This window comes from Nocardioides sp. (assembly GCF_035576065.1).
GTDB lineage: Bacteria > Actinomycetota > Actinomycetes > Propionibacteriales > Nocardioidaceae > Nocardioides.
In genome coordinates this window covers 1-53189 of record NZ_DATLWX010000040.1, presented here as the reverse complement: position 1 = coordinate 53189, position 53189 = coordinate 1, and the positions used below count along the sequence as shown (strand labels likewise).

Here is a 53189-nt window from a genome sequence, read left to right as displayed (position 1 = left end):
TGGTCTGGAGGTGCTGGCCCGGCTTCGCGCCGACGGCTCCAGGACCGGAGTGGTGATGGTGACCGCCGAGCGCGACGCCGACACCGTCCGAAGGGCGCTGCACGGCGGGGCGATGCAGTACCTCGTCAAGCCCTTCACCTACGACGACCTCGCCGCCCGCCTGGCCCAGGTCGCGGCGGCCATGCAGGAGCTGGCGCCCGGCTCGACCGACCAGGACACCATCGACCGGTTCTTCGGCACAACCCGCCAGGCACCTCGACCGCCTACGTCGTTGCCCAAGGGGCTCAGCTCCGAGACCGGGCAGCTGGTCCTTGACGCCCTGGCCGGTGGAGTCGAGCTCTCGGCCGCCGAGGCGGGTGAGCGACTCGGTCTTTCGCGGGTGAGCGCGCGCCGCTACCTCGAGCACTTCGTGACGACCGGGGAGGCGCAGGTCCGGCTGCAGTACGGCGCGGGACGTCCCGAACGGCGATATCGAAATGTGGCAACTGCGTAGCCGGATGCCGGTGGTAGCAGGTCCGTGTCAGGCGGGTGGAGCGACGGCTGCGTCGCTCCGACCGGAGCGATCGAGGGCGCTGGTGATGAACCCGTCGGCCTTCAGCTCCTCGACGAAGGCGTGCAGGAAAGCGACCGTCTCTGCGCTCCGGCCGCGGGGGGTGCCGACCGCCTGTTGGATCTCCATGAAACGGGGTTCGAGAAGTCGATGGCCAGGGTGAGTGGCCGCGAAGTCGGCGATCGGCGCCCTGATGCCGGCGGCGACCTCGAGCTGGTGCTCGGTGAACACCGAGGTGCCTTCGCTGCCACGGACCACCCGCGCATGCTCCAGGGTCCGAGTGAGGAACAGGTCGTAGGCGGACCCTTCCTTGACTCCGACCCGGACGCCGGGTCGGTCGACATCTGCTCCCGAGGTGAGGACCGAGTCGTCCGGGACTGCGAAGACTCCCTCGATGATGGCGTACGGCGCGCTGAACGAGACCGACTTCTCGCGGGCAGGGTCCACTGCAAGGAAACAGATGTCGGCCTTCCCCGCCCCGATCGCCTCGAACGATTCACGCGCGGCTTCGAAGCAGAGCAGCTCGACGGGGACACCGAGCCGGGAACCGAGCTCACGGGCGATGTCGACGGTGACGCCGGCGGGAGCGTCGGGTGGTCCCTGGGCCAGGACAGGGTTGCCGAGGTTGATGGACGCACGCAGGGTGCCGGTCGGGGCGAGATCGTCGGTGATGTCCACGAGCCGCATGCTGCCAGTCGTGTCGGTCGAGGCACGGTTCGGGTCAGCCGAAATGCAGCTGATCAGCGGCCCCCGAAACCCTGCGTACCAGAGGCAGCGGGTCTCATGCCTCGCCGGGATGTCTCCTCGGCCCTGGCGTCAGCGACCGGGCGGCTGGGCGCCTCCCATGGGCGTAAGGCTTCGATTCTGAGCCGACCACCTGATGGGTACCGTCGTCCAGGAGCGCCGAACGGCGCTCACGCCGATGACCCGAGGAGTGCTTCGTGCCGAAGATCCTGATCGTCCTGACCGGTTCCGACCACTGGACTCTCACTGACGAGACCTTGCACCCGACCGGGTTCTGGGCCGAAGAGCTGCTGTCCCCGATGCAGGTCTTTTCCGACGCCGGGATCGACGCCGACATCGCCAGCCCCGGTGGCAAGACGCCCGTCGTGGACGAGGGCAGCCTTGCCCCGGACACCATCGGTGAGGAGGAGTCGGCGAAGCAGCGCAAGGCGCTCGACGCCCTCGCGGGCCGGCTCGAGTCGACGCTGGTCCTCGCCGATGTCGACGTCAGCTCCTACGACGCCGTCTTCGTTCCCGGCGGGCACGGCCCGATGGAGGACCTCGCCGTCAGCGACGATCTCGGTCGCATCCTCGTGACCATGCTCGATGACGGCAAGGTCGTCTCTTCGGTCTGTCACGGCCCGGCCGGTCTCCTGCCGGCCAAGCGGGCAGACGGCTCCTGGCTGTTCGCCGGACGCAACCTGACCGCCTTCACCGACGCCGAGGAGGAGCAGGCCGGGCTCGCCGACAAGGCGCCCTGGCTGCTGGAGTCCCGCCTGCGCGAGGCGGGCGCGACCTTCTCCTCGGGAGAAGCGTGGGCGCCCTTCGTGGTCGTGGACGACACGTTGGTGACCGGTCAGAACCCGGCGTCCAGCGTCGGGGCCGCGCGGAAGGTGGTCGGACTGCTCACGTCCTGACGACGGAGGTCGATCAGCGGGCGCCCAGGACCTGCGCGGTGTACCAGCGACCGTTGCCGGACTGCACGGCGCGGACCGCCACGAGCCGGAACCGCGCCTCGAGGATGTTCTTGCGGTGACCCGCCGAGAGCATCCAGCCGTCGCTGACCACCGCGCGCGAGTCGCTGTAGCCGTAGGCGACGTTCTCGCCGACGCTGGACAGGTCACAACGACGCAGGATCGGGGCGAGGTCTCGATGGAACATCCGTCGCTGATCGGCCATTCGCTGGGCGTGGCGCTGCGCGAAGCGACCCAGGCACGCGCTCGGCCGTAGTGGCGCCAGGCCGTTGAGGGTCCGGTGGAGGTTCGTGGTGGCGACGGCCTGCGCTTCGTAGTCGAGGTCGGCGGAGGCCTGGGCGGAAGGGGCCTGCAGAGTGGCGGACAGGGCAGAGAGGGTTGCTGCGAGGGCAACGGTCAAGGAACGCAAGAAGGTGGCTTCCGGTGTGGGGGGAGACCGCCGGGGGACGGCCGCCAACGAGGGTGCCACCTCACCCCGAGGGGTGCAAGTGTCAGCGCTACCCTCCCCGACATGGTCGACTGCGTGTTCTGCGGGATCGTCTCGGGCAGGGTGGAGGCGGACGTGGTGCTTGCCCGCGACGACTTCGTGGCCTTCCTCGACACCCGACCGGTCTTCAAGGGCCACGTGCTGCTCGTGCCCCGCAAGCACGTCGAGACCCTGCCGGACCTGCCGGCGTCGCTGCGCGACGGGTTCCTGGCGGCAGCGCAGGATCTCGCCGTGGCGGTCAAGGACGCCCTGGGCGCCCAGGGCTCGTTCGTAGCGATGAACAACACGGTGAGCCAGTCCGTGCCGCACCTCCACCTCCACGTCGTGCCCCGGACCAAGGGCGACGGACTGCGGGGGTTCTTCTGGCCCCGGACCAAGTACTCCGCCGGCGAGGCGGCGGACTACGCCGACCGGCTCCGCGGCGTACTGGAGGACACCGGGCCGACCTCCTGAGCACTGGGTACTAGGGTCGACGCCGACCAGTTCCCAAGTCCTGAGGAGTCATCATGGGTCGCTTCGACGCTCGCGTCGCGGTCATCACCGGAGCTGCACGCGGCATCGGATTCGGTACGGCGCAGCGCTTCGCCAGCGAGGGTGCGTCGGTCGCCATCGTCGACCTCAACGAGGCGGACGCCCAGCAGGCGGCGGAGAAGATCGAGCTCACCGCCGGCGCCACGGCGATCGGGATCGGCTGCGACGTGTCCGACTCCGCTGCCGCCGAGTCGGCGATCCAGCAGGTGGTGGACGGCCTCGGGGGGATCCACATCCTCGTCAACAACGCCGGGATCACCCGGGACAACCTGCTCTTCAAGATGTCCGAGGACGACTGGGACCTGGTCATGGCGGTGCACCTCAAGGGCCCGTTCAACATGACCAAGGCCGCGCAGAAGCACTTCGTCGAGCAGAGGTACGGCAAGATCCTCAACCTCTCCAGTGTCTCCGCCCTCGGCAACCGGGGCCAGGCCAACTACTCCGCGGCCAAGATGGGCATCCAGGGCTTCACCCGGACCCTGGGCATCGAGCTGGGCCCCTTCGGCATCAACGCCAACGCGATCGGGCCGGGGTTCATCGCCACCGAGATGACCGACGCGACGGCCGCTCGGGTCGGGATGAGCGTGGAGGACTTCCGGGCCGCCGCCGCTGCGTCCAACCCGGTCCGGCGCGTGGGCTTCCCAGAAGACATCGCCGCCGCGGCCGCCTTCCTCTGCAGCGACGAGTCCTCCTACATCACCGGCCAGACGCTCTATGTCGACGGCGGCGCGAAGCTCGGCTGAGGTAGCCCACCAGACGAGACGCTCCTCACGTCTGCGACTGAATCCACGCCCAAGGGGGCCACAGGAGCTCCACAGTTCGTCCAAGCGGTTGGATTTTCACCCAGCTGCTGCCTAACGTCGTCGACAGCCCCTGCGCCCCGAGTGCGCAGGGAGTTCGTCAACAGACACACCTACCCCGGGTAACGCCGAGTCCTGCCCGCCCGGGGTGGGCACCCCCGAGTCTTTGCAGATCGGGCAGGAGTGGGGGACCCACAGGTCTCACTGCCGGCCGCACGCGCGCACGAAGCGCCTGGGCGGACGGCTCGGGGTGAAGTCACCGCGAGGTGACGGAGCACCTTCCAGCTCCAACCCGACAGCTCACCTCACAGGCGTGGGAAAGGAATCTGCCATGCCCGTACGACGTCTTGTGCGCTCTTGTGCCCTCACGCTCGTCACCCTCGGAGTCACCGCCACCACCCTGGCCGTCGCTCCTGCCCACGCCGTCGAGCAGGGGGACGACTCCCGCTCTGGTGGTGCCGTCGCGATGACCCAGAGCCAGGTCACGAAGTACGACGAGCGCCAGGCCGCCCGTCAGCAGAGTGCAGCCCAGAGGTTCGAGTCGCGGATCACCTCCGCCAAGCAGACTGCGCTCGCCCAGATGGGCGATCCCTACTCCTGGGGTGGGGTCGGTCCCAACGCCTTCGACTGCTCCGGCTTGATCTACTTCAGCTATCGCCAGGCCGGGTTCGACGTCCCGCGGACGTCCGGCGCACAGGCTGCCTACACCCGGCGTGTCGCCAAGCAGGACATGCGGCCCGGCGACCTGATGTTCTTCCACGCCGGTGGCGCCGTCTACCACGCGGCGATCTTCCTGCGCTGGGAGCGCGGCCGGGCCATGATGCTGGACGCTCCGGGCTCCGGCAAGCGAGTGCAGGTCATCGCGCCGTGGACGGACAGCTGGTTCGGCGGCACGCTCCGCTGACCACCAGTCGGCGAGCGCCGTGCCTGTGCGCGCGGCGCTCGTCGAACTTCAGTGACCGGGGCCACATTCTGGGCGAGCCTGCCACGCGGCCCCCGGCTGTGCGGCGAGAATGGTCCCGAGCTTCCCCGCCCTCTCAGATCGGAGCACGTCGTGCACCCCCGCCTACGACGCATCGTGGCCGCCCTCGCGGCCAGCGCCCTCTTGACCGGCCTGGCTGCCTGCGGCGGCGACGAGAAGTCCCCGGAAGCCAGCCCGTCATCGTCCTCCGAGGAGACCGGCGACGAGGCCACGGAGACGCCTGAACCGCCCGCCCTGTGGCCGCTCACGGGTCTCGAGGTCAAGGGTGAGTTGCCCTCGCACCCGGTGCTGGTCACCAAGGTCGACAACACGTCCTCGAGCTCTCCGCAGATCGGGCTCGGCTCGGCCGACATGGTCGTCGAGGAGCTCGTCGAGGGCGGGATGACCCGGCTCGCCGCGTTCTACTACTCCGACGTGCCCCCGGTCGTCGGGCCGGTCCGGTCCATGCGGGCCAGCGACATCGGGATCGTGCCGACCGGCGCGCACGTCATCACGAGCGGCGCGGCAGCCGTCACGCTTGCCCGGGTCAAGAAGGCCGGCATCCCCTTCGTCACCGAGGGCGCCAAGGGCATCTACCGCGACAACGGGCGCTCTGCGCCGTACAACCTCTTCTCCAACCCCAACGTGATCGCGAAGGGCATCAAGGGCGGCGACGCCCCAGAGCCCTATCTGGAGTTCGGCACCCCTGCCGACTACCCAGGCAAGAAGCCCGCGCGCAACATCTCGGCAGGGTTCGGTGGTCACACCACCACCTGGGCCTTCCAGGGGGGCAAGTACGTCAACACCAACTCCTACGCCGCCCAGGGTGATGCGTTCCCCGCGACCAGCGTGCTGGTCCTGCGGGTCCGCATCGGCGACGCGGGCTACCGCGACCCCTCGGGCTACCCCGTGCCGGAGACGATGTTCGAGGGCACCGGCCCGGCCCAGCTCTTCCACGCCGGCAAGGTCGTCCAGGGCACGTGGAGCAAGGACGGGCTGAACGGCGCCATCAAGCTGTCCACCGACAAGGGCGCCCTCACCGTGCCGGCCGGGCGCATCTGGATCGAGCTCGTGCCGCAGGGCACCGGCAACGTCACCTGGGCGAAGTAGGCAGGCGACTCCCGGCACCTACGCCGTCTCGGCGTCTGCAGGGTCGGGAGGCTCCACTCCCGCGTCGACCAGCGACTGGAGACCGGCGAGGATGAACCCGGTCGCGGCCTCGACCCGCAGCGCGGCTGCCGCCGGGTCGTCGCTCGTGGCGACCGACTCGCCGGCCGACGACATCGCCCCGAAGAAGATGCGGGTGAAGGTGTTGAGCATCTCCTCGCCCAGCTCCCAGGTGCCGGCATTCAGGACGGCCCGGACGATCTCGGTGACGCTCGCGAACGTGGATCGCTCCTCGTGCTCCCGGAACCGCTCGTAGCCCAGCACCGAGGGTCCGTCCTGGATCACCAGGCGCCGGTAGGCGGGCTGTTGGACGACCTCGAGGAACACTTGGAGGCCGGCCTGCGCCTTGAGCCACGGGTCTCGCTGGCCCTTCAGTGCCTTCTCGATCGTCGTCCCGGCAGCCCCCTCCACCCGCTGGAACACCGCTTCGAAGAGCGCCTGCTTGCCGGAGAAGTGGTGGTAGAGGGCGCCCTTGGTGACGCGTGCCCCGGCCACGATCTGGTCGAGAGAGGTGGCGGCGTAGCCCTGCTCGGTGAACAGCTGCTCGGCCACGTCGACCAGGGCTCGCTTGGTGGAGCCGGAGTACGGCGCCCGCCGGCCGGTCACCTTCGGCACCGGCACGTTCGGCATCAACCGGCCGGCCGACGACTTGCTCATGCACCGAGTCTAGGGCCGGTGTGCGGTGTGTGGGCACGGTCACGGCCGCCGTCGCTGGTGTGGCGATGCCGAGTGACATACCGTGAGTACGTACCGAGAGTATGTACCACCGAAGGAGGTGCCCATGACCTGGAACTCCCATCACCGGCGCGGAGAGATCCTCCGCACCGTGATCGCCGAAGCAGACGCCCGACAGGACGGCTGCCTGCCCATGGACGTCAACGGTGTTGCCGAGACGTTCGGAGACGAGCACACCCTGCTCGGAGCCCTGCAGCTGCGGTGGCACACACGTCTCGCCGGCCGCATCGAGCGCGAGCTCATGTCTCAGCCGATGGATCTGGAGGCAGCCGTGATCGCCGCCTGGCACTCGACGGCCAGCGAGCTCCCCGGCATCTTGGCCATCATCGACCACTACCGCGCCGAGCCCGTCGACGACGAGATGGCCGCCGCGATGGAGGTCTCCACGGGCAAGGAGCACCACCTGCTCGCGGTGATGGCCGGTCGGAGCAGCGCCAGCGATGCCCCGAGCGCCCGTGTCGGCGCGGAGATCGCCCAGCGCGCCCGCACCAGGCACGCCCCGGCAGCCCGGACGCTGACCCGGCCGGCGCCGTCGACCCTGGTCGAGCGGATCAGGGCCGTCCTCACCGCTGCCTGACGGACTCTCCAGGAAGGCCCAGCAGGCGGCCCCCCCAGCAGGCGGCCCCCACCGACGCACGCGGTTGCTCCCGACCGCGACCTCCCTCCCTGATGCGTCGGGCGGGGGTCGTCGGTCATGCCTGTTCCTCCCTCGGGAGGTGGGGGGACCACCCATGCGGCGGTTAACGTGACAGGGAGTCGAGCAGCGGCTCACGATCCGCCCGCCGTCATCGGCATAGGCCCTCGCGGATGCCTCGACTGAGAGATAGTGGAGCATGAGAAGCGAGACCGAGGTGGCACCGGGCATGCTCCTGCTCGCCACGGCTGAGCTGGTCGATCCCAACTTCGCCGACTCCGTCGTGCTGCTGCTCGACGTCTCCGAAGAGGGCGCGCTGGGTGTCGTGCTCAACCGTCCCTCGCCCGTGCCGGTGACCGAGGTGCTGGAGCCCTGGGGCTCGTTGTGCGTCGAACCCGAGGTGCTCTTCCGCGGCGGCCCGGTGTCTCCTGATGGCGCCCTGGCCGTGGCCCTGCTGCGCGACGCCGAGCATGAGCCCGTCGGGTTCCGGCCGATCCTGGGGCGGCTGGGGATGGTCGACCTCGACACCCCCGTCGAGCTGCTGGACGGCACCCTCAGCGGACTGCGTGTCTACGCCGGCTACGCAGGGTGGGACGCGCAGCAGCTGCGCGCCGAGATCGCCGAAGGGAGCTGGTATGCCGTGACGGCCGAACCGGTCGATGCCTTCCGCTCCGACACCTCCGACCTGTGGCGTGACGTGCTGCGCCGCCAACCCGGTCAGCTCGCCTGGCACACGACACGGCCTCTTGATCCCGACCTGAACTAGTGGCGTCGGTTGACCTAAACTCAGTGCCCATGAGCACCATCGGATTCTCGCCCGGCGCGCAGACGATCGAAGACCGTCGCACCCAGCCGACCGACGATGGCGACCACGAGCGGTTCAGCCACTACGTCCCCAAGGACAAGCTGACCGAGGCGATGGTGATGGGCACTCCCGTGATCGCTCTCTGCGGGAAGGTCTGGGTGCCGTCCCGAGCGCCGGAGAAGTTCCCGGTCTGCCCGGAGTGCAAGGAGATCTGGGAGTCGATCAAGCCCGGCGGTTCAGGCGATCAGGGTCCCGACGCGTGACGGGGCGGCCTGACGCCGTACACCTCTCGCCCGCCTGGCCCGACCGCGCGGCCTGGGGGACTGCGCCCCTGCTGCGCGCCTGGCAGCAGACAGCGATGGACCAGTACGCCGCCACCTCTCCGCGCGACTTCCTGACGGTGGCGACGCCCGGGGCCGGCAAGACCACCTTCGCCCTGTCGGTGGCAGCAGAGCTCCTCGGCAGGCGGATCATCGACCGGATCACGGTCGTCGCGCCCACCGAGCACCTCAAGACCCAGTGGGCCGAGGCGGCCGCGCGTGCCGGCATCCCGCTCGACCCGACCTACAGCGCCGGTTCGGGCAAGACCTCCCAGGACTACGTCGGCATCGCGGTGACCTATGCCGGGGTGGCGGTCAACCCGCTGGCCATGCGCATCCGCACCGAGCGCTTCAAGACCCTCGTCATCCTCGACGAGATCCACCACGCCGGCGACGCGATGTCGTGGGGTGAAGGGATCCGCGAGGCGTTCCAGCCCGCCACCCGCCGGCTGGCACTGACCGGCACGCCCTTCCGCTCCGACATCAACCCGATCCCGTTCGTCACCTACGCCCCAGGTGACGACGGCATCCCGCGCTCGGCGGCCGACTTCACCTACGGCTACGCCCACGCGCTGGCCGACCATGTCGTCCGGCCGGTGCTGTTCATGGCCTACTCCGGCGAGATGACCTGGCGCACCCGGGCCGGGGACGAGGTCGCGGCGCGACTCGGCGAGCCGCTCACCAAGGACATGCACGCGCAGGCCCTGCGCACCGCGCTCGACCCGGCAGGGTCGTGGATCCCGGCCGTGCTGGCCGCTGCCGACAAGAGGCTCTCCGAGGTACGCCGCCACATGCCCGACGCCGGCGGCCTCGTCATCGCCAGCGACCAGGACTCGGCCCGCGCCTATGCCGCGCTGCTGCGCAAGATCAGCGGCGAGGCTCCCGTGGTGGTGCTCTCGGACGAGAAGGGCGCGTCGAAGAAGATCGGTCAGTTCGCCGAGTCGGAGAAGCGGTGGATGGTCGCGGTCCGCATGGTCTCCGAAGGTGTCGATGTGCCGCGCCTCGCTGTCGGTGTGTGGGCCACGACCACCGGCACCCAGCTGTATTTCGCCCAAGCGGTCGGACGTTTCGTCCGTGCCCGCTCGCGGGGCGAGACGGCGTCGGTGTTCCTGCCGTCGGTGCCCCACCTGCTCGGCTACGCCTCCGAGATGGAGGTCGAGCGCGACCACGTCCTCGGGCGCAAGGTCACGAACGAGGACGACATCTTCGCCGCCGAGAACGAGCTGCTCGCGGCGGCGCAGGCGGGGGAGTCGGCCTCCAGTGAGCTGGAGATGTCCTTCGAGGCCCTGGGCTCGACTGCGTCGTTCGACCGGGTGCTCTACGACGGTGGCGAGTTCGGCCACTCGGGCGAGGTGCACGCCGGTTCGGAGGAGGAGATGGACTTCCTCGGCATCCCCGGGCTGCTCGAGCCCGATCAGGTGCGAGAGCTCCTGCACTCGCGCACGAGCGAGCGGGCGAAGAAGCAGAAGGCCGCTCGCGAACCCGACACGGTGGCCGAGCTGACCACGCACGAGCAGCTCGCTGTGCTCCGGCGCGAGCTCAACGGGCTGGTCGCGGCCTGGCACCACCGCACGGGGCAGGCCCACGGCATCACGCACGCCGCCCTCCGCAAGGAGTGTGGCGGGCCCGCCGCGGCCGTGGCTTCTGCGGAGCAGCTGCACGCGCGCATCAACCGCGTCCGCGAGTGGGCGATCAAGAAGACGTCCTGATTCAGCGGGACGTCGGGTTCGAGCCGACCGTGCTGGATCCTCGGCGCCCTGCGGGGGACGATCCAGCACGGTCGACAGATCGGCCGCCGCCCGCGGGTGCGGACGACGGCCGATTGAGGGCCTGACGAGGGCCAGAGCCCGAGGCTCAGCGAACGAGGCTCAGCGAACGAGGCTCAGCGTTCGAGGCTCAGCGTTCGCACTTGCTGCTGCGTTCGACGGCGCTGCACTTGTCGATGCCCTTGCCGCCGTTGGCGCGGTCGAAGCCCAGGCCGCCGACCAGCACGTCGTTGCCGGCGTGCGCGAGCAGGCGGTCGTCGTCCTGGTCGCCCTGGACACGGTCCTTGCCGAAGTTGCCGGCGAGCTCGTCGTCACCCTTGCTGCCGCGGACCCTGTCGTCCCCGCCGTTGCCCTGGATGCGGTCGGCGTCGTCGCCGCCGAAGATGACGTCGTCGCCGCCCTCCGCGCTGATGACGTCCTCGCCCTTGTTGCCGAACAGTCGGTCGCCACCGACAGTGCCGTTGATGGTGTCGGCATCCTTGCCACCCCGGGCGACCATCTTGGAGCCGGTGCACGTCAGCGTCGGAGCGTCTGCGATGTCCACGCCGCTGTTGATGGTGTCGGCTCCTGCTCGACTCGCGGCCGTCATCGTGCAGCCCTGCAGGTTGATGACGTTGGCGGGGTCGCTGCCCTTGACGGTGACCGTGGCAGTCACGGCGTCGACGTTCTCGAAGTTGCTGACCCGCTGGTCGGCCGTCACATCAGCGGCTCCGGTCTCGAACTGGCCGCTCCGGAGGTCCAGGAGCAGCGCTGTGTAGTCGAAGGCGACCTGGAACAGGTCGGTGCCGTCGCCGCCGTTCCAGGTGGACCCGTCGAGGACGTTGGAGCGGATGGTGATGGTGTCGTCACCACCAGCCATGTCGACGGCGACCGTGGTCGGTGTGGCGCCGGTGGCCGGGTCGCGCAGGACGAAGGTCTCGTTGGCGCTCGTGCCGGTGAACGCGACCGATGTCGCCGTCGACTCGACGACATAGGTCGTGACGTTGCCCTGCCAGCGCAGGGCGACGACGCCGTTGCGATCGAGGACCTTCGTGGTGGCGTTGATCGCGACCACGCCTCCGTCGCTGTCGACCAAGGTGTTGTTCCCCTCGCCGAAGTCGGCCGAGCCGGCGGGGGTCTGAACGCCGTGGAAGATGAGGGTGTCGTCACCGGCGCCGAGGGTGATCTTGTCGGGGTTGGGTTGCCCGGCGACTCCGCTCTCGACCGAATCGTTGCCGTCCCCGGCATCGATCGTCGTGGCGGCGGCAGGGGTGGGGGCGGGGGTGGCCGTGCCCGGCACCACGCAGATGGTGTCGTCCCCGGCCAGCGCAGTGACGGTCGAGCCCTGGCTGACGACGATGACGTCGTTGCCGGGCGTGCCCGTGACGGTCGGCTGACCGGTGCCGTCGATGGTCACGGTCTTGCCCTGGCAGGTCGTGGCGGCGGCGGACTGTGCGCCTGGGGCGGTGAGAAGTGCTGTGGCGAGCAGGGCCGTGGCCCCGGTGGCGGCAAACGAACGGCTGAGATGGCGATGCATGGTTCTCCTCTGATCGTCTCGTGCGGGCAACCCCGTCTGGGGGCCCCGGTGCAGGAAGCACTCAAGGGTGTGATGGGGGCCGTGGTGAGGAAGTTGTCACTAGATTGGAGACATGGCTGCTGAGACCTCCCAGACGCTCGACCGGGGCCTGCGGGTGTTGCGCGTGCTTGCGGAGTCTCCTGAAGGGCTGACCATCACCGAGCTCTCGACCCGGATGGAGGTCAACCGGACGGTGGTCTATCGGCTGATCAGCACCCTCGAGGGCCATGCCCTCATCCGTCGCGATGTGCGCGGTCGGCTGTTCGTCGGACTGGGTGTGCTCCATCTCGCCTCGGCCGTCCAACCTCTCCTGCGGGAGCTGGCCGTCCCGGTGCTGCGGTCGCTGGCCGAGGCCATCGGGTCCACGGCGCACCTCACCGTCGCCGACGGCGACGAGGCGCTCGCCCTGGCGGTGGTCGAGCCGACGTGGACCGACTTCCACGTGGCCTACCGGATCGGTTCGCGGCATCCGCTTGCCGCGGGAGCTGCGGGGAAGGCGATCGGCCTCCTGGACCAGGCCGACGCTTCGGCGTACGCCGTCACGAGCGGTGAGCTCCAGTCGGGCGCCCACGGGCTCGCGGCCCCGGTGCGGGGTCTGGAGGGGTTGCGCGCGAGCGTCGGGATCGTGACCCTCGACGGTGCCATCGACGAGTCGGTCGTCGCGCCGCGGGTCATCGCCGCAGCCCAGCAGGTGGCGGACCGCTTGAGGTGAGGGCGCCTTGGTCCGGGCACCCCGAGGCGTAGCGCCGCTAACCCGTGAGTTCCTCGGCCACGATCCGGGCCACCATCGAACGTCGATCGGCGTCGTCGCGCACCTCGCGGCTCATCTCGACATGGAGGAACCGGGCGTCCACCTCGCGACACCACTCACCCTGGACGTTCTCCGTGCCTCCTAGGCCCTCGCACTGGTCGCCATCGTACTGACAGACATCAAAGCCGGCGTCTTCCAGAGCCTCCGTCACCGGGTCGATCTGTTCGTCTGGAGTGGGTTCGCCCGCGGAGACGACGATGTCGCCGAACTCCTGGGAGTCGGGGTCGTCGAAGCCGTGGAACTGGACGACCGACTGGCGCGAGGTGACGACGGCGCGGTGGACTCGGGCGAACATCGTCCCCGCCTCGTGGGCAACGTCGCTGGAGCCGTCGCTGTTGGAGTAGCGATGCGTGCCTGCCATGAGTAGCACCTGTGCGTCGCCGCGCCGAAACGCTTCGACCCCGATCTGGGGAGTGTTCACGTCGAACAGGGGGTGCGAGACCTCGACGACGAGCTGGTTGCCGGACTCGGCAGCAAACACGTAGAGGCCCCAGCCATGCGGCCAGTTGCCGTCATCGTCCTGTGACTCCGAGACGACCCACGACTGCCGGCCGGTGACGGAGTCAGTGAGCGTCGTGAGGGTGTAGGAGAGTGGCTCCAACAGTCGCATCGCCTGCTCATGATCCCCACGACTGACGGCTGTGAGTCCAGCGATGAAGCGTTCGCCCTCCGCTTCGGTGGGCAGCGTCATGGCGTCGGTGTCTGCTCGGGGGATCTCGGCCACGTAGTCGAGGACGACGTCGAGAAGGTCCGCTGCGGGTGCCCTGGGCGGTGCTGAGGCGGCCAGCGTAGGCAGACAGATCACGAGGGACAGCAGCACGCGAAGTCGCATTCGTCCTCGTCACGTGGTGGTGGATGGGCCAGTTGGGCCGAACGGCTGTACCGGCCGGATCTGTGTGAAAACCTAGCCTTCCCCCCATCTCGAGGTTCACATGTCCCGTCCGGACGCTCGTCCTTGTCGCGCCGCAACGCTGTTGTTCGCGCTGATCCTCAGTGCTTTGACGTGGGCGCCCCTGCCCGCCGTCTCGGCCGCTTCATCCCCCGCCTGGCGGTTCCAGACCCTCAAGGCCCCACCCCGGGTCCAGGTCCTCGACGCTTCGGGTGTGGTCGCCACCTTCACCAACGGAGCGCGTACCGTCAACGTCCGAGGTCCTGTCCGGACCCTGGCCGAACCGGGCACCACATCGGCGACCGTCACCGGTGCGACGCGCGTCCGGTTGTTGCCGACCCCGTTCACAGGGACAGTCGATCGAACCTGGTTGGAGGCCGCCCTGGCGGACTCCTCGCCCGACGTGCTGGCGTTGTCCCTCCAGTACGTCGCCGGTGCACCCACCACCCTCGACGCGGCGGGTCGAGTGGTCTCCGGTGACGCCTCCTACGGACCGCTGCAGCCCGATGGCACCCGTCAGGAAGGGTCGGACTTCAACGACTACCTCGGAGTTCGGTGGGAGTACGACGCGGTGGCCGACCTTCCTGAGGCCACCCAGCTGGGATCCCTCGACTGCTCGGGGTTTGTCCGCATGGTGATGGGATATCGCAGTGGCCTGGCGATGACGCTCGACCCCGACGGCGTGCGCCTTCCACGACGCGCCCACCAGATGTTGTCCTCGGCCCCCGGTCGGGTCACCGTCGCCAGCACCGGCGCACAACCGACATCGACCGCGGGCCTGGCACCCGGTGATCTGCTCTTCTTCGACGCAAGCACCGACGACGGCACGGCAGTGGACCACGTCGGTCTCTACCTCGGTGTGGACAGCACCGGCTCCGCCCGGTTCATCTCCAGCCGCAAGACGGCCGATGGGCCGACCTTGGGCGACGTCGGCGGGAGGTCGACCGTCACCGGCACTGGACACTACGCACGGGCCTGGCGCGCCGCACGACGCCTCTAGTGAACCGCTCCACTAGAGCCAGCCAACCGCCAACAATCCTGCTTCGACGAGGTTGACCATGCCGTAGACGCCCATGGTCGCGATGGCGGCCCCCCATGCGGTCCGCTCGAGCCCTTGTCGCTGGGCGTCGTTGGCCAGGAGTGCGGGGATCATCAGTGTCATCAGCGTGAAGCCGCTCCACGGCACATACCTCCCGCCTGAGGCTTCGATCACGAGGAGCTCAGCACTCCAGGCGACGACCGCACCGACCAGCACCATGGTGGAGAGCTTGCGCCGTCCGAAGACCATCAACCGAGGCATCACCACCTTGGTCACCGTCAGCCAGACCGCCAACGCGACGACAGCGGCGAAGAGCAGATCCAAGGGACGCGGCAGGACAAGGGCCAGGTAGGCGCCACTGATGAAACCGCCTGACCGCAGACCCAACCGGGCGAAGGTGAACAGACCCATCAGCACGCTGGCGACCGCTCCCACGAGGAGCAACTCCCGCGCATAGCCGGTGTTCTCGTCGAAGGGTGGCAGGGGTGCCTGGGTCCCCACAGGCGAGATGGCCAGCAAGGAGGCGAAGAGGAAGACGATGAGCGCCACGATGGATGTCGTTGCGGTCACTGCCAACAGCGTCTTGCGCGGCCCCTGACGGAACATGTCGTGAGCAAGCACTCCCGGGATCAGCATGCCGACGCCGCCGAGACCGAGAAGCAGGGGATCCCAGTCGCTGAGGTAGCCGGCGATCACTGTCGTGACGGAGACGAAGGCGAGACCCACCAGGATCTCGAGCTCGAACTTGCGTCGGCCGTAGATGATGCGCCGCTTCGCGATCACCACGCTCACCACGTAGTAGGTCGCGTAGGCAACGACCAGCGTGGTGATGATCGAGATCGGGGCAGGCAGGAACATCGAGAGATAGGCCGGAACGATGGCACCGCCGGTCGTGAGCTGCACCCGCTCGTAGAACAAGATGCTGACCACGACGCCGATCACGAGGGCTACGCGGGCGACCTCGGGCCGGAAGAAGTACTCATGCATCAGCGGGAGGTCTCTCGCGAGCGCCGTGGGCCCGCCGCATGCGCCGGGTCCCTTGGGGCATGCGGCGGGGGTCCCGCGATGCCGCCAGTTCGTCGTCGTGTTCCCCGCCCCGCATGCCGGCGAAATGCTCCATCAACATCTCCGCCTGGTGGGTGTGGATGTTGACCATCCCCACGAGGACCCCACGAGGGCCCTCGATCAGGGAGGCGATCTTCTCCAGGATCTCTTCCAGGGAGGGGTCGCGCGTCTCTCCGAGGTTGTGGATCCGCTCCGCCGGATAGTCGTGCTCGACCATCGCGCGCGTCACGGTCTCCTCGTAGGCACCGAAGGTCACGACATGGTGCAGGTAGTCCCGCAGGTCTTGAGGAACCATCGTCGCGAACAGCTCGGCGCGCCGCCCCCGGTCGAGCCGGTTGTTGAGGATCCCGATGACGGTGGCGTCGGGAGGGAAGTGGGCCTGGAGCAGCTCGAAGGTGACGATCACGCTCTCGCGGTCGTTGGCGGCGAACATCGGCACCCACAGGACGTCCTTGCCACCGATGTCGTAGTGCAGCAGACGGACGACGCCGACGTCCGGGACGGAGTTCCACATCCCTCGCAGCGCCGTGCGCCGGTCGATGTTCAAGAGCTTGGCGACCGTGAGTCCGATGGCGACGTTGTCCTTGAACTGCAGGTAGTCGAAGCCGAGGAGGTCCTCGTCGACGACCTGGCGAGGGTCGGCGTAGATGAACTCGGACTGGCGGTTCTCGGCGTTGCGCCGCAGGCGGTCCTGCAGGTGCGGACGGCTCTCGCCCGTGATCAGGATGCCGCCTCGAGGGATGGTGACCGACATCGAGTCGGCGATCTCCTCGAGAGTCTCGCCCATCTCCTCCTGATGGTCCTCGCGGACGTTGGTGATGATCGTGATGTCGGAGCGCACGATGAAGTCCTGGGAGTAGGCCTGGTAGAGCGGCCGGACGGCCATGCACTCGATGATCAGGGCCTCGACGTCGGAAGTGACGTGCTGACGCACGATGTCGACCTGCTCGTTGATGGTCGGCGCCCCCCGGCGCTTGATCGGATCCTCCTCGCCCTGGGGGCCGATGACCCGGGCGGCGCTCCCGGTCGTCTTGGCCACCGTCACGTAGCCGCCCTCCCGCAGCACACCCGCGACCAGGCGCGTGACGCTCGACTTGCCGCGAATGCCGTTGACGTGGACGCGGATGTCGAGCTGGTCGAGGCGGCGCTTGTGCCGAACGATGGAGTGTCGCCAGTAGGCGAAGACCGCAAGGGCCACCACGGCGAGGAACACGATCGAGGCGCCGGCGCCCGTCATCAGGGCCGCGCCTCGTGAGCTGGTTCGTCGAGCGCAGCCACGGCGGCATCGATGAGTGCCTCCGGGGTCGGCAGTGACGGGCCGAACTGCGCGAGGCCGACGTTGACGTCGAGGTCGTCGGTCATCAGCCGTTGCTCTCGCTCGGAGCCGAACGTGAAGCGGGCGTCGGCCATGGCATGGAGGATGTCTCCGACGACGTCCCATGCCTTGGCAGAGGTGGCCTCGGGCAGGACCACACCGAGCCGATCGACCGCGAGCGCGAAGGGCACATCGCCGTCGCCGACCCGGCTCTCGACGATGCGAGCGGCGGCTCTCAGGGCAGCTGCGGCACCGTCCTTGGGGAGGTCAGGGTTCGTGATGTCCAGACCGAGCACCACCAGACACAGTGGTCGTCGATTGTCCCTCGCGCGTTCCACCTCCTCGGTCAGTCGAGCCATGGCGGCGTCCTGGCCGAACAAACCGAGCGAGCCGTAGACGGGCTCGAACGGGGACGGCACGTGGGTCTCAGATGGGCTGCGGAGGCGGGAGGCGGCCAGCCCCGCGGTCACCCCGGCCGCAACGATCCCCACTGTCTCGATCAGGGCCGCGACGAAGTCGGGCTCTTCCCAGTGCCCGGTCAGTCGTCGCCAGGCCACGAGGCCGGCGGCACAGACGATGCCGACCACAGCGCCACCAAAACCGTCGACCATCAGCGAGACCAACGCACAGACCGCAACGGCGGTTGCGACGGCGAACGGGACCGGTGGACGCTCGGTGAGGCCGGCCAGCGACGACACCAGGATGGTCGTCACCATGACTGCCACTGCGGTGTGACGATCAGTCCAGGCCCAGGTCACGCGGACCATCGATCGTCCCTTTCTGCTGGTAGCGAATGCGAGCCCCGATGATCAGGAGGCCCGTCGCGATGAGCCCCACGATCCCTCGCAGCAGCGGGTCAACCCAGTCCACTCGAGCCTCCTGCGCCTGCCGTTCTGACTGGCGTCCGGAGCGGTAGCACGAGTTCGAACCTGCTCCCGGAGGCGGAGGTGGTGGCGCTCAGGGGTCCGTTGCGGACCGTGGTCTGACGCTGTCTGGACGTGACGTTCGAGGTGGCTCCCTCGTCGGTGACGAAACCGCCGGAGGCGCGCAGGAGGTCGCCCACCGGCATCAGGCGGCCGGGGCTCGTGACCGACACCCGGACGTGCTCGGATTCCCTCGTGAGGCTGACGTCCGCCCGCTGCCCGGGGCCGAGGTGATGGAGCGCCGCCATGACCACGAGGGACAGTCCCTGGCCGAGATCCGGTCCTTCCCAGGTCACGTAGACAGGTTCGTCTCCGGTCCGGACCTCGAGATCCTCGGGACGAGCCGCTGAACCCACGAGGCGACAGATGCGTTGGACCAGGGCGGTCAGGTCCACCCTGAGCGGCCCGGAGGGGCGCCGAGTGCGGGTGCTGGCTGCGGACTGCGCAAGGTCCTGGGTCAATGCCTCCACCGCGGCGAGCCGGTATCTCGCCTGCTCAGCCATCCGCGGCAGGCGCGGGTCGTCGGGAGTGTCGACCAACGCGGCGGTGCTACGGACGACGTCACCGAGGCGGGCCACAGGGCCTGGCAGTCGGTGCGCAAGAGCCTCCAGGCCGGCCACCTCGCGAGTCTTCATCCGGTATTCGATCTCGGCAACCGTCATCGCGGCGAAGTCCTCGAGGATCTCCACCTCCGCCTCGGACCAGCGGCGGGGCGTTTCCTCGAAGACACACAGGGTGCCGAAGATGTGCCCGGTCGAGATCTTCAACGGTGCACCGGCATACGCCTCGATCCCGTCCTCGGTGACCAAGGGACTGTTGCGGACCAGCGGGTCTGCCCGCGCATCCTCGATCAGGAACGGCTTGCCGGAGGCCACAGCCACTTTGCAGAAGGACCGGTCGAGGTCCGAGCCCGACTCCGAGGCCATGCGACCCGACAGCCCGACGTGGCTCTTGAACATCTGTCGGTTCCGGTCGACCAGGGAGACCATGGCGCCGTCCACCCTCAGCACGGTGCGCGCTAGTCGGGTGATCCGGTCGAACGAGTCGTCGGTCTCGGACGGCTCAAGAAGGCCGGAAGCTTGAAGACTGGCCAGCCGTTCCTCTTCCGAGACGTCACCTACTGCCTGATACAACCGCGCCGCCTTTCAACTTCCGAGATGTGAACATGTGAATCGACCGTACCCGAGGGGTCAGGGCTCCGCGGACGTATCAGACCGGAACCGGTAGCCCTTCGAGGCCGACCCGCTGTACGGATTTCTCCTGTGCGGGAGCGACGGCGGCGCGGGCCAGGGGTAGCACCCGGTGCACGATCTGCGCGGCCAGGGCGATCACCGTGGTCGAGCGTTCGATGCCGGGGTCTGCCAGCACCTGGTCAATCACCCGTTGCAGGTCGGCGTTGGAGCGGGCCACGACCCGGGCCCACATGTCGCCTGCGCCGGTGATCGTGTATGCCTCCAGCACTTCTGGGATGTCCGCGAGGTACGCCGCCACCGCCTCGTGGCCCGCCCCCTGGCGGATCTCCAGGGTCAGGAAGGCCGTCACCGGGAAGCCCAGTGCCTCCGATGACAGCTCGGGGCCCCACCCGGTGACCACGCCGGTCGCCGCCAGCCGGTCCAGCCGTGCCTGCACGGTCCCGCGCGCCACCCCGAGGCGTCGACTGGCCTCCAGGACACCGATGCGCGGCTCGGCGGCGAAGAGGTCGATCAATCTGCTGTCAAGATGGTCCATCTGACGTCGCTCCATCAGTCAAAGTGTCCAGTGTTTCGGCGTACTGTTGCACACGTTGCGGGTTTGTTGCTGTAGTGGGCGCCATGACGGACACCACGCTGACAGTGCTCACCACCGAGGAGCAGCAGGCCGGGCTCACCCTCGAGCAGCTTCAGCAGCTGGTCGGACTGGTGGACTACGACGCGTCGAGCGACCCGTTCCCGGTGATCGCGCAGGACGCCGTGTGCTTCGTGGTCGGCAACGCGACGCAGTCCGCGAACTTCTACCAGCTCGCCCTCGGCATGGAGCTCGAGGCCTACCGCGGTCCGGAGACCGGTCACCGCGAGTCCAAGTCCTACGTGCTGCGCAGCGGCTCGGCCCGATTCGTCTTCACCGGCGGCGTCACCCCCGACAGCCCTGTCCTCGAGCACCACCGCAAGCACGGAGACGGCGTCGTCGACCTGGCCATCGAGGTCCCCGACGTCGACAAGTGCATCGCCCACGCACGCGCCACCGGTGCGACGGTGCTGGTCGAGCCGCACGACGAGACCGACGAGCACGGCACCGTGCGGCTGGCCGCGATCGCGACGTACGGCGAAACACGGCACACCCTCGTCGACCGCTCCAACTACAACGGTCCCTACCTGCCCGGCTACGTCGCGCGGGAGACTGCCGTCACCCGCCGCGAGGGGCACCCCAAGCGGCTCTTCCAGGCCATCGACCACTGCGTCGGCAACGTGGAGCTCGGCAAGATGGACGAGTGGGTGACCTTCTACAACAAGGTGCTCGGCTTCACGAACATGGCCGAGTTCATCGGCGACGACATCGCCACCGACTACTCCGCGCTGATGTCCAAGGTCGTCGCGAGCGGCAACCACCGCGTCAAGTTCCCCCTCAACGAGCCGGCGATCGCGAAGAAGAAGTCGCAGATCGACGAATATCTCGAGTTCTACGACGGCGCCGGCTGCCAGCACATCGCGCTGGCGACCAACGACATCCTGCGGTCGGTCGACATCCTGCGTGACAACGGCATCCAGTTCCTCGACACCCCGGACTCCTACTACGACGACCCCGAGCTGCGCGCCCGGATCGGCGAGGTGCGGGTGCCGATCGAGGAGCTGAAGAAGCGCAAGATCCTCGTCGACCGCGACGAGGACGGCTACCTGCTCCAGATCTTCACCAAGCCGATGGGCGACCGGCCGACGGTCTTCTACGAGTTCATCGAGCGCCACGGCTCGCTGGGGTTCGGCAAGGGGAACTTCAAGGCCCTCTTCGAGGCGATCGAGCGCGAACAGGACCTCCGCGGCAACCTCTGAGCCCCGGGAGGAGTCCCCGGCTAAGCGGGGACTCCTGCACTTCCTGACCGAGATCTAGGCCATGAAGCGACAGAGTCCCCGGTTAAGCGGGGACTCATCCACGCCCAAGCAGCGCCGCCGCGTCAGGTCGATGCGGCGGCGACCCGCATCTCCTTGACGTCCTCGACACCCGAGGCCATCGCCCACCGGATGGTGCCGGTGGCCAGGGTCCCCAGCGCCTTGACGACCGTGCGCTCGGAGACCGGAAGCCAGGGCAGCCGCAGAGGCAGGCGCGTCCAGCGCGGCATCAACGCGATGCCTGCAGCCATCAGGACGCCGTAGGCCGGCCGGGCAGCCAGGGGCAGGTCCGGGTGCAGGATCAGGAACCGGACCGCACTCCTCGCCTCGTCGGTCGCTCCCAGCTCGGGGCGGAAGTCCTCGAGCACCTCATGGAGCTGTGCGACGGTGGTCGGCGGATCGATGACGCCGAGCTTGCCGGCGACGACCGCGGCCTGAGCGACGTAGGCGTCACAGCCGGCGGCGTCGAGCGGCCGGGCGCCATACGTCTGGTGCGCGAGTAGGAAGCTGTCGACCTCGGCGGCGTGCACCCACGCCAGCAGGTGGGGGTCGGAGGCGACGTAGGGCGTGCCGTCGGGCATCGTGCCGGTCACGCGATCGTGGATGCGGCGGACCGCCCCGATCGCCTGCTCGGCGTGGTCGACAGTGCCGAAGGTCGTCACCGCGAGGAAGGTGCTCGTGCGGGCCAGACGTCCCCACATGTCGCCGCGGAAGCCGGAGTGGTCGGCGACGGCCTGCATGGCGGCGGGGTGCATGGTCTGGAGCAGGATCGCCCGGATGCCGCCGATGAACATCGACGCGTCGGCATGGACGCGCACGATCTCCGAGTCGTTGTCGAACAGCCGCGGCCCGGGGGTGCCGTGGATCCGGTCGCGCTGCCGCGGGCCGTCCGGCCCGGCCACCCGGGTGAACAGCTCGTGTCCGAGGCGGGTGCGTAGGGATCCCATACGGCGAGCGTACGAGGGGGGTCCTCGTGCCCCGCCGGTCTGGCACGCTGGGACTCATGATGATCCGACCGGCGGAGCTCGCCGCGATCAAGGCCGGCAGGATCGATCTGGCCTTCCGTCGGTGGGCGAAGCCGCGGGTGGTGGTGGGGACACGGATGCGCACCGCGGTGGGCGTCGTCGAGGTCACCTCGGTCGAGCGGGCCGGTCGCCTCACGGCCGCTGACGCCGAGCGGGCGGGCGCTGCCTCGTTGCAGGCATTGAAGGCGGCCCTGGCCGCCCGACCCGACGACCCTGTCTGGTGCATCGGGCTCGCTCATGTCGGCCCGGACCCTCGAGAGGCGCTCCGCGAACAGGTCCCCGACGAGGGCGAGATCGCCGCGATCAACGCCCGCCTCGACCGGCTGGACAAGGCATCGGCGTACGGCGCCTGGACCCGAGCGACCCTGGACCTGATCGACCTCAACCCGACCGTGCGCGCCCCCGACCTGGCAGCGCAGGTGGGACGCGAGACGGCCGACTTCAAGAAGGACGTCCGCAAGCTCAAGGAGCTGGGCATGACCGAGTCGCTCGACATCGGCTACCTCCTCTCGCCGCGCGGACAGGCGGTGGTCGACGCCGGACTCCCCACTCCGCGCGAGCGTGCTCCGCAAGCACCTGGGACGCGGCTGCCCAGGGTCGGTGCCCCGGCGACCCGCGCGCTGCGGGCAGCAGGCATCACCACGCTCGAGCAGGTTGCCGCTCTCACCGAGGCCGAGCTCGCTGCGCTGCACGGGGTCGGTCCGATCGCGATCGACCGGTTGCGCGCCGCGCTGGCGGAGCGCGGGTTCGGATTCCTGTCTTCCTCAACCTGACTGACGTCAGTCAGGCGCAGCGCCAGCCTGACTGACGTCAGTCAGGTTGGCGGAGGCGCGCTCAGTGGACGATCAGGCCGACGCCGAGGGTGCCCATGAGGACGGCGATGCCCGAGTCCAGGACCCGCCAGGCCGACGGTCGGGCGAACAGCCCGCGCAGGAAGCGTGCCCCGAAGCCGAGGGTGGGGAACCAGATCAGGCTGGCGACGATGGCACCGGCGCAGAACCACCAGCGCTGGTCGCCGAAGCTGTTGGCGACGGTGCCGAGCATGAGGATCGCGTCGAGGTAGAAGTGCGGGTTGAGCCACGTCAGCGCGAGCGTGAGGAGCACGGCCCGACGAGTGGTCATCGAGGTGCCGCCCTCGGCGTCGAGCGCGGCCGGGCGCCAGGCACGCATCGCCGACTGCACGCCGAAGGCGAGGAGGTAGAGCCCGCCACCGATCTGGGCGATGGGCAGCACCGCCGGCCAGCGCTCCATGACGACGCCGAGGCCGGCGACTCCGACGGTGATCGCCAGGATGTCCGAGAGCAGGCACACCAGGATCACCGGGAGCACCTTCTCGCCACGGATGCTCTGACGGAGGACGAACGCGTTCTGTGCGCCGACGGCGACGATGAGGGCAAAGCCGGTGAGGACACCGGTGAAGAAGATGTTCAACATGTATAGAACAGTAGGTGAGACATAGCCTTCAATCCAGCGAAGTATTTTCAACAATCATTAGACTCTCTTACTATGAAAGACGTCACTCAGATCGACCCCGTCGCTCTGCGCACCTTGGCCACCGCTGTGCGGCTCGGGACCTTCGAGGCCACGGCCCGAGAGCTGCACGTCACGCCCTCCGCGGTGAGCCAGCGGATCAAGGCCTTGGAGACCTACGTCGGTCGGGTTCTGGTCCATCGGGTCAAGCCGCTGGAGGCGACCGAGGCCGGCCAGGTGCTTGTCCGGCTGGCCGCCCAGACAGAGCTGCTCGAGCGGGAGGCGGTGTCGGAGCTGCTCGAGGGGGAACAGCACGATGACGAGACCCCCTTCGTCTCCGTGCCCATCGCGGTGAACGCGGACGCGCTCTACACCTGGCTGATCGACGCCCTCGTTGCGGTGCAGGCCAGTCACCGGGTCACCTTCGAGATCGTCCGGGAGGACCAGTCGCGCACCACCGAGCGGCTGCGACGGGGCGACGTGATGGCCGCGGTGACCTCGGATCCCCGGCCAGTGCCCGGGTGCCGCGTCGTCAAGCTCGGCATCATGCGCTACCGCGCGGTCGCCTCGTCGGAGTGGATGCACGCTCATCTGCCCGACGGGCCACTGACGACTGCTCTGGCGCGGGCGCCGATGGTCGCCTTCGACCGCAACGACACCCTGCAGCACGACTTCTTGCGCAAGGTCACCCGCCGCCACCTCACGCCGCCGGTCACCTGGATCCCGTCGGTCGGCGACTTCGACAACGCCGTACGACGAGGAATGGGGTGGGGGATGATCCCCGAGACCCAGGTCCGCGCGGACGTCGACGCGGGCCGCCTGGTGGAGTTGGTGCCGGGCCGCCGGACCGAGGTCCCGCTGTTCTGGCAGCACTGGCGCCTGGAGTCGCCGCTGATGGCCGACCTCACGAGCGAGATCACCGGCGCGGCCCAGGGATGGTTGGGCTGAGCCGAAGGTCGGGGCGGCGGTCCGACACCGACACCGCCTCGGAGGGCTGGGCGACTAGGGTCGGTTGCTCGTGGGTCACAAGGGGGGATGAAGATGGCGTGGTTCCGGCTTGCCCTGGTCGTCGTGGCGTGGGCCGTGACGTTGACGGGTTGCACGACCCAGGAGAGCGAGAAGTCCGTGCCGGCGCCGAGCTCCCCTGTGACGGAGGTCCTCGACGAGGACGAGCAGTTTGCGTCCTACGCCGAACCCCTGATCGAGGCAGAGGTGATCGAGTGGAGCTCGGTCACCTACGACGACGGATCGCTGGACGACGAAGTGATGGCGGTGACCGGGCGTCTTGTTCGAGGGCAAGGGAGCGAGGTCACGGTCACCGTCGCCACGAACCCGGTGGACATGAGCTTCCTCGTGTGGGGCGACCAGGTCCTGCGTCGGTTGACGGCCGGACCGGCGACGGGCTGCTGGGTAGACGTGACGGACACTCCCCGGTGGCTCAAGCCCCTGCCCGCGCAGCTGGACCCGACCTATCCGCTGACGCGCGTCCGGGTGGTCAGGGCAGCGGTCAGCAGCGTCACCACCATGTTCACGGGCTCGGATGCGTTGGATGCCTTTCCTCGTGGGCTCGTCAGGACGCTGTCGAACCGGTCCGAGACCAGCGAGTCGGAAGTGCACGTCGCGACGCGGTCCGACTCGGCGATCGCCTACACCGTGCACCTCGGGTTCATCCCTCTCGTCGAGGACTCCCACAGGCTCGGGAGTCCGGCGGTTGAGGTGATCATGACGCCGTCGAGTGACGACTCTCCTCTCGAGGAGCCACCACCGGGCACGGTGTTCCAGGTCGGCGGCGCGCCCACGGCACCGTGCCCAGCAGAGGTCTAGGCGACATGCCGACGTACCTCGCCTTCCTGCGTGCCATCAACCTCGGAGCGAAGCGCAAGTTCCCCAAGGACGCGATCAGGGGCGCCTGCGAGAGCGCCGGCTTCACCGACGTCGAGACCTACATCAACACCGGCAACGTCCGCGTGACCTCGTCGCTCCGCTCCCGAGCCAAGGTGGAGGCTGCGCTGGAGGCCGCCTTCCTCGACGCCGCGGGCTTCGAGGTGCCCACGATCGCCTTCACCCAGGCCGACTTCGCGCAGATCGGCAAGGATGCTGAGGAGCTCACGGCACGACGCGAGCTCGCGCGGCACTACGTCCTCCTGCTCAAGGAGCCCGCGGCAGACGCCGCAGGCATCGAGGCGCTGTCCACCGACGAGAACCACGCCGTCGTACGCGGCCGTGCCTGTCACCTGCTGCTGGGACCGAGCTATGAAGCTGGCGGCGTCGACCCGCTCCGCGTGGAGAAGCTGGTCGGCGTCGCCACCAACCGCAACTACAACGTCGTCACGACACTCGCCAAGAAGTGGTGCTGAGCATGCACAGGTCACGGATCGCAGTCGTGCTGATCGACCACCCGGAGCAGTCCTACGACGCCGCGGCGACCTTCTGGGCGGCGGCGCAGGGGGCACAGCGCCAGACCGACCCTGAGCCGCCGTACGAGTCCCTGGCCCGCCTGCCCGGCAACGTCGCGCTCGAGCTGCAGAAGACCGGGAGCGGTACGCCGCCGCGCATCCACCTGGACCTGGAGGCCGACGACGTGGCGGCCGAGGTCGCGCGACTCGAGGGCCTGGGAGCCACGGTCAGCGAGCGTGCCGACGGCTGGGTCGTGATGGCCGATCCCGGTGGGCTGGTGTTCTGCGTGGTGCCCGTCTGGACCGATCGCGCGGACTTCGACCGGCACGCCACCACCTGGCCCTGACCGGCGCGTCCCGGGCGAGGGCGGTGAGGCAGCGCCCTTCTCGTGTGTCACGATGGCGCGATGTCCGCCGCAAGCCCCGTCGAGCTCGATCCGACGCTCTCCCCGGACGAGATCACCTTCCTCGCCAAGCCGTGGGTGACGATCGTGTGGAACGACCCGGTCAACCTGATGTCCTACGTCAGCTACGTCTTCCAGAAGTACTTCGGCTACAGCGAGGCCAAGGCCGACAAGCTCATGCTCGAGGTGCACAACGACGGGAAGTCGGTGGTCTCGACGGGCACCCGCGAGGAGATGGAGCGCGACGTGCAGGCCATGCACGAATACGGGCTGTGGGCGACGATGGAGAAGGCAACCTGACGTGGGCGCCTTCACCCGTCACCGGAAGTCTCGCCTGGTCATCGCCAACTTCACCGGCTTCGAGGCAGACCTGCTCAGGTCGCTGGCCTCCCAGATCGTCGAGCTGCTCCGCAACGAGGCGGCCGTGCCGGACGACGCTCGCGACCCGTTCGAGGCGATGATGGACTTCTCCGGGCCGACCAGCGAACCCGAGGACCCGGTGCTCCAACGGCTGTTCCCGACGGCCTACCCGGAGGACCCTGAGGCCGCCGCCGAGTTCCGCCGCTTCACCGAGGGCACGCTGCGCGACGGCAAGGCCGCTGCCGCCTGCATGATCATCGACTGCCTCGAGGAGGCCGGGCTGCCGCCCGAGCTCACCGAGGACGGACTGATGATCGACGTCGAGCTCGACGAGCCGACCGCGGAGACGTGGATGCGCTCCTTCACCGACATCCGGCTCGCCCTCGCCACCCGGCTCGGCATCGAGGACGGCGACGAGGCGACGTGGCTGGCGTTGCCCGACGACGACCCGCGGGCTCAGGCGCACGACATCTACGAGTGGGTCGGGTGGCTCCAGGAGACGATCGTGGAGGCACTGACCGCGTGAACCCGATCCCCGACTTCATCCTCGAGATGCGCGAGATGATCGGCCACCACCCGCTCTGGCTCCCCGGCGTCACCGCCGTGATCACTCGCGGTGACGGGCACGTGCTCCTGGTCAAGCGCTCCGACAACGGCGCCTGGACACCGGTGACCGGCATCGTCGACCCGGAGGAGGAGCCGGCTACCACGGCGGCCCGCGAGGCGCTGGAGGAGACCGGCGTGGTGATCAGCGTCGACCGTCTCGCTGCGACCACGGTCCTGCCGGAGTTCACCTTCGACAACGGTGACCGGGCCGCCTTCCTCGACCTGACCTTCGCCTGCACCTGGCTGAGCGGGGAGGCGTACGTCGCCGACGACGAGTCCACCGAGGTGCGGTGGTGGCCGATCGACGACCTGCCGCCGATGTCGGAGCACATGGCAAGCCGAATCGATGCGGGGTTGTCGAAGGAGCGGGAGGCGCGGTTCGTCCGACCGCCGGGGTCCACCCCGGTGCCGCCGCGACCCGAGACCTTCCGTCCCGACCGCCCGGTCCTGGGCGTCGACGCCTGTACGGCCGGCTGGGTCGGCGTGCTCGTCGGACCCGAGGGTCGGCCGACGGTCCACGTCGCGGACTCGATCACCACGTTGATGGCGCTGGTCCGCGAGTCAGCGGCTCCAGCGGTCGTGGCGATCGACATCCCCATCGGGCTGCCCGACAGCGGCGGTCGACGTGCCGACGCCGAGGCGCGCCGCGAGCTCGTCGGGAAGGGGTCGTCGGTGTTCCCGACGCTCACGCGTTCGGCATACCGTGCCGAGAGCTACGAGGAGGCGCGAGCGGCCAACCTGGCAGCGACAGGTGGAGACGCGAGTGCCAGCGCCCAGGCCTACGCCTTGCGACGCAAGATCCTCGAGGTCGACGACTGGGTCCGGTCGGCTCCCGGCACCGAGGTGATCGAGGTGCATCCCGAGCTCAGCTTCGCCCGGATGGCTGGTTCGCCGCTGCTGGTGTCGAAGAAGGACTCCGCGGGTGTCCAGGCTCGGCGGGACGCCCTGCGCTCCCAGGGGCTGACCGCTCCAGCCTGGTTCCGGGGCTCCGGGTTCGCCGAGGACGACCTCCTCGACGCCTGCGCGTCCGCGTGGACCGCGGCTCGGCACGACTGCGGCGACAGTGAGTCGTTCCCCGCCGAGCCCGAGACCTTCAGCGACGGGATCCCGGCCGCGATCCGCGTCTGAGCGGCGTCTGGGTGTTGCGCCTCACCCGGAGTGGGTGGTGACGCCGTAGTCGGCGCGGGTCGCCAGGGCCCACCGGGCGACTGGCGCCATGGCGTAGGAGATGACCACCATCGCCACCGCCAGCGCGATCCAGCCGGTGCGCCCCAGGCCGACGCAGAAGAAGGCCGCCACGGGGGGTCCGATGACGCGCGCGGCACCGAAGCTCAGCGAGGCGAACCCTTGGTACTGCCCCTGGCGCTCGTGCGGCGCCAGCCCCATCTGGTGGCTCCACTGCCCACCAGAGCCGACGATCTCGCCGAAGACGTGCACGACGGTCCCGAGGAGCAGCAGGGCGCATGCCGCCCACACGTCGAGGTCCTCCGCGAAGCCGATCAGCACGAAGCCGCCGGCCACGAGCCACCCGCCCAGCACGAGCGCGCGGGAGCCGTCCACCACCGTCTCGATGTGCCGGGTGAGCCGCACCTGGAGCAGGGCCACCAGCACCGTGTTGAGCACGAGCGTCGCGGACACCAGGACGGTGGGTGCCGTCGTGCGCTCGGCGATGAACAACACCAGCCCGATCTCGATGATGAAGAAGTGGGTCACGAACAGCGTGTGCAGACCCATCAGGACGGCGTACGGGCGATCCCGCAGCACCGCAAGGCGCGGCTCGCCCTCCGCTCGCGCGTACGCGGGCAGGCGCGGGAGCCGGGTGGTGTTCCAGGCGGCGAAACCCGTGAGCACCGCCTGGGCGAAGAAGACCGAGATGTAGGCCCAGTCCTCGTCCACGAGCAGGGCCAGCCCGCCCACCATCGAGCCCAGTCCGATGGCGGTGTTGGTCACCGCGCGGAGGTAGGCCTTGAACTGCACGCCGCGTCCGCCGGTGGCCAGCTGGGCGATGACGCCGTGGTAGACGGCCCCGGAGCCGCTGAGGAAGACGGACTGCACGGACAGCAGCACGGCCAGGGCCACCGGGGTGGGCGCGAACGCCGGTGGCCACGCGGTCAGGGCTGCGCCGAGCATGAGCCAGGTCAGCACGCGGGTCGGGCCGCGGGTGTCCGCGAGGTGCCCTGCGGGGACGGTGACCAGCAGGCCGACGAAGGCGGAGACGGAGAGCGCGAGGCCGACCTCGGTCGCCGTGAAGCCCTGCTGCCGGGTGAAGTAGAGGGCGCTGGTCGTCATCAGCGCTCCGGCGGCGAAGCGGTTGGCGAACTGCCCCAGCGCCATCGTCCGCAGCGTGGGCTCGAGCGGCACGCCCCAGCGGGTCAGCGGCTGCACCGCATTGGTCGTCATCGGTCTCCCACGGCTAGCAATATCTTGACGTCAAGATATATGTGGTGAGACGCGGTGCCGTCAAGCTGACCACGTGCCTAGGCTGGAACGGTGTTGACCATCGGCCAGGAGATCCACGACGCGATCGTCGCCCACGCCCTGCGCGACCACCCGGACGAAGCATGCGGCGTCGTCGCCGGGCCCGAGAGCAGCGACCGACCCGAACGGTTCATCGAGATGGTCAACGCGGCCGGCTCGCCGACGTTCTACGAGTTCGACTCGAGCGACCTCTTCGCCCTCTACAAGGAGATGGACGATCGCGACGAGGAGCCGGTGGTGATCTACCACTCGCACACGGCGACCGAGGCCTACCCGAGCCGGACCGACATCGGTCTGGCCAGCGAGCCGGGGGCCCACTACGTGCTGGTCAGCACTCGCGACTGCTTCGACGAGGTCGGGGGGAATAACGGCGGCCCGGTGGAGTTCAGGTCATACAGAATCATCGACGGTGTCGTGAGCGAAGAAGACGTCACGATCACGCCCCCCCAGACGACCCAGGAAGAGAGCTCGCCCTGATGGCCATCGAGGTCCGCATCCCGACCATCCTCCGCACCTACACCGACGGCGCCAAGGCCGTCGAGGCAGATGGGGCCACGCTGACGGCGCTGATCGACGACCTCGAGCAGAACCACCCCGGCATCAAGGGGCGGTTGATCGAGAACGGCGATCTCCGCCGCTTCGTCAACGTCTACATCAACGACGAGGACGTCCGCTTCATCGGCGGTCTCGAGGCCGGCCTGGCCGACGGCGACCAGGTCGTCGTGCTGCCGGCGGTTGCTGGCGGATGACCCGCTTCGACAGCCTGCTGGAGTCGGTCGGCGGCACACCGCTGATCGGGTTGCCGCGGCTGTCGCCGAGCCCGGACGTCCGGATCTGGGCCAAGATGGAGGACCGCAACCCGACCGGCTCCATCAAGGACCGGCCCGCTCTGGCGATGATCGAGCAGGCCGAGAAGGACGGGACGCTGCGACCGGGTGCGACGATCCTCGAGCCGACCAGCGGCAACACCGGCATCTCGCTGGCCATGGCGGCCAAGCTCAAGGGCTATCGCATCGTCTGCGTGATGCCGGAGAACACGTCCGCCGAGCGCCGACAGCTCCTCGGCATGTGGGGCGCCGAGATCGTCTCCTCGCCCGCCGCGGGCGGCTCGAACGAAGCGGTCCGGGTCGCGAAGAAGATGGCTGACGAGCACCCCGACTGGGTGATGCTCTATCAATACGGCAATGACGCCAACGCCCTCGCGCACGAGCAGGGCACTGGTCCGGAGCTGCTGGCCGACCTGCCGGAGATCACCCACTTCGTCGCCGGTCTCGGCACCACCGGCACGCTGATGGGCGTCTCGCGCTTCTTCCGCAAGACCAAGCCCGACGTGCGGATCGTCGCGGCCGAGCCCCGCTACGGCGAGCTCGTCTACGGCCTGCGCAACCTGGACGAGGGTTTTGTGCCCGAGCTGTACGACGCCACGCTGATCGACTCCCGCTTCTCGGTGGGCCCGCGCGACGCCGTACGCCGTGTCCGCGAGCTGCTCGAGCTCGAGGGCATCTTCGCCGGCATCTCGACCGGCGCGATCCTGCACGCAGCGCTCGGCCAGGCAGCGAAGGCGGTCAAAGCAGGCGAGCGCGCCGACATCGCGTTCGTCGTCTGCGACGGGGGCTGGAAGTACCTCTCGACCGGCGCCTACGAGGGCACGGTCGACGAGGCCGAGGACCGGCTCGACGGCCAGCTCTGGGCGTAGCGCTCGCCTAGTCTGGCCGGGTGCTCACGCGTCTGGCCTTCGTCCTCCTCGCCCTGCTGCTCGGCGCAACGGTGCTCGGTGGCCGGTCCCCGGCAGTCGCGGACCTCCCGCCGCTGACGAACGTCGAGGCGCCGGCGATCAGCGGCACGCCGAAGGAGGGACAGGTCCTGCGCGCACACCCGGGACGCTGGACGCCGCAGCGCGCGGAAACCCGCTACCGCTGGCTGCGCGACGCCGAGCCGATCAAGGGCGCCCGGGGCCGGACCTACCGCCTCACCGCGCTCGACGTCGCCACCCGGGTCAGCGTGGAGGTCCGGGTCCGAGCCGAGGGCTACGCGTGGACGAGTGCGGTGTCCGAGCCCACGACCGAGGTGGACTACCGCACCCCGGTGCGCCGACAGGTGACCTACTCGGTCGCCACCCGGGGCCGGGTCACCACCAGCCTGGCGGCCTTCAAGCGCCAGGCGCAGGAGACGTACGCCGACGCGCGCGGCTGGCGAGCAGGGGGCATCGCCTTCCGGCAGGTTCCACGCGGCGGCGACTTCACCCTGGTGCTCGCGGAAGCGTCGACGCTGCCGAGCTTCGGCGCCGAGTGCTCGACCTTCTGGTCGTGCCGGGTGGGTCGCTTCGTGGTCATCAACCAGGACCGCTGGAAGTTCGCGTCACCCGCGTGGAACCGGGCGCGGGCCGGCTTGCGGAACTACCGGCACCTCGTGGTCAACCACGAGACCGGCCACTGGCTCGGCCACGGTCACCGCGGCTGCCCGGGTGCGGGTCAGCTGGCTCCCGTGATGATGCAGCAGTCCAAGGGGCTCGACGGCTGCCGGTTCAACCCGTGGCCGCGTCCCGCTGAGTGGTGAACACGACCCAGTAGAGGTCCTGGTCCGCGTTGAGCTCGCTGTCGGGGGCGGCCGGCAGCTCGAGCAGGTCGAGCGCGAGGTTGGCCACGTCTCCGTTGCGGATCGGCGCATCGGCGTACGTCGTGCGCGCCAGCTTCGGGTTCGTGTAGTCAGGGTTGATGGCGTAGAGGTCCGCGCCGGCGGCCACGTCAGGCCCCCAGACCATGAACGGCACCTTGTAGTTGGCCAGCTTGTCGGGGGTGCGGTGGCTGGCCCCCTGGCCCCCGTGGTCCGCGGTCAGGATGATGGCGGTGTGCCCCGTGAGCGCGGGTGTGACAGCGATCGTCTTCATCACCTTGCCCACCAGTCGGTCGGTGGCGGCCACCGCGTCGAGGTAGGCCGGGCTCATGAAGCCACGCGCGTGTCCCGTCGCGTCCGGTGCGGACAGGTGCAGGAAGCGGAAGCTGCGCGTCTGGCTCGTGAGATCAGTGACGAACGCCCGCACCAGGGGACGGTTGGGCTCGACGATCAGGTCGGTGTCGATGGCGTCGGGCCAGGACCGGTCCCAGAGCGAGAACTTCGTCTTGCTCGCGAACAAGGCGGTGCTGCCACCGGCGTCGTGGACGACGTTGAACACCGACGACACGTCGTGCCCGGCTGCATCCTGGACGGTGGCGGGCAGGGGGCGGTCGTCGTTCCAGGTCACGCCGTGACCGCCCGTGGCGGCCTCGATCCGGCGGCCGGTGACCATGCTGGTGTGGTTGGGAAGGGTGTCGGTGAGCTCCATGGCGGTGCGTGCGTTGAGCGTCGTCGCGCCCTGGCGGATCAGCTTGTTCAACACCGGGGCGCGCTGCTTGCCCAGCTTCGTGATCGCCTTCGGGTTGAGCCCGTCGATCGAGATCGCGACGACCGTGTCGATGGGACCGACGGTCTCGAGGCGACGCTCCGACGCGGGCTGCGACCCCGGCTGTGACACCGCGTCGGGTGCTTCGCCGGTCGCCGCGTAGGCCGCACCCCCGGACAGGGCAAGGGTCAGGACGGACAGGGCGACTCCGAGGCGGGACATGGACTCAGGGTAGATGGCGAAGCGCTCCCGAGGGGTGGCCGCCGCCGGGTGTGACCCGACATACGCCCCGGCGCGGTGCCGCTGGAGGGCCGGACCGCCTAGCCTTGCGGTCGTGCCCTCCTCCACCCGCGAAGCCCCGGTCGGGATCTTCGACTCCGGCTTCGGTGGTCTCACGGTCGCGCGGTCGGTCATCGACCAGCTGCCGCACGAGTCGATCCGCTACGTCGGTGACACAGCCCGCCAGCCGTACGGCGCCAAGCCGATCAGCGAGGTGCGTGAGTACGCCCTCGAGTGCCTCGACCACCTCTACGCGGAGGGCGTGAAGGCCTTGGTCATCGCCTGCAACTCGGCCAGCGCCGCGATGCTGCGCGATGCCCGCGAGCGCTACGACGTGCCCGTCATCGAGGTGATCCTGCCCGCCACGAGACGCGCCGTCGCCGCCACCCGCAACGGGCGGATCGGGGTGATCTGCACGCGCGCCACGGCCGAGTCGATGGCGTACGACGACGCCTTCGCGGCCGCCCCGCACGTCGAGCTGCTCACCCGCGCCTGCCCACGCTTCGTCGACTTCGTGGAGCAGGGCGTCACCGGCGGCAACGAGCTCATCGACGTCGCGGGGGAGTACCTCCAGCCGCTGGTCGACGCGGGCGTCGACACCTTGGTGCTGGGCTGCACGCACTACCCGCTGCTGACCGGGGTGATCTCCCTGGTCATGGGCGACGAAGTGACGCTGGTCAGCTCTGCCGAGGAGTGCGCCAAGGACGTCTACAAGATGCTGGTGCGCACCGACCTCATGCGCGAGGGCGGCGCTGCGGCGTACTCCTTCGCCACCACGGGCAGCCCGGACGAGTTCGAGACCATCGGCCGGCGCTTCCTGGGCGCTGAGCTCCTCGGCGCCTCGCAGTTCGTCGGGGGACTGTCGTGAGCGCCAGGGTCACGGTCGTCGGCTGCTCGGGCTCCTACCCGGGCCCGGAGTCGCCCGCCAGCTGCTACCTGATCGAGGCGGACGAGGACGGACGCACCTACCGGATCCTGCTCGACCTCGGCAACGGGGCGATCGGGCACCTGCACCGGTATGCCGACCCCCTGACCATCGACGCGGTCTTCCTGAGCCACCTGCACGCCGACCACTGCCTCGACATGTGCGGCTACTACGTGATGCGCAAGTACCACCCGACAGGCCCTCAGCCACGCATTCCCGTCTGGGGCCCCGAGGACACCCCCGGCCGGATGGCCCGTGCCTACGACCTGCCGTTGGACCCCGGGATGACCGAGGAGTTCGACTTCCGCGCCCACGGTGACCCGGTGCAGATCGGACCGTTCCTGGTCCGCACGATGCCGGTGGTGCATCCCGTCGACGCCTTCGCCATCAGCGTCACCGTCGGCGGCCTCTCGCTCGTCTACAGCGGCGACACCGGACCGTGCGAGGAGCTCACCGTCTTCGCCGCCGGCGCCGCCGTCCTGCTGTGCGAGGCCTCCTTCCGGGACGCGGACGTCAACCCGCCGGACCTGCACATGACCGGCTCCGAGTGCGGCACGACCGCCCTCGCAGCGGCGGTGGGGCGCCTGGTCCTCACCCACGTCCCGCCGTGGCACGACCCGCAGACGGCGTACGCCGAAGCGCGCACCACGTGGGACGGACCCCTCGACATCGCGGTCGCGGGCATGGTCATCGACCTCTGAGGGGACCCGCTTGGTGACTGTTCACCATGGGATGTAGGCGAACGGGCACTTCCCAAGGTCAATTGACCATGGGAAGTGCCCATTGAGCGACATACCGTGGTGAACAGTCAGCGTGAACAGTCAGCGCGAACAGTCGGCGCCCTCAGACAAGACCGGCGTCGTGCACGACCATCGCGATCTGGACCCGGTTGGTGGTCTCGAGCTTGTCGAAGAGCCGCGAGACGTGCGCCTTCACGGTCGGGACGGACAGGAAGAGCTCGCCTGCGATGTCGGCGTTGCTCAGCCCTCGGCCCACGCAGATCGCGACCTCTCGCTCGCGCCGCGTCAGGATCGCCAACCTGCCCTCGGCGTGGGCCGCCCGGTCCGGGACCTGGGTCTGCCTCATCTGCTCGAGCACCGCACGGGTGACCGAGGGCGACAGCATGGCTTCGCCGTCAGCGACCTTCCGGATGGCCTGGATGATCTCCAGGGCAGGGGTGTCCTTCACCAGGAACCCGTCGGCACCGGCGGCGACCGCCTCCACGACGTAGTCGTCGCCGTTGAACGTCGTCATCACGATCACCGACGGCGCCCGGGGGAGGAGCAGCATCGCCTTGGTCGCCTCGAGCCCGTTCATGACGGGCATCCGGATGTCCATCAGCACCACGTCGGGGCGCTCGCGCTTGGCGACGCTCAGCGCCTCGGCACCGTCGCCGGCCTCGCCGACCAGCACCAGGTCGCTCTGTCCCCCCAGCATCAGGCCAAGGGCTGAGCGAACCAGCGCGTCGTCGTCGACGATCAGGACCCGGATGGGCCGGGAGGGCGCGGTCGTCGTCATGCCGCCCACGGTATCGACGCGCGAAGGACGAACGTGGACCCAACCTGTCCGTGCACCAGGGTGCCGCCGCGCAGCTCGGCCCGCTCGACCAGGCCGACGAGCCCCAGGCCGGTACCGTCCGGCGTACCGCCGGAGAAACCCAGGGGGTTGGAGATCGTCACCGAGATGCCTTCCTGGGGTGATCCGCTGATCTCGATGCTGACGTGCGCCCCGGGGGCGTGCTTGACGGAGTTGGTGAGGCCTTCCTGGATGATCCGGTAGATCGCCCGGCCGACGGGGTCGGGGACGGCTGTGACCGACCGGTCGACCCGGTCGTGGAGCTCGACGTTCACCCCGTGGGCGCGTGCCTCCGCGACCAGGCTCCCGATGTTGTAGTAGGTCGGTTGGGGTCCGTCGATGAGCTCCCCGGTGTGGTCACGGAGCACGCCGAGCACGCCACGCAGCTCGTTGATCGCCTCCCTGGCCTTGCCCTGGATCTCCCCGAGACCCTCTCGGAGCTGCCCGGTCGGCAGGTCCTCGCGGAACGCCAGGGCCCCTGCCTGCATGGAGATCTGGGTGATCCGGTGGGCCAGGACGTCGTGCATCTCGCGGGCGATCCGCTCGCGCTCCTGGCTGCGTCCCTGTGCCACGCGCAGCTCCTGCTCCTCCTCGGCCCGGGCTGCGCGCTGCCGCAGTGTCCAGATCAGCTCGCGGCGTGAGCCGATGTACATCCCCCAGCCCATCATCGCGGTGTTGACGGTCAGGGTGATCACCACCGAGACCCAGAGGGGCATGACCTGCTCCACCGGCGCGTAGAAGATGTAGCCCAGGGCGCACACGAGGTTGAGCAGTCCGATGCCGACGATCGGCAGCGGGCGCCGCATGGTCGCCACCGAGACCGCTGCGAGCGTGGCCGGCCCTGCCGCCAGACCCGAGAAGGTGCTGAGGCACGCGGTGGCGGCCGCGATCGCGAGGGGAGCCCGGCGCCGGAAGACCACCAGGACGAACGCGATCACTCCCAGCACGATCTCGAACCAGAACATCGTGGGTTGCTCGGCCCACTCGCGCTCCGCCGCCTGGGACCAGGCCGCAACCCCGATGAGCAGGCAGACGACGAAACGCCAGGCCTGCCCGAGACGAGTCACCTCAGGCCGCGTCTCCGCCGCACTCGGGTGATCGATTCGGCCCTGCATGAGGCAAGGCTAGGCGCGCGCAGCCGCCGCGCCGACACCCCTACTTTGGTAGGGCTCGGCCCAGCCAGGGTCGAGCCCTGCGGCTGATGTGGCGCGGGGCCGTTCCGCGAGAGCCTGTCCACATGATTCGAGTGATGTCACTGACAAAGAGGTATGGCGACTTCACGGCCGTCGACGACGTGACCTTCACGTGTCGCCCCGGTCGCGTCACCGGCTTCCTGGGCCCCAACGGTGCGGGCAAGACCACGACGATGCGCGTGATGACCGGGCTGACCCCCGCCGACGCGGGCGAGGTGACGATCGGGGGTCACCACTACCGCGACATCCCCAACCCGGGACGCCACGTGGGGGTCCTGCTCGATGCGTCCGCGCAGCACGCCGGCCGGACCGGTCGCGAGATCCTCGCCCTCGGCGCCAAGCTGATGGGCCTGCCGGCCTCGAGGGTCGACGAGATGCTCGAGCTCGTGAGCCTCTCCGACGTCGAGTCGAAGCGTCGCCTCCGCAACTACTCGCTCGGGATGCGTCAGCGCCTCGGCATCGCCCACGCCCTGCTGGGCGACCCCTCGGTGCTGATCCTGGACGAGCCGGCCAACGGCCTCGACCCGGCGGGCATCCGCTGGATGCGCGGGCTGCTCAAGGACTACTCCGAGCGCGGAGGCACCGTGCTCCTGTCCAGTCACCTGCTCAACGAGGTCGAGCTCATCGCGGACGAGATGATCCTCATCGGGCGCGGCAAGATCGTGGCCAGCGGCACCAAGCAGCAGCTGCTCGCCGGGCGCGCGGGCGGCGCCACGCACGTGATGGCGCTCGACATCCCGTCCCTGTCGACCGCACTGTCGGCGGCCGGGTTGGACATCTCCCCGGCCGGAGAGGGCCTTCGCGTGGAGGCCGACCCGGTGGCCGTCGGCAAGGTGGCGGCAGCCAAGCAGCTCGTCCTGACCGACCTGCGGCCCGCCGAGGGCGGGCTGGAAAACCTGTTCCTCGAGCTCACCGCTGACACCCAGCGCGAGAGCGTCACTCCCGAAGGAGTCGCGGTATGACCGCCCCTGCTGTGAACACCGCTGTCAATGGGGTCGTCGACCCTGCCCTGGACCGGGTCCCGAGCATCGACGTGTCCTCGACCCAGCAGGTGCCGTTCGGGCGCCTGGTGTCCGTCGAGCTCCGCAAGATGACGGACACGCGGGCGGGTCGGTGGCTGCTCGGGATCACGCTCGGCGTCCTGGTCGTGGCGGCCGGCATCGTGGTCATCATCTCGCTCTTCGACGAGCAGTTCTCGATGACGCTGTCCGACTGGCAGGGAATGCTGACCTTCCTGACCACGATGCTGGTCCCCACGCTCGCGATCATGTCGGTGACCCAGGAATGGAGCCAGCGAACGGGCCTGGTCACCTTCGCCCTCGAGCCGCACCGAATCCGCGTGATCCTGTCCAAGCTGGTGGCGGTCACGCTCCTGGCGCTGATCACCTTGGTGCTCGCCGCGGTCATCGCGGTCGCCGGTCACGCCGCTCTGGCAGTGACGGGCGTGGATGTCTCGTGGAGCGTCGACGGCACGGATCTCGCCTGGACCTTCTACTTGCAGATGGTCTACTTCCTGATGGCGTTCGGCCTGGCCATGGCCATCCTCAACACGCCCGGCAGCATCGTCGTCTACTACCTCGTCGCGCTGATCCTGCCCAACATCGTCTACGGGGCGGTCTACTTCCTCCTCAGCTGGGGTCCGGACGTCGTGCCGTGGATCGACCTGAGCTACGCAGTCGGGGCCTTCCGCGGCGAGATGCCCGAGGTGCCCAGCGGCACCCCCGACCTGGGAGTGGGGCCGATCCTCAGCACCCTGGTCATCTGGGTGGTGCTGCCCATGGGCATCGGGCTCCGGCGCATCCTGCGCGCCGAGCTCAAGTAGCTCACCCAAGCTGGCCCCCGCGGGGGAGAGAGCCAGCAAGCACCGGGTCCGGTCATCCGCGAGAATGACCGGACCCGGTGCGCCTTTCACTAGGGTTCCGGACATGACGAACCAGCCCGCACCTGTCCGCGCCGACGGTCGCAGCGACGACCAGCTCCGCCCCATCACCATCACCCGCAACTGGCTCGACCACGCGGCCGGCTCGGTGCTCGTCGAGTTCGGCGGCACCAAGGTGCTGTGCGCCGCGTCCGCCACCGAAGGTGTCCCGCGCTGGCGCAAGGGCTCCGGACTCGGCTGGGTGACGGCCGAATACGCGATGCTCCCGGCCTCGACGAACACCCGCTCGGACCGCGAGTCGGTCAAGGGCAGGATCGGCGGCCGGACCCACGAAATCTCCCGCCTGATCGGCCGCTCGCTGCGCGCGATCATCGACTACGAAGCGCTCGGCGAGAACACGATCGTCCTGGACTGCGACGTGCTGCAGGCCGACGGCGGGACCCGGACGGCGGCGATCACGGGGGCCTACGTCGCGCTCGCCGACGCCGTTGCCCACCTCCGCGCCAACGGCGCGCTCAAGGGCGAGCCGCTCACCGGCTCGGTGGCGGCCGTCAGCGTGGGGATCATCGACGGAGCGCCGCGCCTCGACCTGCCCTACGAGGAGGACGTGCGCGCCGAGACCGACATGAATGTCGTGATGACCGGCACCGGTTCCTTCGTCGAGGTCCAGGGCACGGCCGAGGGTGCCGCCTTCGACCGCGCCGAGCTCGACGCACTCCTCGACCTGGCGGCCAAGGGATGTGCCGACCTGACCAGGATGCAGCAGGAGGCTCTGTCGCGATGACGGAGGCCGCGATGTCCCCAGCGACGACGCAGGTGTTCCTCGCCTCGCGCAACGCCAAGAAGGTGGTCGAGATGCAGCGCATCCTGGCCGAGCACATCCCCGGCGTCGAGGTGTTGGGGCTCGGCGACGTCACCGACTATGACGAACCGATCGAGGACCAGCCGACCTTCGAGGGCAACGCCCTGCTCAAGGCGCGGGCCGGTTTCGCTGCGACGGGGCTGCCCACCATCGCCGATGACAGCGGGCTGTGCGTGCAGGCGCTGAACGGGATGCCCGGCGTGCTGTCGGCGCGCTGGGCGGGGCCACCCAAGTCGGACGAGCGCAACAACGACCTGCTGCTGGCCCAGCTCGGCGACGTGCCGGACGGCCGGCGCAGCGCGTGGTTCGAGTGTGCGGTCGCGTTCGTGGGGGCCGGGGGCGTCGAGGTCGTCGAGCACGGCCGGATGTCCGGCCGGATCATCCGTGGGGTCCGGGGTGGCGGTGGCTTCGGGTACGACGTGGTGTTCGTCGCCGACGAGCACACGGACGCCGGGCTCACGACGGCGGAGCTGGATCCGGGCGAGAAGGACCGGATCTCGCACCGCGGTCATGCCCTGCGGGCCCTTGCACCTCGGGTCGCCGCGGCCCTTCGCTGAACGGCGGCCGGGTCAGGCGGTGACGCCCTCCCGGGTCGCACCGACGCGGCGGGAGATGAACATGCCCCAGAGGGCGGCGAAGATGAACATGATGATCGAGTAGACCGCCGCCGGCACCGAGATCTCGACGCTGTCGAGGATTTCGACCGCCACGAAGATGGCCAGGGTCGCGTTGTGGACGCCGATCTCGAACGAGGACGCGATGGCCTGGGAGGCGGTGATCCCGAAGGCCTTCGGGATCAGATAGCCGACCACCAGGCTGGTGGCGCAGAAGATGGCCGCGACGACACCGACGTCGCCGAGGTAGTCGAGGATGTTGTCGCGCTGGTCCAGCAGGATCGCCAGCACGAGGATCGCCAGGATCACGGCCGACGCGATCCGGACCGGGCGATCCATGCGAGCAGCGAAGCTCGGGGCACGGTCGCGGACGAGCATGCCGATCCCGACGGGGATCAGGATCAGTGCGAAGACCTTCACGACCTCACCGAACGGCATGCTCACGTCGTCGCTTCGGTCGTAGTAGCCGATGGCGAGGCTGGTGATCAGCGGCAGGGTCGCGATCGCGATGATCGAGTTGATCGCGGTCAGGGTGATGTTGAGGGCGACGTCTCCTCGGAAAATGTGACTGAAGAGGTTGGCCGTCGTCCCGCCCGGGCTGGCCGCGAGGAGCATCATCCCGATGCCGAGCAGCGGCGGGAGGTCGAAGAGCAGCACCAGGCCGAAGCAGATCGCCGGCAGGATCGCCAGCTGCACCCCGAGGGCGACAAGCACGGCCTTCGGGTGCTTGCCGACCCGTCGGAAGTCCGTCGGCGTCAGGTCGAGCCCGAGCCCGAACATGATCAGGGCGAGGGCGATCGGCAGTCCGATGGTGACGAGCGCGGAGTCCATGTCCGGACCCTAGCGATGCGGGGGGTCCGGTGGGGGCTTCGACGAGGTGTCGCCGTCACGAACTGGCGGCGTACGACCGATCAAACACGAGCGAGCAGGTCGGCCGCCGCCAGCTTGTGCGGGTCAGCGGGTGGGTGCGGTCGGAGAGATTCGAACTCTCACTGTCACGGACCTAAACCGTGTGCCTCTGCCGTTGGGCTACGACCGCTGGACGACCCAGCCTAGACCGGCCGATTCACTCCGGGCCTCCGTCCAGGCCCAAGTCCCGGCGCAGCTTGGCGACGTGGCCGGTGGCCTTCACGTTGTACTGCGCGAGCTCGACGGTGCCTTGCTCGTCGATCACGAAGGTGGAGCGGATGACGCCCTGGACGACCTTGCCGTAGAGCGACTTCTCGCCGTACGCACCGAAGGCCTGGTGCGCCTCGAGGGACTCGTCGGAGAGGAGGGTGAGGGTCAGGTTGTCGCGCTCGCGGAACTTCGCAAGCTTGGCCTGCTTGTCCTTGGAGACTCCGAGCACCTCGAAACCGGTGCTGGACAGGGCGTCGAGGGAGTCGCTGAAGTCGCAGGCCTGCTTGGTGCAGCCCGGAGTCATCGCCGCGGGGTAGAAGTAGACGATCACCTTGCGCCCACGCAGCTCCGAGAGCGTGACCTGCTCGCCGGCGTCCGAGGTGAGGGTGAAGTCGGGGGCGGCGTCGCCGGCGCCGAGGCGGCCGGAGGTGGTCGGGCTCATGGGGACTCCTGGGTCAGTCTGGTTGTTGCAAACGATATGCAATAAAGTGGTGGCGGGCTTCCGAGCCCGGCGGTCGACATCCAAGCACGACCGGCACCGAGGGAGAGGGAGACATCATGCACGTGCCCGACGGGTTCCTGGACGCGCCGACCTCGCTGGCGACCGGTGTGGTCGCAGCAGCGGGAGTCGCCGTCGCTCTGCGTGGCGCCCGGCGCGAGCTCGACGACCGCACGGCGCCGATGGCCGGTCTCGTCGCCACCTTCGTGTTCGCCGCCCAGATGATCAACTTTCCTGTCGGGGCGGGCACCAGCGGACACCTGATGGGCGGGGCGCTCGCGGCGGTGCTCGTCGGGCCCTGGTCGGCGGTGCTGTGCGTGTCGGTCGTCCTGCTCGTCCAGGCGCTGCTGATGGCCGACGGCGGGATCACGGCCCTCGGCACCAACGTCACGTTGATCGCCCTGGTCACGGTGACGGTCGGCTGGGCGACGTTCGTCGTGCTTCGCCGCGTGCTGCCCTTGCGCCCTGCGTCCGTGCCGATCGCGGCCGCGGTCGCCGCCTTCATCAGCGTGCCGAGTGCCGCACTGGTCTTCACCGGCCTGTTCGCCGTTGGCGGGCAGGCTCCCGTCGACCTCTCCCTGGTCGTCGCCGCGATGCTCGGCTGGCACACCCTGATCGGCCTCGGGGAGGCGGCGGTCACTGGGCTCGTGGTCGCCAGTGTGATGTCGACGAGACCTGATCTGGTGTACGGCGCACGCCCGCTGCTCGCCGTACGCACCCTCGAGATCCGCATGACTCGGGCCGGGGCGGCCTCATGAGCCGCCGCACGTTCTTCGCTGCCGCCGTGCTGCTGACCCTGTTCCTGGCCGGCGTGGCGAGCTACTACGCCAGCGAGCACCCCGACGGACTGGAGTACGTGGCGAGCGAGACCGGGTTCGGCGACACGGCAGAGGAGTCAGCGACTGCGGACAGCCCGCTCGCGGACTACACGACCCGTGGCGTCGACAACGGCCGACTCAGCGGTGCGGTCGCCGGTGTCGCGGGTGTCGGGCTGGTGGCGTTGCTGGGGGGAGCACTGTTCTGGACGTTGGGCCGGCGACCGCACGCGGGGACCTCCGCAGGCGGCACCCTGCCCGAGCCGGACCAGGCTGACGCCTGATGGGCGCGGGCCACGGGCACCGACTCCACTTCCACGGTCACAGTCCGATCCACCGCGCGCCGGCGCACCTCAAGCTGCTGGCCCTGCTGGGCTTCATGCTCGTGGTCGTGGCGACACCCGGGGCCTGGTGGCCGGCCTTCGTGGTCGAGGCGCTGGTCCTCCTGACAGTCATCGGCGTCTCGCGCGTGCCGGTGACCTACCTGGCACCCCGCATGGTCATCGAGCTGCCGTTCGCCGCCTTCGCCCTGCTGATGCCGTTCGTCGCCGAGGGTCCACGCATCGAGGTGCTGGGGCTGGAGGTCTCCGAGCTCGGACTGGACGCCGGGCTGACCCTGCTGGCGAAGGGCTCCATCGGCGTGCTGGCCTCGCTGACCCTCGCGGCCACGACCGAGCCCCAGGACGTTCTGCGCGGACTCGACCGGCTCGGGATGCCCGACCTCATCGTCTCGATCATGGGATTCATGATCCGCTACGTCGACGTCGTCACCGGCGAGCTGTCACGGATGCTCGTCGCCATGCGCTCGCGCGGCTGCGACCCACGCTCGCCACGGCAGTGGCCGGCTCTCGCGCGGGCGATGGGAGCCCTCTTCATCCGCTCCTACGAGCGGGGCGAACGCGTGCACCTCGCGATGCTCTCGCGCGGCTACGACGGCAGTCTGCCGCGATGACCACGACGCTGGGGCCGGTCCTGGACGTCCGCGGTCTCGCCTTCGCCTACCCAGACGGGCACCAGGCGCTGTTCGGTGTCGACCTCCACGTCCACGAGGGGGAGAGGGTCGCCCTCCTCGGCCCCAACGGCGCCGGCAAGACGACCCTGGTGCTCCACCTCAACGGCATCCTCACCGCCGGAGCCGGATCTGTCGCCGTGGGCGGACTTCCGGTGGAGAAGGGCAACCTCAAGGAGATCCGCCGCCGGGTCGGGATCGTCTTCCAGGACCCCGACGACCAGCTGTTCCTCGGCACCGTGCGACAGGACGTCGCCTTCGGGCCGGCCAACCTCGGGGTCAAGGGCGCCGCGCTCGAGGCCACGGTGATGGCCGCCCTGCAGAAGGTCGGGATGGCGGAGTACGCCGACCGGCCGCCCCACCACCTCTCGTTCGGCCAGCGCCGACGCGTCGCGATGGCGACCGTGCTGGCGATGGAGCCCGAGATCCTGGTGCTCGACGAGCCGACCTCCAACCTCGACCCGACCAGTCGACGCGAGCTGGCCGACATCCTGCGCGCTCTCGACGTGACCGTGCTGATGGTGACCCACGACCTGCCCTTCGCCCTGGAGCTGTGCCCGCGCTCGGTCGTGCTGAGCGACGGCGTCGTGGTCGCCGACGGGCGCACCTTCGACATACTCACAGATGCGCCTCTGATGGCGGGACATCGACTCGAGCTGCCGTGGGGTTTCGATCCGAGCGCCATTGATAACCTTCCCGCGTGACCAACGAACAGACGGCGCTCGAGCGCGAGATCGAGGAGACGCGCCAGCGTCTCGCCAGCACGATCGACCAGCTCGCCCACCGCGCGAGCCCCAAGACCATCGTCGGTCGCGAGGTGACCTCGGTGAAGGCGCACTTCGTGGACCTCGAGTCCGGGGCTCCGCGCACCGACAACATCATCAAGGTCGCCGGCGGGGTCATCGGCGCGATCGTGGTGCTCGCGATCATCCGCAAGATCGTCAACTGACCAGCGCAGGCACGGCAGTGAGCAGCGGCGCGGCAGCGTCCACGGGCAGCGGAGCTGCAGCCATCAAGATGCTGCACGACCGCGTCCTGGTCGAGCTCGACCGGGAGGCGGGGGAGCGGCGGTCCTCCGGTGGGATCGTCATCCCTGCGACGGCCGCCATGGGAGCCCGTCGGCTGCAGTGGTCACGCGTCATCGCGGTCGGCCCGCACGCGCGCGCCGTGGAGGTCGGCGACCGTGTGCTCTTCGATCCCGAGGACAAGGCGGAGGTCGAGGTGCACGGCGAGGTCTACGTCGTCCTGCGCGAGCGGGACGTGCATGCGGTCGCTGCCGAGCGGCTGGACGCCGGGTCCACCGGTCTCTACCTCTGACCCGCCCGTCCAGGGGCCGTATCGGCGCGTGAACGCGCTGCCGTGCCGTGGACCGCTCCTCTAGGGTGTGCCCGTGAAGCAGCGCGACGTCATCGTGATGGACGAGGCGGAGATCGACCAGTTCCTGACCGCGCAGCGCAGCTCGACGGTGGCGACGCTCGGTCCGCAGGGCCAGATCCACCTCGTCGGCATGTGGTTCGCGTGGTTCGACGGCCACATCTGGCTCGAGACGAAGGCCAAGTCGCAGAAGGTGCGCAACCTGCGCCGCAACGACCGGATGACGTTCCTCGTCGAGGCGGGGCACACCTACGACTCGTTGCGGGGCGTCTCCCTGGAGGGCCGCGGAGTCATCATCGAGGACGACCCCGAGCTCCTGGAGCGGGTGTGCCTGCAGATCTTCGAGCGCTACCACTCGCCGTACACGCCCGAGCTCCGGCCCTTCCTCGAGCTGATGATGAACAACCGGATCGTGGTCCGACTCGACATCGAGCGCACCCGCAGCTGGGACCACCGCAAGCTCGGCCTGCCCGCCATGGAGCTGGGCGGCAGCACCGCCCCGTCGACCCAGGAGACCTGATGGCCTACTTCGTGAAGCAGTCGCACCGCACGTCGGCCGTCACCGAGCCGATCCCGGCCGACCCGTCCCTGCCCCGGGCCTGCATCATCGGCGCGGGCTCGTCGGGGATCGCCGCGGCCAAGCAGCTCTACCTCGCCGGCGTGCCGTTCGACTGCTTCGAGGCCGGCTCGTCGGTCGGCGGCAACTGGGTCTACGACAACCCCAACGGGGTGTCGGCCTGCTACGACACCCTCGAGATCAACACGTCGTGCCCGCGGATGGCCTACTCCGACTTCCCCATGCCGGCCGACTACCCCGACTACGCGCGCCACGACCAGGTCCACACCTACTTCGAGGACTACGTCGACCACTTCGGCTTCCGCGACACCATCACCTTCGACACCCGCGTCCAGGAGGTGTCACCCACCGGGGACGGCCGTTGGCAGGTGCGGGTCGAGGGCCCCGAGGGTGTCCGGTCCGAGACGTATGACGCCGTACTCGTCGCCAATGGCCACCACTGGGACGCCCGCTGGCCCGAGCCCGCCTATCCCGGCCACTTCGACGGCGACCAGATCCACGCCCACGACTACCGCAACGGCGAGCAGCTCGATGGCCGTGACGTCGTGGTCGTCGGGGCCGGCAACTCCGCGATGGACATCTCGGTGGAGGCCGCGACCCGCGCCCGCACCGCGACCTGGTCCGTACGCCGGACCGAGTGGGTGCTGCGCAAGTTCTTCTTCGGCAAGCCCAGCGACCAGGTGACCCTGCCGGCGTGGTTGCCGTGGTGGGTCACCGCGGCACGGCTGAGGCTCGGCGCCACCGCCGCCGGGAACATGACGAAGTTCGGCCTGCCCAAGCCCACCCACGCTCCAGGACGCTCGCACCCGGTGCAGTCGGAGAAGATCCGCGAGTGCCTGGCCGCTGGCTCGATCACGGCGCGCCCGGGCATCGAACGCCTCGACGGCGACCGCGTCGTCTTCGTCGACGGGTCCAGCGCGCCGGCGGACCTCATCGTGTGGGCGACCGGATATCGCGTCAGCTTTCCCTTCCTCGACCCGTCCCTGGTCGACCCGCGGGGCAACGACCTGCCCCTGTGGAAGCGCACGGTCCACCCTGACCTGCCGGGTCTGTTCTTCCTCGGACTGATGCAGCCGCTGGGCGCGATGATGCCGCTCGCCGAGGCCCAGTCGGCGTGGGTCACGGAGATGCTCACCGGCGCCTACGTGCCGCCTGACGCAGGCGCCGTACGCCGACAGATGGCGGCCGACCACGCGCGCAACCTGCGCCAGTTCTATGCCTCTCCGCGCCACACCATGCAGGTCGACTTCGACTACTACCTCTGGGACCTCGCGCGCGAGCGCAAGGCGGGGCGGGAGCGGGCGGATCGGGGTCGATCTGATCGGCAGGCCAGCCGGGACGTCATGAGAATCGACTCCTCCGACGAACAGATCTCATGACGTCCGGCGAAGTCGCGGGACGCACTCGCGGGGAATGACGACCGGGAAATAGCAAGAAGGCCAGGACCGGTGGACGGTCCTGGCCTTCTCTTGTACGCCAGCAGGGACTTGAACCCCGAACCCGCTGATTAAGAGTCAGCTGCTCTGCCAATTGAGCTACTGGCGCATCTTGTTGCACGGCAGGCGAGTGCCGTGCAACGAGGAGTGACTCTACACGTCGGCCAGGAGCGGATGAAATCGAGATCCGGCGCCCGGCACTCAGCCCAGCTCCGCCAGCACGGCCTGCGCCGCGTTGTGTCCGCCGAGGCCGGAGACGGCGCCACCACGCCGGGCTCCGGAGCCGCAAAGGAGGACGACGTCGTGGTCGGTCTGCACTCCCCACTGCTGCGCGGGCGTGTCGAGGCGGGCCCGGTTCGGCGCCCAGGGCCACTCCAGGTCGCCGTGGAAGATGTGGCCACCCGGCATGCCGAGATCGCGCTCGACGTCCTGGGGGATCTTGGCCTCGATGCAGGCCTGGCCGTCCGCGTCTGTGGTCACGCACGAGCTGATCGGCTCGACCAGGTGCTCGTCGAGCGAGGCGATGGCTCGCTGGACGGCGAGCTCCTTCGCCGCGGCGCCGTCGGGTCCCTCGAACAGGCCCACCGGGGTGTGGAGGCCGAAGTAGGTCAGGGTGTGCGCTCCCTGCTCGGCCAGCTCACCGAGGATGGAGGGGTCCGAGAGCGAGTGGCAGTAGACCTCGCCGGGCAGGTGCGACGGCACGGAGCCGGCCGACGCTTCGGCGTACGCCGTCTCGAGCTGGCTGTAGTCCTCGCCGAGGTGGAGGGTGCCAGCGAACGCCACGGCAGGGTCTGCTCCTGACTTGAGCTGCGGGAGGCGGTCGAGGAGGAAGTTGATCTTGAGCTGCGACCCGACCGGCTTGGTGTCGTCCTCGCCCTCGCCCAGCAGGATCCGGAGCACCCAGGGGGCGACGCCGGAGAGCACGCGGCGGCAGGTGAGCGACTGCTCACGCGACCCGTCGTGCCACACCACGGTGGCCGCATCGGTCCCGGGCTCGATCCGGCTCACCCCGGCGCCGGTGATGAGCTCGGCCCCCGCGTCGATCGCCGATCTAGCGAGGGCGTCGGTCACCGCGCCCATGCCGCCGATCGGCACCCTCCACTCGCCGGTGCCGTTGCCGATCAGGTGGTAGAGGAAGCAGCGGTTCTGGATCAGCGACGCCTCGTGCATCGAGGCGAAGGTGCCGATCAACGCGTCGGTCGCCACCACGCCGCGGACCGTGTCGTCGGCGAAGCGCTCCTCGATCGTGCGCCCGAGCGGCTCGGTGACGATGTCGCGCCAGATGTCGGGGTCGATCACCTCGCGCAGCTCGCGCTCGAGGGGAAGCGGGTTCATCAGGGTCGGGGCGATGGCCTCGGCCATGCCCCCCACCTCGGCGTAGAACCTCTGCCACGCCTCGTAGTCCCGGTCGGAGCCGGTCAGGTCGGCAAAGGACTGGCGGGTGGCGTCCCCCTCCGGACGCTCGACCAGCAGTCCGCCGGGGCGACCGTCGCGCACGTATGGCGTGTAGGAGGCGGTGGCGCGAGAAGCGAGGCGAAGGTTGAGGTCGAGGTCAGCCATCAGTGCCTCGGGCATGAGGCTGACGAGATAGGAGTAGCGGGAGAGCCGCGCAGGCATCCCTGCGAAGGGAGACACCGAGACCGCAGCCCCGCCGGTGTGGTCGAGACGCTCGAGGACGGCGACGCTGAGTCCTGCCCTGGCCAGGTAGGCGGCCGCGACCAGACCGTTGTGCCCGCCGCCGACCACGGCCACGTCGTAGTTGTGCTCACCTGTGCTCATCAGAGCAACGTATCCGCAACGGCTGCCCGGTCGGAGACGGAGGTGGCGCGGGCGATGGGACGCCCGGAAGCGGAGGCGCACAAATCGACAGAGCCCCGGTCAGCGACCGGGGCTCTGATTCGGGTGAGTAACGGGACTTGAACCCGCGACATCCGCCACCACAAGGCGGCGCTCTACCAGCTGAGCTATACCCACCATGGCCCCTCGCGACAGGCGCGAGGCCGATGAGAAGTGTAGGGCAATCAGGCAGTGGTCTCGGAATCGGGGGCCAGCCCGGTGATGGTGCCGGCGTGCTTGGCAGCGACCTCGCGCGCGGAGGTGGTGTCGAGGCCGGGCTGCGGGACGAAGACGGCCTCCCGGTAGTAGCGCAGCTCCTCGATGCTCTCCTGGATGTCAGCGAGCGCCCGGTGGTTGCCGCGCTTGGCCGGAGCGGCGAAGTAGGTCCGGGGGTACCAGCGGCGGGCCAGCTCCTTGATCGAGGAGACGTCCACGTTGCGGTAGTGCAGGAAGCCCTCCAGGGTGGGCATGTCGCGCGCCAGGAACGCGCGGTCGGTGGCCACCGTGTTGCCCGCCAGCGGGGGCCGGCTGCCGTCGGGGCAGTGCTCCTTGATGTAGTCGAGCACCTGCTGCTCGGCGTCGGCCATCGTCAGTCCGGCGTCCAGCTCCTCCAACAGGCCCGACGTGACGTGCATCGTGCGCACGAAGTCGATCATCTGGTCCAGCGCAGCTTGCGGGGGCCTGATCACCACGTCGATGCCCTCGCCGAGGACGTTGAGGTCGAAGTCGGTGACGAGCGCGGCGACTTCGACCAGCGCGTCGGCCCCCAGCTCGAGGCCGGTCATTTCGCAGTCGATCCACACGAGTCGCTCATTCACGTTGTGCACCCTACTCAGCCCTCTCAGGAGCACCTCAGCGACGCCGCCTAGGGTCGGGGGCGTGAAGCAGTGGATCGGTCTCGTCGCACGGCTGATCACGGGCGGTGTCTGGATCGTGGCGGGGGCCATCAAGCTTCCCGATCCGGCCGGCAGCGTACGAGCCGTGCGTGCCTACGACCTGCTGCCCGAGTCCATCGTGCCCACCGTCGGGCACCTGCTGCCGATCGTCGAGGTCGTCGTCGGGCTCTGCCTCGTGCTCGGCCTGCTGACCCGCTCGATGGGGGTGATCTCGGCGCTGCTGTTCGTCGTCTTCATCATCGGGATCTCAGCCGCCTGGGCGCGCGGGCTGTCGATCGACTGCGGCTGCTTCGGTGGTGGCGGCCTCGAGGAGGGCGCCTCGTCGAAGTATCCCTGGGAGATCGCCCGCGACGTCGGGTTGCTGCTGCTGTCCGCCTGGCTCGTGGTCTGGCCACGCACTCGCTGGTCACTAGATGCTGTTGTCTTCCCGCCTCGCGCGGGTGAAGTCTCGCCCGGACCGGGCGACGGAGAGGATTGGGATGTCGAAGCGCAACATCAACAAGACCGCTGAGCGGGCCGCTCGGGCCGCTGCCCTGAAGGCGGAGCAGGAGCGCCAGGAGAAGCGCCGTCGACTGCTCCTCATCGGAGCCGTGGTCGCCGGGCTGGTCTTCGTGGTGGGGGCCGGCTTCCTGGTCCAGAACCTCCGCAACTCGACTGGGGAGGCAGCCACGCCCCCGGCCGGCGTGGTGGACGACTACGGCATCGTCGTGGGTGACGCCGCGGCACCCACCACGGTGACGATCTACGAGGACTTCCAGTGCCCGGTCTGCGCCGACTTCGAGGAGGAGATCGGCGAGGAGCTCAACGCCGGCATAGAGGCGGGCACCGTGAAGGTGGACTATCGCATCGTGTCGTTCCTGGACCGTGCGTCCAAGAACGAGTACTCCTCACGCGCCATGAACGCGGCCGCGGTGGTGCTCGACACCGCAGGGGTCGACGCCTTCAAGTCGTTCCACGACGAGCTCTTCGCCAACCAGCCTGTCGAGGGCACGGACGGCCCGGATGACGAGGAGCTCATCGCCGCGGCCACGGCAGCCGGCGCCGACGAGTCGAAGGTCCGCAGCGCCATCGAGGACAAGGTCTTCGCTCAGTGGATCGAGAACGCCACCGAGCAGATGTCCGTCGACAAGGTCAACGGCACCCCGACGGTGTTCATTGATGGTGAGCTCGCCGGATCGACCCCGCAGGAGTATGCCGACGCGATCCGCGCTGCGCTCGGCTGATCGCTGACTGGTCGGCGATGCGAGACTCAGGGCGTGACTGACGCGCCCCTCACCGACTTCATCGCCGGCCTGCCCAAGGCGGAGCTGCACGTCCACCACGTCGGTTCGGCGTCCCCACGGATCGTCGCCGAGCTGGCGGCCCGACACCCCGGGACCGTGCCTGCAGACCCAGAGGCACTGCGGGCGTTCTTCGAGTTCCGCGACTTCGCACACTTCATCGAGGTCTACCTCGCGGTCGTCGACCTCGTCCGCACTCCTGAGGACGTGCGCTTGCTGACCTATGAGGTCGCCCGCGAGATGGCAGTCGGGCAGCACCTCCGGTACGCCGAGCTCACGTGCACTCCGTACACCTCGATCCGTCCCGATCGTGACGACATCGGCATGCCGATCGAGGCCTACACCGAGGCCATCGAGGATGCTCGGCTGGCGGCCGAGCGTGACTTCGGCCTGGTGCTGCGATGGATCTACGACATTCCCGGCGAGTCCGGCATCCCCGCCGCCGACGCGACGTTGGCCTACGCCCTCGACCACGGCCCCTCGGCGCTGGTCGGCTTCGGCCTCGGTGGACCCGAGATCGGCGTACCCCGATCGCAGTTCCAGCCGCACTTCGACGCGGCGCGGGCGGCTGGCCTGCACTCGGTGCCCCACGCAGGGGAGACCACCGGCCCGGAGACCGTGTGGGAGGCCCTTCGGTTGCTCGGGGCCGAGCGGATCGGCCACGGGACGTCGGCCGCCGCAGACCCGTCGCTCCTCAGGCACCTGGCCGACGAAGGGATCACCCTGGAGGTGTGCCCGTCGTCGAACGTCGCGACGCGGGCCGTCGCCAGCCTCTCCGAGCACCCGCTCGGCGTCTTCGTCGAGGCGGGTGTGTCCGTGACGATCAACTCCGACGACCCACCGATGTTCGGGACGACCCTCAATGCTGAGTATGCGATCGCCGCGGACCTGCTGGCCCTCTCCTCGGACGGGGTCGCCGAGCTCGCGAGGGCGGCGGTCCGATCCTCGTTCGCGCCGCCGGATGTGAAGTCACGGGTCCTCGGTGAGATCGACGACTACGTGTCTGATCAGGCCTGAGGAGTCCCACACGTCACACGCCACCGCGTGTCCGGGCCGACACGCCGAGCGCGGGAAAGTTTGTCCGGCGCAGACCTTGCCCAGGACGTCCCAGCAGGCATAGAACAGTGCTTGTCGGAAGGACTTCGGTCCGGAAGACACCCGAAACCCCGGCAACTCATACTTGCCGGGGTTTCACCAATTTCTGAGGGTGCGGCGCCCGGCGGTCTCATACGTCGCCGGGAGTAGGCACTTTTCTAACTCCTGCGAGCGCGCTCCGGCGGGAGGCGCGCCGTCCGGCGCGCGCGACCAAGACCCCGTCGAGTGGCTCGACTGGGGTCGTGACGGCCAAGAAGCACATTCGGGCCATGGTCGATCTCGCTCGTCCCGACCGGGACGGCGTGGCACCCCCGGCAGGATTCGAACCTGCGACCTAGAGATTAGAAGGCTCTTGCTCTATCCAGCTGAGCTACGGGGGCGGGCGGCGGGAGACAGGCGGAGCCGACAACCTGGGTCCAACGCGAGGTCGTCCGACCGGTCTTCCAGTCCGCGAGCCAGTATGCCGCAGCCATCCGGTCCGAGGTCCGGGGAGTCGAAGACCGGGCGGCTGCCTACCGGTCGGCTCAGTCGCGGTCGCCTAGCCCGGATCGTTCACGAGGCAGCGGCCTGATCGGCGTGTAGAAACACGGAAGTGCCTACCCAGCAGGGGAAACTTGGGATTGCGACGTCACAAGATTCTCGAACTGGAAGGCACTCCGTAGGTGAAGCGTACTTCGT

Annotated in this window: 62 protein-coding genes, 4 tRNA genes and 1 riboswitch (1 of these 67 running past the window's edge); of the genes, 42 read left to right on the top strand and 24 right to left on the bottom strand. The window is 69.2% G+C overall.

Going from position 1 to position 53189, the window contains the following annotated elements; genetic code table 11:
• On the top strand, positions 1-493 hold the 3' portion of the coding sequence (locus tag VNJ48_RS17320) for a response regulator (protein ID WP_325604361.1). The gene continues 182 nt to the left of window position 1, outside the view; the window shows 493 of its 675 coding nt (coding positions 183-675); its start codon lies off the left edge, out of view; the stop codon is at positions 491-493.
• A 27-nt stretch (positions 494-520) separates the two neighbouring features.
• Here the strand turns inward: VNJ48_RS17320 and VNJ48_RS17315 are convergent, their stop codons facing one another.
• Positions 521-1237 (bottom strand): transporter substrate-binding domain-containing protein, encoded by a 717-nt coding sequence (locus VNJ48_RS17315; protein ID WP_325604359.1) that lies wholly within the window; start codon positions 1235-1237, stop codon positions 521-523.
• Between the two features lie 254 nt (positions 1238-1491).
• On the opposite strand from VNJ48_RS17315, the gene VNJ48_RS17310 reads away from it, so the two are divergent.
• On the top strand, positions 1492-2190 hold the full coding sequence (locus VNJ48_RS17310; protein ID WP_325604357.1) for a type 1 glutamine amidotransferase domain-containing protein: 699 nt from the start codon (positions 1492-1494) through the stop codon (positions 2188-2190).
• A gap of 13 nt (positions 2191-2203) precedes the next feature.
• On the opposite strand, the gene VNJ48_RS17305 is transcribed toward VNJ48_RS17310, so the two are convergent.
• Entirely contained in the window at positions 2204-2647 is a 444-nt protein-coding gene (locus VNJ48_RS17305; protein WP_325604355.1) for a CAP domain-containing protein, read from the bottom strand.
• A gap of 111 nt (positions 2648-2758) precedes the next feature.
• Here VNJ48_RS17305 and VNJ48_RS17300 point away from each other — a divergent pair, with 111 nt between their 5' ends.
• From VNJ48_RS17300 to VNJ48_RS17285, 4 genes are all read left to right on the top strand, one after another.
• Positions 2759-3187 (top strand): HIT family protein, encoded by a 429-nt coding sequence (locus VNJ48_RS17300; protein WP_325604353.1) that lies wholly within the window; start codon positions 2759-2761, stop codon positions 3185-3187.
• A 53-nt stretch (positions 3188-3240) separates the two neighbouring features.
• Complete coding sequence (locus tag VNJ48_RS17295; RefSeq protein ID WP_325604351.1) at positions 3241-4008, top strand: 3-oxoacyl-ACP reductase FabG; 768 nt, start codon at positions 3241-3243, stop codon at positions 4006-4008.
• 203 nt (positions 4009-4211) lie between these two features.
• Positions 4212-4394, top strand: a riboswitch (cyclic di-AMP (ydaO/yuaA leader).
• A gap of 2 nt (positions 4395-4396) precedes the next feature.
• Complete coding sequence (locus tag VNJ48_RS17290) at positions 4397-4969, top strand: C40 family peptidase (protein WP_325604349.1); 573 nt, start codon at positions 4397-4399, stop codon at positions 4967-4969.
• A gap of 150 nt (positions 4970-5119) precedes the next feature.
• The gene (locus tag VNJ48_RS17285) at positions 5120-6136 is read left to right on the top strand and encodes a DUF3048 domain-containing protein (protein ID WP_325604347.1); all 1017 of its coding nucleotides are present in this window, start codon (positions 5120-5122) and stop codon (positions 6134-6136) included.
• Between the two features lie 18 nt (positions 6137-6154).
• Here VNJ48_RS17285 and VNJ48_RS17280 read toward each other — a convergent pair whose 3' ends face one another.
• Positions 6155-6850 carry a TetR/AcrR family transcriptional regulator gene (locus tag VNJ48_RS17280; protein WP_325604345.1) on the bottom strand — a complete coding sequence of 232 codons (696 nt, stop codon included), beginning with the start codon at positions 6848-6850 and terminating at the stop codon, positions 6155-6157.
• A gap of 124 nt (positions 6851-6974) precedes the next feature.
• On the opposite strand from VNJ48_RS17280, the gene VNJ48_RS17275 reads away from it, so the two are divergent.
• The 4 genes from VNJ48_RS17275 (at position 6975) to VNJ48_RS17260 (ending at position 10396) form a co-directional block, all read left to right on the top strand.
• Positions 6975-7505 (top strand): hypothetical protein, encoded by a 531-nt coding sequence (locus VNJ48_RS17275; protein ID WP_325604343.1) that lies wholly within the window; start codon positions 6975-6977, stop codon positions 7503-7505.
• A 256-nt stretch (positions 7506-7761) separates the two neighbouring features.
• Positions 7762-8328: a YqgE/AlgH family protein gene (locus tag VNJ48_RS17270; RefSeq protein ID WP_325604341.1), complete on the top strand. Its 567-nt coding sequence runs from the start codon at positions 7762-7764 to the stop codon at positions 8326-8328.
• A 29-nt stretch (positions 8329-8357) separates the two neighbouring features.
• Entirely contained in the window at positions 8358-8630 is a 273-nt protein-coding gene (locus tag VNJ48_RS17265) for a DUF3039 domain-containing protein (RefSeq protein WP_297737640.1), read from the top strand.
• Positions 8627-10396, top strand: a complete 1770-nt coding sequence (locus VNJ48_RS17260; RefSeq protein WP_325604337.1) for a DEAD/DEAH box helicase — start codon at positions 8627-8629, stop codon at positions 10394-10396. Before VNJ48_RS17265 ends, VNJ48_RS17260 begins: the two co-directional genes overlap by 4 nt.
• A gap of 187 nt (positions 10397-10583) precedes the next feature.
• Here the strand turns inward: VNJ48_RS17260 and VNJ48_RS17255 are convergent, their stop codons facing one another.
• Complete coding sequence (locus VNJ48_RS17255) at positions 10584-11969, bottom strand: calcium-binding protein (protein ID WP_325604335.1); 1386 nt, start codon at positions 11967-11969, stop codon at positions 10584-10586.
• Between the two features lie 112 nt (positions 11970-12081).
• On the opposite strand from VNJ48_RS17255, the gene VNJ48_RS17250 reads away from it, so the two are divergent.
• Positions 12082-12720 carry an IclR family transcriptional regulator gene (locus VNJ48_RS17250; protein WP_325604333.1) on the top strand — a complete coding sequence of 213 codons (639 nt, stop codon included), beginning with the start codon at positions 12082-12084 and terminating at the stop codon, positions 12718-12720.
• 37 nt (positions 12721-12757) lie between these two features.
• Here the strand turns inward: VNJ48_RS17250 and VNJ48_RS17245 are convergent, their stop codons facing one another.
• Positions 12758-13651 carry a hypothetical protein gene (locus tag VNJ48_RS17245; protein ID WP_325604331.1) on the bottom strand — a complete coding sequence of 298 codons (894 nt, stop codon included), beginning with the start codon at positions 13649-13651 and terminating at the stop codon, positions 12758-12760.
• Between the two features lie 100 nt (positions 13652-13751).
• On the opposite strand from VNJ48_RS17245, the gene VNJ48_RS17240 reads away from it, so the two are divergent.
• Positions 13752-14708, top strand: a complete 957-nt coding sequence (locus VNJ48_RS17240; protein WP_325604329.1) for an NlpC/P60 family protein — start codon at positions 13752-13754, stop codon at positions 14706-14708.
• 12 nt (positions 14709-14720) lie between these two features.
• Here the strand turns inward: VNJ48_RS17240 and VNJ48_RS17235 are convergent, their stop codons facing one another.
• From VNJ48_RS17235 to VNJ48_RS17215, 5 genes are all read right to left on the bottom strand, one after another.
• Positions 14721-15734: a poly-gamma-glutamate biosynthesis protein PgsC/CapC gene (locus tag VNJ48_RS17235; RefSeq protein ID WP_325604327.1), complete on the bottom strand. Its 1014-nt coding sequence runs from the start codon at positions 15732-15734 to the stop codon at positions 14721-14723.
• Positions 15727-17049, bottom strand: a complete 1323-nt coding sequence (gene pgsB / locus VNJ48_RS17230) for a poly-gamma-glutamate synthase PgsB (protein WP_325604325.1) — start codon at positions 17047-17049, stop codon at positions 15727-15729. The genes VNJ48_RS17235 and pgsB overlap by 8 nt, the downstream gene beginning before the upstream one ends.
• On the bottom strand, positions 17049-17894 hold the full coding sequence (locus VNJ48_RS17225) for a hypothetical protein (protein ID WP_325604323.1): 846 nt from the start codon (positions 17892-17894) through the stop codon (positions 17049-17051). The genes pgsB and VNJ48_RS17225 overlap by 1 nt, the downstream gene beginning before the upstream one ends.
• A gap of 89 nt (positions 17895-17983) precedes the next feature.
• Complete coding sequence (locus tag VNJ48_RS17220; protein WP_325604321.1) at positions 17984-19183, bottom strand: GAF domain-containing protein; 1200 nt, start codon at positions 19181-19183, stop codon at positions 17984-17986.
• 76 nt (positions 19184-19259) lie between these two features.
• Entirely contained in the window at positions 19260-19793 is a 534-nt protein-coding gene (locus tag VNJ48_RS17215; RefSeq protein WP_325604319.1) for an Lrp/AsnC family transcriptional regulator, read from the bottom strand.
• Positions 19794-19861: 68 nt separating this feature from the next.
• Between VNJ48_RS17215 and hppD the strand changes: the two genes are divergently transcribed.
• On the top strand, positions 19862-21073 hold the full coding sequence (hppD, locus tag VNJ48_RS17210) for a 4-hydroxyphenylpyruvate dioxygenase (protein WP_325604317.1): 1212 nt from the start codon (positions 19862-19864) through the stop codon (positions 21071-21073).
• Between the two features lie 122 nt (positions 21074-21195).
• On the opposite strand, the gene VNJ48_RS17205 is transcribed toward hppD, so the two are convergent.
• Complete coding sequence (locus VNJ48_RS17205) at positions 21196-22077, bottom strand: oxygenase MpaB family protein (RefSeq protein ID WP_325604315.1); 882 nt, start codon at positions 22075-22077, stop codon at positions 21196-21198.
• 56 nt (positions 22078-22133) lie between these two features.
• On the opposite strand from VNJ48_RS17205, the gene VNJ48_RS17200 reads away from it, so the two are divergent.
• Complete coding sequence (locus tag VNJ48_RS17200) at positions 22134-22928, top strand: helix-hairpin-helix domain-containing protein (RefSeq protein ID WP_325604313.1); 795 nt, start codon at positions 22134-22136, stop codon at positions 22926-22928.
• Between the two features lie 61 nt (positions 22929-22989).
• On the opposite strand, the gene VNJ48_RS17195 is transcribed toward VNJ48_RS17200, so the two are convergent.
• Positions 22990-23589, bottom strand: a complete 600-nt coding sequence (locus VNJ48_RS17195) for a LysE/ArgO family amino acid transporter (protein ID WP_325604311.1) — start codon at positions 23587-23589, stop codon at positions 22990-22992.
• A gap of 72 nt (positions 23590-23661) precedes the next feature.
• Here VNJ48_RS17195 and VNJ48_RS17190 point away from each other — a divergent pair, with 72 nt between their 5' ends.
• The 7 genes from VNJ48_RS17190 to VNJ48_RS17160 all read left to right on the top strand — a co-directional run bounded on the left by VNJ48_RS17190 (position 23662) and on the right by VNJ48_RS17160 (position 28519).
• Entirely contained in the window at positions 23662-24573 is a 912-nt protein-coding gene (locus tag VNJ48_RS17190) for a LysR family transcriptional regulator ArgP (protein WP_325604309.1), read from the top strand.
• Positions 24574-24666: 93 nt separating this feature from the next.
• Positions 24667-25449 (top strand): hypothetical protein, encoded by a 783-nt coding sequence (locus VNJ48_RS17185; RefSeq protein WP_325604307.1) that lies wholly within the window; start codon positions 24667-24669, stop codon positions 25447-25449.
• Between the two features lie 5 nt (positions 25450-25454).
• On the top strand, positions 25455-25982 hold the full coding sequence (locus VNJ48_RS17180; RefSeq protein ID WP_325604305.1) for a DUF1697 domain-containing protein: 528 nt from the start codon (positions 25455-25457) through the stop codon (positions 25980-25982).
• Positions 25983-25984: 2 nt separating this feature from the next.
• The gene (locus tag VNJ48_RS17175) at positions 25985-26368 is read left to right on the top strand and encodes a VOC family protein (RefSeq protein ID WP_325604303.1); all 384 of its coding nucleotides are present in this window, start codon (positions 25985-25987) and stop codon (positions 26366-26368) included.
• A gap of 60 nt (positions 26369-26428) precedes the next feature.
• Positions 26429-26725 (top strand): ATP-dependent Clp protease adapter ClpS, encoded by a 297-nt coding sequence (gene clpS, locus VNJ48_RS17170; RefSeq protein ID WP_325604301.1) that lies wholly within the window; start codon positions 26429-26431, stop codon positions 26723-26725.
• A 1-nt stretch (position 26726) separates the two neighbouring features.
• Positions 26727-27311 carry a DUF2017 domain-containing protein gene (locus VNJ48_RS17165; protein WP_325604299.1) on the top strand — a complete coding sequence of 195 codons (585 nt, stop codon included), beginning with the start codon at positions 26727-26729 and terminating at the stop codon, positions 27309-27311.
• A complete protein-coding gene (locus tag VNJ48_RS17160) occupies positions 27308-28519 on the top strand; it encodes a DUF429 domain-containing protein (protein WP_325604297.1) in 1212 nt (403 codons plus the stop codon). The genes VNJ48_RS17165 and VNJ48_RS17160 overlap by 4 nt, the downstream gene beginning before the upstream one ends.
• A gap of 21 nt (positions 28520-28540) precedes the next feature.
• Here the strand turns inward: VNJ48_RS17160 and VNJ48_RS17155 are convergent, their stop codons facing one another.
• Positions 28541-29791, bottom strand: coding sequence for an MFS transporter (locus VNJ48_RS17155; RefSeq protein ID WP_325604295.1), 1251 nt, complete (start codon positions 29789-29791; stop codon positions 28541-28543).
• 90 nt (positions 29792-29881) lie between these two features.
• Between VNJ48_RS17155 and VNJ48_RS17150 the strand changes: the two genes are divergently transcribed.
• Genes VNJ48_RS17150 through VNJ48_RS17135 form a run of 4 tightly spaced genes read left to right on the top strand, consistent with a single transcriptional unit; the run spans position 29882 to position 32425 of the window.
• Positions 29882-30346 carry a M67 family metallopeptidase gene (locus VNJ48_RS17150; RefSeq protein ID WP_325604294.1) on the top strand — a complete coding sequence of 155 codons (465 nt, stop codon included), beginning with the start codon at positions 29882-29884 and terminating at the stop codon, positions 30344-30346.
• Entirely contained in the window at positions 30346-30618 is a 273-nt protein-coding gene (locus VNJ48_RS17145; RefSeq protein WP_325604293.1) for a MoaD/ThiS family protein, read from the top strand. The genes VNJ48_RS17150 and VNJ48_RS17145 overlap by 1 nt, the downstream gene beginning before the upstream one ends.
• The gene (locus VNJ48_RS17140) at positions 30615-31565 is read left to right on the top strand and encodes a cysteine synthase (protein ID WP_325604291.1); all 951 of its coding nucleotides are present in this window, start codon (positions 30615-30617) and stop codon (positions 31563-31565) included. Before VNJ48_RS17145 ends, VNJ48_RS17140 begins: the two co-directional genes overlap by 4 nt.
• A 20-nt stretch (positions 31566-31585) precedes the next feature.
• Positions 31586-32425, top strand: a complete 840-nt coding sequence (locus tag VNJ48_RS17135; RefSeq protein ID WP_325604289.1) for a DUF3152 domain-containing protein — start codon at positions 31586-31588, stop codon at positions 32423-32425.
• On the opposite strand, the gene VNJ48_RS17130 is transcribed toward VNJ48_RS17135, so the two are convergent.
• Positions 32394-33470, bottom strand: coding sequence for an alkaline phosphatase family protein (locus VNJ48_RS17130; protein WP_325604287.1), 1077 nt, complete (start codon positions 33468-33470; stop codon positions 32394-32396). The genes VNJ48_RS17135 and VNJ48_RS17130 overlap by 32 nt on opposite strands.
• Positions 33471-33582: 112 nt before the next feature.
• On the opposite strand from VNJ48_RS17130, the gene murI reads away from it, so the two are divergent.
• Both murI and VNJ48_RS17120 read left to right on the top strand, forming a co-directional pair.
• The gene (gene murI, locus VNJ48_RS17125) at positions 33583-34395 is read left to right on the top strand and encodes a glutamate racemase (protein ID WP_325604285.1); all 813 of its coding nucleotides are present in this window, start codon (positions 33583-33585) and stop codon (positions 34393-34395) included.
• A complete protein-coding gene (locus tag VNJ48_RS17120) occupies positions 34392-35153 on the top strand; it encodes an MBL fold metallo-hydrolase (RefSeq protein WP_325604283.1) in 762 nt (253 codons plus the stop codon). Before murI ends, VNJ48_RS17120 begins: the two co-directional genes overlap by 4 nt.
• Positions 35154-35295: 142 nt before the next feature.
• Here the strand turns inward: VNJ48_RS17120 and VNJ48_RS17115 are convergent, their stop codons facing one another.
• Positions 35296-35970: a response regulator transcription factor gene (locus VNJ48_RS17115; protein WP_325604281.1), complete on the bottom strand. Its 675-nt coding sequence runs from the start codon at positions 35968-35970 to the stop codon at positions 35296-35298.
• Positions 35967-37142 carry a sensor histidine kinase gene (locus VNJ48_RS17110; RefSeq protein WP_325604279.1) on the bottom strand — a complete coding sequence of 392 codons (1176 nt, stop codon included), beginning with the start codon at positions 37140-37142 and terminating at the stop codon, positions 35967-35969. Before VNJ48_RS17110 ends, VNJ48_RS17115 begins: the two co-directional genes overlap by 4 nt.
• A gap of 134 nt (positions 37143-37276) precedes the next feature.
• On the opposite strand from VNJ48_RS17110, the gene VNJ48_RS17105 reads away from it, so the two are divergent.
• The 4 genes from VNJ48_RS17105 (at position 37277) to VNJ48_RS17090 (ending at position 40518) form a co-directional block, all read left to right on the top strand.
• Positions 37277-38182 (top strand): ABC transporter ATP-binding protein, encoded by a 906-nt coding sequence (locus tag VNJ48_RS17105; protein ID WP_325604277.1) that lies wholly within the window; start codon positions 37277-37279, stop codon positions 38180-38182.
• The gene (locus VNJ48_RS17100; RefSeq protein WP_325604275.1) at positions 38179-39042 is read left to right on the top strand and encodes a hypothetical protein; all 864 of its coding nucleotides are present in this window, start codon (positions 38179-38181) and stop codon (positions 39040-39042) included. Before VNJ48_RS17105 ends, VNJ48_RS17100 begins: the two co-directional genes overlap by 4 nt.
• Positions 39043-39145: 103 nt before the next feature.
• A complete protein-coding gene (gene rph / locus VNJ48_RS17095) occupies positions 39146-39883 on the top strand; it encodes a ribonuclease PH (protein WP_325604273.1) in 738 nt (245 codons plus the stop codon).
• An 11-nt stretch (positions 39884-39894) separates the two neighbouring features.
• Positions 39895-40518: a non-canonical purine NTP pyrophosphatase gene (locus VNJ48_RS17090; RefSeq protein WP_325604271.1), complete on the top strand. Its 624-nt coding sequence runs from the start codon at positions 39895-39897 to the stop codon at positions 40516-40518.
• A gap of 12 nt (positions 40519-40530) precedes the next feature.
• On the opposite strand, the gene VNJ48_RS17085 is transcribed toward VNJ48_RS17090, so the two are convergent.
• The 3 genes from VNJ48_RS17085 to bcp all read right to left on the bottom strand — a co-directional run bounded on the left by VNJ48_RS17085 (position 40531) and on the right by bcp (position 42136).
• On the bottom strand, positions 40531-41406 hold the full coding sequence (locus tag VNJ48_RS17085; RefSeq protein WP_325604269.1) for a bile acid:sodium symporter family protein: 876 nt from the start codon (positions 41404-41406) through the stop codon (positions 40531-40533).
• A gap of 135 nt (positions 41407-41541) precedes the next feature.
• Positions 41542-41614, bottom strand: a tRNA-Leu gene (locus tag VNJ48_RS17080).
• A 27-nt stretch (positions 41615-41641) separates the two neighbouring features.
• A complete protein-coding gene (bcp, locus tag VNJ48_RS17075; protein WP_325604267.1) occupies positions 41642-42136 on the bottom strand; it encodes a thioredoxin-dependent thiol peroxidase in 495 nt (164 codons plus the stop codon).
• Positions 42137-42252: 116 nt separating this feature from the next.
• On the opposite strand from bcp, the gene VNJ48_RS17070 reads away from it, so the two are divergent.
• The 8 genes from VNJ48_RS17070 (at position 42253) to VNJ48_RS17035 (ending at position 47347) form a co-directional block, all read left to right on the top strand.
• Positions 42253-42951, top strand: a complete 699-nt coding sequence (locus VNJ48_RS17070) for an energy-coupling factor ABC transporter permease (protein ID WP_325604265.1) — start codon at positions 42253-42255, stop codon at positions 42949-42951.
• Positions 42948-43292 (top strand): PDGLE domain-containing protein, encoded by a 345-nt coding sequence (locus tag VNJ48_RS17065; RefSeq protein ID WP_325604262.1) that lies wholly within the window; start codon positions 42948-42950, stop codon positions 43290-43292. The genes VNJ48_RS17070 and VNJ48_RS17065 overlap by 4 nt, the downstream gene beginning before the upstream one ends.
• Positions 43292-43960 carry a cobalt ECF transporter T component CbiQ gene (cbiQ, locus tag VNJ48_RS17060; protein ID WP_325604260.1) on the top strand — a complete coding sequence of 223 codons (669 nt, stop codon included), beginning with the start codon at positions 43292-43294 and terminating at the stop codon, positions 43958-43960. The genes VNJ48_RS17065 and cbiQ overlap by 1 nt, the downstream gene beginning before the upstream one ends.
• Complete coding sequence (locus VNJ48_RS17055; protein ID WP_325604258.1) at positions 43957-44721, top strand: ABC transporter ATP-binding protein; 765 nt, start codon at positions 43957-43959, stop codon at positions 44719-44721. The genes cbiQ and VNJ48_RS17055 overlap by 4 nt, the downstream gene beginning before the upstream one ends.
• The gene (locus VNJ48_RS17050; protein ID WP_325604256.1) at positions 44718-44966 is read left to right on the top strand and encodes a DUF3618 domain-containing protein; all 249 of its coding nucleotides are present in this window, start codon (positions 44718-44720) and stop codon (positions 44964-44966) included. The genes VNJ48_RS17055 and VNJ48_RS17050 overlap by 4 nt, the downstream gene beginning before the upstream one ends.
• A 68-nt stretch (positions 44967-45034) precedes the next feature.
• On the top strand, positions 45035-45334 hold the full coding sequence (locus tag VNJ48_RS17045) for a co-chaperone GroES (protein ID WP_325604473.1): 300 nt from the start codon (positions 45035-45037) through the stop codon (positions 45332-45334).
• A gap of 73 nt (positions 45335-45407) precedes the next feature.
• Complete coding sequence (locus VNJ48_RS17040; protein ID WP_325604255.1) at positions 45408-45911, top strand: pyridoxamine 5'-phosphate oxidase family protein; 504 nt, start codon at positions 45408-45410, stop codon at positions 45909-45911.
• Positions 45911-47347 (top strand): flavin-containing monooxygenase, encoded by a 1437-nt coding sequence (locus tag VNJ48_RS17035; RefSeq protein ID WP_325604253.1) that lies wholly within the window; start codon positions 45911-45913, stop codon positions 47345-47347. The genes VNJ48_RS17040 and VNJ48_RS17035 overlap by 1 nt, the downstream gene beginning before the upstream one ends.
• Positions 47348-47440: 93 nt before the next feature.
• Here VNJ48_RS17035 and VNJ48_RS17030 read toward each other — a convergent pair.
• The 4 genes from VNJ48_RS17030 to orn form a co-directional block, all read right to left on the bottom strand.
• Positions 47441-47513, bottom strand: a tRNA-Lys gene (locus tag VNJ48_RS17030).
• A 92-nt stretch (positions 47514-47605) separates the two neighbouring features.
• Complete coding sequence (locus VNJ48_RS17025; RefSeq protein WP_325604251.1) at positions 47606-49183, bottom strand: NAD(P)/FAD-dependent oxidoreductase; 1578 nt, start codon at positions 49181-49183, stop codon at positions 47606-47608.
• 122 nt (positions 49184-49305) lie between these two features.
• Positions 49306-49378, bottom strand: a tRNA-His gene (locus VNJ48_RS17020).
• Between the two features lie 47 nt (positions 49379-49425).
• Entirely contained in the window at positions 49426-50058 is a 633-nt protein-coding gene (orn, locus tag VNJ48_RS17015) for an oligoribonuclease (protein WP_325604249.1), read from the bottom strand.
• Positions 50059-50119: 61 nt separating this feature from the next.
• Between orn and VNJ48_RS17010 the strand changes: the two genes are divergently transcribed.
• From VNJ48_RS17010 to VNJ48_RS17000, 3 genes are read left to right on the top strand one after another with little or no spacing between them, the layout of a single operon-like run.
• On the top strand, positions 50120-50647 hold the full coding sequence (locus VNJ48_RS17010) for a MauE/DoxX family redox-associated membrane protein (protein WP_325604247.1): 528 nt from the start codon (positions 50120-50122) through the stop codon (positions 50645-50647).
• Positions 50616-51359: a DsbA family protein gene (locus VNJ48_RS17005; RefSeq protein WP_325604245.1), complete on the top strand. Its 744-nt coding sequence runs from the start codon at positions 50616-50618 to the stop codon at positions 51357-51359. Before VNJ48_RS17010 ends, VNJ48_RS17005 begins: the two co-directional genes overlap by 32 nt.
• A 33-nt stretch (positions 51360-51392) precedes the next feature.
• Entirely contained in the window at positions 51393-52433 is a 1041-nt protein-coding gene (locus VNJ48_RS17000) for an adenosine deaminase (protein WP_325604243.1), read from the top strand.
• Between the two features lie 381 nt (positions 52434-52814).
• Here the strand turns inward: VNJ48_RS17000 and VNJ48_RS16995 are convergent.
• Positions 52815-52891, bottom strand: a tRNA-Arg gene (locus VNJ48_RS16995).
• Positions 52892-53189 lie beyond the last annotated feature (298 nt).

Coding starts and splice junctions, on each gene's coding strand:
- VNJ48_RS17315 (WP_325604359.1), bottom strand. CDS start 1,237: ATGCGGCTCGTGGACATCACCGACGATCTCGCCCCGACCGGCACCCTG.
- VNJ48_RS17300 (WP_325604353.1), top strand. CDS start 2,759: ATGGTCGACTGCGTGTTCTGCGGGATCGTCTCGGGCAGGGTGGAGGCG.
- VNJ48_RS17295 (WP_325604351.1), top strand. CDS start 3,241: ATGGGTCGCTTCGACGCTCGCGTCGCGGTCATCACCGGAGCTGCACGC.
- VNJ48_RS17290 (WP_325604349.1), top strand. CDS start 4,397: ATGCCCGTACGACGTCTTGTGCGCTCTTGTGCCCTCACGCTCGTCACC.
- VNJ48_RS17280 (WP_325604345.1), bottom strand. CDS start 6,850: ATGAGCAAGTCGTCGGCCGGCCGGTTGATGCCGAACGTGCCGGTGCCG.
- VNJ48_RS17275 (WP_325604343.1), top strand. CDS start 6,975: ATGACCTGGAACTCCCATCACCGGCGCGGAGAGATCCTCCGCACCGTG.
- VNJ48_RS17270 (WP_325604341.1), top strand. CDS start 7,762: ATGAGAAGCGAGACCGAGGTGGCACCGGGCATGCTCCTGCTCGCCACG.
- VNJ48_RS17265 (WP_297737640.1), top strand. CDS start 8,358: ATGAGCACCATCGGATTCTCGCCCGGCGCGCAGACGATCGAAGACCGT.
- VNJ48_RS17255 (WP_325604335.1), bottom strand. CDS start 11,969: ATGCATCGCCATCTCAGCCGTTCGTTTGCCGCCACCGGGGCCACGGCC.
- VNJ48_RS17250 (WP_325604333.1), top strand. CDS start 12,082: ATGGCTGCTGAGACCTCCCAGACGCTCGACCGGGGCCTGCGGGTGTTG.
- VNJ48_RS17245 (WP_325604331.1), bottom strand. CDS start 13,651: ATGCGACTTCGCGTGCTGCTGTCCCTCGTGATCTGTCTGCCTACGCTG.
- VNJ48_RS17240 (WP_325604329.1), top strand. CDS start 13,752: ATGTCCCGTCCGGACGCTCGTCCTTGTCGCGCCGCAACGCTGTTGTTC.
- VNJ48_RS17235 (WP_325604327.1), bottom strand. CDS start 15,734: ATGCATGAGTACTTCTTCCGGCCCGAGGTCGCCCGCGTAGCCCTCGTG.
- pgsB (WP_325604325.1), bottom strand. CDS start 17,049: ATGACGGGCGCCGGCGCCTCGATCGTGTTCCTCGCCGTGGTGGCCCTT.
- VNJ48_RS17225 (WP_325604323.1), bottom strand. CDS start 17,894: ATGGTCCGCGTGACCTGGGCCTGGACTGATCGTCACACCGCAGTGGCA.
- VNJ48_RS17215 (WP_325604319.1), bottom strand. CDS start 19,793: ATGGAGCGACGTCAGATGGACCATCTTGACAGCAGATTGATCGACCTC.
- hppD (WP_325604317.1), top strand. CDS start 19,862: ATGACGGACACCACGCTGACAGTGCTCACCACCGAGGAGCAGCAGGCC.
- VNJ48_RS17205 (WP_325604315.1), bottom strand. CDS start 22,077: ATGGGATCCCTACGCACCCGCCTCGGACACGAGCTGTTCACCCGGGTG.
- VNJ48_RS17200 (WP_325604313.1), top strand. CDS start 22,134: ATGATGATCCGACCGGCGGAGCTCGCCGCGATCAAGGCCGGCAGGATC.
- VNJ48_RS17195 (WP_325604311.1), bottom strand. CDS start 23,589: ATGTTGAACATCTTCTTCACCGGTGTCCTCACCGGCTTTGCCCTCATC.
- VNJ48_RS17190 (WP_325604309.1), top strand. CDS start 23,662: ATGAAAGACGTCACTCAGATCGACCCCGTCGCTCTGCGCACCTTGGCC.
- VNJ48_RS17185 (WP_325604307.1), top strand. CDS start 24,667: ATGGCGTGGTTCCGGCTTGCCCTGGTCGTCGTGGCGTGGGCCGTGACG.
- VNJ48_RS17180 (WP_325604305.1), top strand. CDS start 25,455: ATGCCGACGTACCTCGCCTTCCTGCGTGCCATCAACCTCGGAGCGAAG.
- VNJ48_RS17175 (WP_325604303.1), top strand. CDS start 25,985: ATGCACAGGTCACGGATCGCAGTCGTGCTGATCGACCACCCGGAGCAG.
- clpS (WP_325604301.1), top strand. CDS start 26,429: ATGTCCGCCGCAAGCCCCGTCGAGCTCGATCCGACGCTCTCCCCGGAC.
- VNJ48_RS17155 (WP_325604295.1), bottom strand. CDS start 29,791: ATGACGACCAATGCGGTGCAGCCGCTGACCCGCTGGGGCGTGCCGCTC.
- VNJ48_RS17145 (WP_325604293.1), top strand. CDS start 30,346: ATGGCCATCGAGGTCCGCATCCCGACCATCCTCCGCACCTACACCGAC.
- VNJ48_RS17140 (WP_325604291.1), top strand. CDS start 30,615: ATGACCCGCTTCGACAGCCTGCTGGAGTCGGTCGGCGGCACACCGCTG.
- VNJ48_RS17130 (WP_325604287.1), bottom strand. CDS start 33,470: ATGTCCCGCCTCGGAGTCGCCCTGTCCGTCCTGACCCTTGCCCTGTCC.
- VNJ48_RS17115 (WP_325604281.1), bottom strand. CDS start 35,970: ATGACGACGACCGCGCCCTCCCGGCCCATCCGGGTCCTGATCGTCGAC.
- VNJ48_RS17110 (WP_325604279.1), bottom strand. CDS start 37,142: ATGCAGGGCCGAATCGATCACCCGAGTGCGGCGGAGACGCGGCCTGAG.
- VNJ48_RS17105 (WP_325604277.1), top strand. CDS start 37,277: ATGTCACTGACAAAGAGGTATGGCGACTTCACGGCCGTCGACGACGTG.
- VNJ48_RS17100 (WP_325604275.1), top strand. CDS start 38,179: ATGACCGCCCCTGCTGTGAACACCGCTGTCAATGGGGTCGTCGACCCT.
- rph (WP_325604273.1), top strand. CDS start 39,146: ATGACGAACCAGCCCGCACCTGTCCGCGCCGACGGTCGCAGCGACGAC.
- VNJ48_RS17090 (WP_325604271.1), top strand. CDS start 39,895: ATGTCCCCAGCGACGACGCAGGTGTTCCTCGCCTCGCGCAACGCCAAG.
- VNJ48_RS17085 (WP_325604269.1), bottom strand. CDS start 41,406: ATGGACTCCGCGCTCGTCACCATCGGACTGCCGATCGCCCTCGCCCTG.
- bcp (WP_325604267.1), bottom strand. CDS start 42,136: ATGAGCCCGACCACCTCCGGCCGCCTCGGCGCCGGCGACGCCGCCCCC.
- VNJ48_RS17070 (WP_325604265.1), top strand. CDS start 42,253: ATGCACGTGCCCGACGGGTTCCTGGACGCGCCGACCTCGCTGGCGACC.
- VNJ48_RS17065 (WP_325604262.1), top strand. CDS start 42,948: ATGAGCCGCCGCACGTTCTTCGCTGCCGCCGTGCTGCTGACCCTGTTC.
- cbiQ (WP_325604260.1), top strand. CDS start 43,292: ATGGGCGCGGGCCACGGGCACCGACTCCACTTCCACGGTCACAGTCCG.
- VNJ48_RS17055 (WP_325604258.1), top strand. CDS start 43,957: ATGACCACGACGCTGGGGCCGGTCCTGGACGTCCGCGGTCTCGCCTTC.
- VNJ48_RS17045 (WP_325604473.1), top strand. CDS start 45,035: ATGCTGCACGACCGCGTCCTGGTCGAGCTCGACCGGGAGGCGGGGGAG.
- VNJ48_RS17035 (WP_325604253.1), top strand. CDS start 45,911: ATGGCCTACTTCGTGAAGCAGTCGCACCGCACGTCGGCCGTCACCGAG.
- VNJ48_RS17025 (WP_325604251.1), bottom strand. CDS start 49,183: ATGAGCACAGGTGAGCACAACTACGACGTGGCCGTGGTCGGCGGCGGG.
- VNJ48_RS17005 (WP_325604245.1), top strand. CDS start 50,616: ATGTCGAAGCGCAACATCAACAAGACCGCTGAGCGGGCCGCTCGGGCC.